At 70.2% G+C, this 55,349-nt stretch carries 55 protein-coding genes and 1 tRNA gene; 28 read left to right on the top strand and 28 right to left on the bottom strand.

Going from position 1 to position 55,349, the window contains the following annotated elements; all coding sequences use genetic code 11:
• Nucleotides 1-104: 104 nt before the first annotated feature.
• The 5 genes from fabF to AB0C82_RS16095 all read right to left on the bottom strand — a co-directional run bounded on the left by fabF (nucleotide 105) and on the right by AB0C82_RS16095 (nucleotide 4,976).
• On the bottom strand, nucleotides 105-1,367 hold the full coding sequence (gene fabF / locus AB0C82_RS16115) for a beta-ketoacyl-ACP synthase II (protein ID WP_362841546.1): 1,263 nt from the start codon (nucleotides 1,365-1,367) through the stop codon (nucleotides 105-107).
• Between the two features lie 79 nt (nucleotides 1,368-1,446).
• Nucleotides 1,447-1,695 carry an acyl carrier protein gene (locus tag AB0C82_RS16110; RefSeq protein WP_307127216.1) on the bottom strand — a complete coding sequence of 83 codons (249 nt, stop codon included), beginning with the start codon at nucleotides 1,693-1,695 and terminating at the stop codon, nucleotides 1,447-1,449.
• Nucleotides 1,696-1,757: 62 nt separating this feature from the next.
• Nucleotides 1,758-2,759: a ketoacyl-ACP synthase III gene (locus AB0C82_RS16105; protein WP_362841543.1), complete on the bottom strand. Its 1,002-nt coding sequence runs from the start codon at nucleotides 2,757-2,759 to the stop codon at nucleotides 1,758-1,760.
• A 13-nt stretch (nucleotides 2,760-2,772) separates the two neighbouring features.
• The gene (locus tag AB0C82_RS16100) at nucleotides 2,773-3,687 is read right to left on the bottom strand and encodes an ACP S-malonyltransferase (RefSeq protein WP_362842084.1); all 915 of its coding nucleotides are present in this window, start codon (nucleotides 3,685-3,687) and stop codon (nucleotides 2,773-2,775) included.
• Between the two features lie 89 nt (nucleotides 3,688-3,776).
• Complete coding sequence (locus AB0C82_RS16095) at nucleotides 3,777-4,976, bottom strand: helix-turn-helix domain-containing protein (protein WP_362841540.1); 1,200 nt, start codon at nucleotides 4,974-4,976, stop codon at nucleotides 3,777-3,779.
• A 93-nt stretch (nucleotides 4,977-5,069) separates the two neighbouring features.
• On the opposite strand from AB0C82_RS16095, the gene AB0C82_RS16090 reads away from it, so the two are divergent.
• Nucleotides 5,070-5,738: a pirin family protein gene (locus AB0C82_RS16090; protein WP_362841537.1), complete on the top strand. Its 669-nt coding sequence runs from the start codon at nucleotides 5,070-5,072 to the stop codon at nucleotides 5,736-5,738.
• A 21-nt stretch (nucleotides 5,739-5,759) separates the two neighbouring features.
• On the opposite strand, the gene AB0C82_RS16085 is transcribed toward AB0C82_RS16090, so the two are convergent.
• Together AB0C82_RS16085 and AB0C82_RS16080 are read right to left on the bottom strand one after the other, a co-directional pair.
• Nucleotides 5,760-6,161, bottom strand: a complete 402-nt coding sequence (locus AB0C82_RS16085; protein WP_362841534.1) for a hypothetical protein — start codon at nucleotides 6,159-6,161, stop codon at nucleotides 5,760-5,762.
• A gap of 54 nt (nucleotides 6,162-6,215) precedes the next feature.
• Complete coding sequence (locus AB0C82_RS16080; RefSeq protein ID WP_362841531.1) at nucleotides 6,216-7,037, bottom strand: serine hydrolase domain-containing protein; 822 nt, start codon at nucleotides 7,035-7,037, stop codon at nucleotides 6,216-6,218.
• Nucleotides 7,038-7,113: 76 nt separating this feature from the next.
• Between AB0C82_RS16080 and AB0C82_RS16075 the strand changes: the two genes are divergently transcribed.
• Both AB0C82_RS16075 and AB0C82_RS16070 read left to right on the top strand, forming a co-directional pair.
• Nucleotides 7,114-7,575, top strand: a complete 462-nt coding sequence (locus tag AB0C82_RS16075; RefSeq protein WP_362841528.1) for a MerR family transcriptional regulator — start codon at nucleotides 7,114-7,116, stop codon at nucleotides 7,573-7,575.
• Nucleotides 7,575-8,588: an aldo/keto reductase gene (locus tag AB0C82_RS16070; RefSeq protein WP_362841525.1), complete on the top strand. Its 1,014-nt coding sequence runs from the start codon at nucleotides 7,575-7,577 to the stop codon at nucleotides 8,586-8,588. Before AB0C82_RS16075 ends, AB0C82_RS16070 begins: the two co-directional genes overlap by 1 nt.
• Nucleotides 8,589-8,631: 43 nt before the next feature.
• Here the strand turns inward: AB0C82_RS16070 and AB0C82_RS16065 are convergent, their stop codons facing one another.
• The 7 genes from AB0C82_RS16065 to AB0C82_RS16035 form a co-directional block, all read right to left on the bottom strand.
• Complete coding sequence (locus AB0C82_RS16065; protein ID WP_362841522.1) at nucleotides 8,632-9,831, bottom strand: acyltransferase; 1,200 nt, start codon at nucleotides 9,829-9,831, stop codon at nucleotides 8,632-8,634.
• Nucleotides 9,828-10,880, bottom strand: coding sequence for an alpha/beta hydrolase (locus AB0C82_RS16060; RefSeq protein WP_362841520.1), 1,053 nt, complete (start codon nucleotides 10,878-10,880; stop codon nucleotides 9,828-9,830). The genes AB0C82_RS16065 and AB0C82_RS16060 overlap by 4 nt, the downstream gene beginning before the upstream one ends.
• Before the next feature lie 141 nt (nucleotides 10,881-11,021).
• Entirely contained in the window at nucleotides 11,022-11,702 is a 681-nt protein-coding gene (locus tag AB0C82_RS16055; RefSeq protein WP_362841517.1) for a response regulator transcription factor, read from the bottom strand.
• Entirely contained in the window at nucleotides 11,699-13,030 is a 1,332-nt protein-coding gene (locus tag AB0C82_RS16050) for a sensor histidine kinase (protein ID WP_362841514.1), read from the bottom strand. Before AB0C82_RS16050 ends, AB0C82_RS16055 begins: the two co-directional genes overlap by 4 nt.
• Nucleotides 13,031-13,181: 151 nt before the next feature.
• Nucleotides 13,182-14,129, bottom strand: coding sequence for a DUF4429 domain-containing protein (locus AB0C82_RS16045; protein WP_362841511.1), 948 nt, complete (start codon nucleotides 14,127-14,129; stop codon nucleotides 13,182-13,184).
• Nucleotides 14,130-14,213: 84 nt separating this feature from the next.
• Nucleotides 14,214-15,422 carry an alpha/beta hydrolase gene (locus AB0C82_RS16040; RefSeq protein WP_362841509.1) on the bottom strand — a complete coding sequence of 403 codons (1,209 nt, stop codon included), beginning with the start codon at nucleotides 15,420-15,422 and terminating at the stop codon, nucleotides 14,214-14,216.
• Nucleotides 15,423-15,747: 325 nt separating this feature from the next.
• Entirely contained in the window at nucleotides 15,748-16,422 is a 675-nt protein-coding gene (locus tag AB0C82_RS16035) for a TetR family transcriptional regulator (protein ID WP_362841506.1), read from the bottom strand.
• Nucleotides 16,423-16,538: 116 nt separating this feature from the next.
• On the opposite strand from AB0C82_RS16035, the gene AB0C82_RS16030 reads away from it, so the two are divergent.
• Both AB0C82_RS16030 and AB0C82_RS16025 read left to right on the top strand, forming a co-directional pair.
• On the top strand, nucleotides 16,539-18,158 hold the full coding sequence (locus tag AB0C82_RS16030) for an MFS transporter (protein WP_362841503.1): 1,620 nt from the start codon (nucleotides 16,539-16,541) through the stop codon (nucleotides 18,156-18,158).
• A 186-nt stretch (nucleotides 18,159-18,344) separates the two neighbouring features.
• Complete coding sequence (locus tag AB0C82_RS16025; RefSeq protein WP_362841501.1) at nucleotides 18,345-18,707, top strand: peptidase inhibitor family I36 protein; 363 nt, start codon at nucleotides 18,345-18,347, stop codon at nucleotides 18,705-18,707.
• Nucleotides 18,708-18,768: 61 nt separating this feature from the next.
• On the opposite strand, the gene aceE is transcribed toward AB0C82_RS16025, so the two are convergent.
• A complete protein-coding gene (aceE, locus tag AB0C82_RS16020) occupies nucleotides 18,769-21,510 on the bottom strand; it encodes a pyruvate dehydrogenase (acetyl-transferring), homodimeric type (RefSeq protein ID WP_362841498.1) in 2,742 nt (913 codons plus the stop codon).
• A 482-nt stretch (nucleotides 21,511-21,992) separates the two neighbouring features.
• Here aceE and AB0C82_RS16015 point away from each other — a divergent pair, with 482 nt between their 5' ends.
• The 6 genes from AB0C82_RS16015 to AB0C82_RS15990 all read left to right on the top strand — a co-directional run bounded on the left by AB0C82_RS16015 (nucleotide 21,993) and on the right by AB0C82_RS15990 (nucleotide 26,544).
• On the top strand, nucleotides 21,993-22,430 hold the full coding sequence (locus tag AB0C82_RS16015; protein ID WP_030564649.1) for a DUF3052 domain-containing protein: 438 nt from the start codon (nucleotides 21,993-21,995) through the stop codon (nucleotides 22,428-22,430).
• Nucleotides 22,431-22,570: 140 nt separating this feature from the next.
• Complete coding sequence (locus tag AB0C82_RS16010) at nucleotides 22,571-23,029, top strand: peroxiredoxin (RefSeq protein ID WP_362841495.1); 459 nt, start codon at nucleotides 22,571-22,573, stop codon at nucleotides 23,027-23,029.
• 167 nt (nucleotides 23,030-23,196) lie between these two features.
• Nucleotides 23,197-23,772: a TerD family protein gene (locus tag AB0C82_RS16005; protein ID WP_185302899.1), complete on the top strand. Its 576-nt coding sequence runs from the start codon at nucleotides 23,197-23,199 to the stop codon at nucleotides 23,770-23,772.
• Between the two features lie 80 nt (nucleotides 23,773-23,852).
• Nucleotides 23,853-24,428, top strand: coding sequence for a TerD family protein (locus AB0C82_RS16000; RefSeq protein WP_362841493.1), 576 nt, complete (start codon nucleotides 23,853-23,855; stop codon nucleotides 24,426-24,428).
• 67 nt (nucleotides 24,429-24,495) lie between these two features.
• Entirely contained in the window at nucleotides 24,496-25,641 is a 1,146-nt protein-coding gene (locus tag AB0C82_RS15995) for a DUF475 domain-containing protein (RefSeq protein WP_362841490.1), read from the top strand.
• Nucleotides 25,642-25,809: 168 nt separating this feature from the next.
• A complete protein-coding gene (locus AB0C82_RS15990; RefSeq protein ID WP_362841487.1) occupies nucleotides 25,810-26,544 on the top strand; it encodes a Tellurium resistance in 735 nt (244 codons plus the stop codon).
• A 53-nt stretch (nucleotides 26,545-26,597) separates the two neighbouring features.
• On the opposite strand, the gene AB0C82_RS15985 is transcribed toward AB0C82_RS15990, so the two are convergent.
• Nucleotides 26,598-27,452 (bottom strand): TerD family protein, encoded by an 855-nt coding sequence (locus tag AB0C82_RS15985; protein ID WP_362841484.1) that lies wholly within the window; start codon nucleotides 27,450-27,452, stop codon nucleotides 26,598-26,600.
• 209 nt (nucleotides 27,453-27,661) lie between these two features.
• Between AB0C82_RS15985 and AB0C82_RS15980 the strand changes: the two genes are divergently transcribed.
• The 4 genes from AB0C82_RS15980 to AB0C82_RS15965 are packed head-to-tail and all read left to right on the top strand — an operon-like array spanning nucleotide 27,662 to nucleotide 32,914.
• Complete coding sequence (locus tag AB0C82_RS15980; protein WP_362841482.1) at nucleotides 27,662-28,822, top strand: HpcH/HpaI aldolase/citrate lyase family protein; 1,161 nt, start codon at nucleotides 27,662-27,664, stop codon at nucleotides 28,820-28,822.
• Nucleotides 28,823-28,861: 39 nt separating this feature from the next.
• The gene (locus tag AB0C82_RS15975) at nucleotides 28,862-31,375 is read left to right on the top strand and encodes a phosphoribosyltransferase (protein ID WP_362842081.1); all 2,514 of its coding nucleotides are present in this window, start codon (nucleotides 28,862-28,864) and stop codon (nucleotides 31,373-31,375) included.
• A 14-nt stretch (nucleotides 31,376-31,389) separates the two neighbouring features.
• Nucleotides 31,390-32,199, top strand: coding sequence for an HAD family hydrolase (locus AB0C82_RS15970; protein ID WP_362842078.1), 810 nt, complete (start codon nucleotides 31,390-31,392; stop codon nucleotides 32,197-32,199).
• A gap of 55 nt (nucleotides 32,200-32,254) precedes the next feature.
• Nucleotides 32,255-32,914 (top strand): class I SAM-dependent methyltransferase, encoded by a 660-nt coding sequence (locus AB0C82_RS15965; protein WP_362841479.1) that lies wholly within the window; start codon nucleotides 32,255-32,257, stop codon nucleotides 32,912-32,914.
• A 190-nt stretch (nucleotides 32,915-33,104) separates the two neighbouring features.
• Here the strand turns inward: AB0C82_RS15965 and AB0C82_RS15960 are convergent, their stop codons facing one another.
• The 4 genes from AB0C82_RS15960 to AB0C82_RS15945 all read right to left on the bottom strand — a co-directional run bounded on the left by AB0C82_RS15960 (nucleotide 33,105) and on the right by AB0C82_RS15945 (nucleotide 36,541).
• Nucleotides 33,105-33,326 carry a zinc ribbon domain-containing protein gene (locus AB0C82_RS15960; protein ID WP_362841476.1) on the bottom strand — a complete coding sequence of 74 codons (222 nt, stop codon included), beginning with the start codon at nucleotides 33,324-33,326 and terminating at the stop codon, nucleotides 33,105-33,107.
• 63 nt (nucleotides 33,327-33,389) lie between these two features.
• A complete protein-coding gene (locus tag AB0C82_RS15955) occupies nucleotides 33,390-33,995 on the bottom strand; it encodes a DUF4383 domain-containing protein (RefSeq protein WP_362842076.1) in 606 nt (201 codons plus the stop codon).
• A gap of 324 nt (nucleotides 33,996-34,319) precedes the next feature.
• A complete protein-coding gene (locus AB0C82_RS15950; protein WP_362841473.1) occupies nucleotides 34,320-35,693 on the bottom strand; it encodes a hypothetical protein in 1,374 nt (457 codons plus the stop codon).
• 71 nt (nucleotides 35,694-35,764) lie between these two features.
• Nucleotides 35,765-36,541 carry a DUF4097 family beta strand repeat-containing protein gene (locus AB0C82_RS15945; protein WP_362841470.1) on the bottom strand — a complete coding sequence of 259 codons (777 nt, stop codon included), beginning with the start codon at nucleotides 36,539-36,541 and terminating at the stop codon, nucleotides 35,765-35,767.
• Between the two features lie 260 nt (nucleotides 36,542-36,801).
• Between AB0C82_RS15945 and AB0C82_RS15940 the strand changes: the two genes are divergently transcribed.
• Nucleotides 36,802-36,876: transfer RNA gene (locus AB0C82_RS15940), tRNA-Val, on the top strand.
• A 761-nt stretch (nucleotides 36,877-37,637) separates the two neighbouring features.
• Here AB0C82_RS15940 and AB0C82_RS15935 read toward each other — a convergent pair.
• Nucleotides 37,638-38,726: a hypothetical protein gene (locus tag AB0C82_RS15935; RefSeq protein ID WP_362841467.1), complete on the bottom strand. Its 1,089-nt coding sequence runs from the start codon at nucleotides 38,724-38,726 to the stop codon at nucleotides 37,638-37,640.
• Between the two features lie 926 nt (nucleotides 38,727-39,652).
• Between AB0C82_RS15935 and AB0C82_RS15930 the strand changes: the two genes are divergently transcribed.
• On the top strand, nucleotides 39,653-40,060 hold the full coding sequence (locus AB0C82_RS15930; RefSeq protein ID WP_362841464.1) for a hypothetical protein: 408 nt from the start codon (nucleotides 39,653-39,655) through the stop codon (nucleotides 40,058-40,060).
• Between the two features lie 258 nt (nucleotides 40,061-40,318).
• Complete coding sequence (locus AB0C82_RS15925) at nucleotides 40,319-41,302, top strand: BtrH N-terminal domain-containing protein (protein WP_362842073.1); 984 nt, start codon at nucleotides 40,319-40,321, stop codon at nucleotides 41,300-41,302.
• 89 nt (nucleotides 41,303-41,391) lie between these two features.
• Here AB0C82_RS15925 and AB0C82_RS15920 read toward each other — a convergent pair whose 3' ends face one another.
• Nucleotides 41,392-42,174, bottom strand: coding sequence for an MBL fold metallo-hydrolase (locus tag AB0C82_RS15920; protein WP_362841462.1), 783 nt, complete (start codon nucleotides 42,172-42,174; stop codon nucleotides 41,392-41,394).
• Between the two features lie 90 nt (nucleotides 42,175-42,264).
• Between AB0C82_RS15920 and AB0C82_RS15915 the strand changes: the two genes are divergently transcribed.
• A complete protein-coding gene (locus AB0C82_RS15915) occupies nucleotides 42,265-42,918 on the top strand; it encodes a CGNR zinc finger domain-containing protein (RefSeq protein ID WP_362841459.1) in 654 nt (217 codons plus the stop codon).
• 363 nt (nucleotides 42,919-43,281) lie between these two features.
• Entirely contained in the window at nucleotides 43,282-43,470 is a 189-nt protein-coding gene (locus AB0C82_RS15910; protein WP_362841456.1) for a hypothetical protein, read from the top strand.
• Between the two features lie 113 nt (nucleotides 43,471-43,583).
• Here the strand turns inward: AB0C82_RS15910 and AB0C82_RS15905 are convergent, their stop codons facing one another.
• Nucleotides 43,584-45,005, bottom strand: a complete 1,422-nt coding sequence (locus AB0C82_RS15905) for an MFS transporter (protein ID WP_362841453.1) — start codon at nucleotides 45,003-45,005, stop codon at nucleotides 43,584-43,586.
• An 89-nt stretch (nucleotides 45,006-45,094) separates the two neighbouring features.
• Between AB0C82_RS15905 and AB0C82_RS15900 the strand changes: the two genes are divergently transcribed.
• Entirely contained in the window at nucleotides 45,095-45,691 is a 597-nt protein-coding gene (locus AB0C82_RS15900) for an XRE family transcriptional regulator (protein ID WP_362841450.1), read from the top strand.
• A 260-nt stretch (nucleotides 45,692-45,951) separates the two neighbouring features.
• Complete coding sequence (locus AB0C82_RS15895) at nucleotides 45,952-46,098, top strand: hypothetical protein (protein ID WP_362841447.1); 147 nt, start codon at nucleotides 45,952-45,954, stop codon at nucleotides 46,096-46,098.
• On the opposite strand, the gene AB0C82_RS15890 is transcribed toward AB0C82_RS15895, so the two are convergent.
• Nucleotides 46,099-46,239: a hypothetical protein gene (locus AB0C82_RS15890; protein ID WP_362841445.1), complete on the bottom strand. Its 141-nt coding sequence runs from the start codon at nucleotides 46,237-46,239 to the stop codon at nucleotides 46,099-46,101. It lies immediately after the preceding gene.
• A 247-nt stretch (nucleotides 46,240-46,486) separates the two neighbouring features.
• Here AB0C82_RS15890 and AB0C82_RS15885 point away from each other — a divergent pair, with 247 nt between their 5' ends.
• The 5 genes from AB0C82_RS15885 (at nucleotide 46,487) to AB0C82_RS15865 (ending at nucleotide 50,579) form a co-directional block, all read left to right on the top strand.
• Entirely contained in the window at nucleotides 46,487-46,708 is a 222-nt protein-coding gene (locus AB0C82_RS15885; RefSeq protein ID WP_362841442.1) for a hypothetical protein, read from the top strand.
• 162 nt (nucleotides 46,709-46,870) lie between these two features.
• Nucleotides 46,871-47,308 (top strand): hypothetical protein, encoded by a 438-nt coding sequence (locus tag AB0C82_RS15880; RefSeq protein WP_362841439.1) that lies wholly within the window; start codon nucleotides 46,871-46,873, stop codon nucleotides 47,306-47,308.
• Nucleotide 47,309: 1 nt separating this feature from the next.
• Nucleotides 47,310-48,653 carry a DUF1254 domain-containing protein gene (locus tag AB0C82_RS15875; RefSeq protein ID WP_362841437.1) on the top strand — a complete coding sequence of 448 codons (1,344 nt, stop codon included), beginning with the start codon at nucleotides 47,310-47,312 and terminating at the stop codon, nucleotides 48,651-48,653.
• A 207-nt stretch (nucleotides 48,654-48,860) separates the two neighbouring features.
• A complete protein-coding gene (locus tag AB0C82_RS15870) occupies nucleotides 48,861-50,228 on the top strand; it encodes a DUF1254 domain-containing protein (RefSeq protein ID WP_362841434.1) in 1,368 nt (455 codons plus the stop codon).
• Between the two features lie 126 nt (nucleotides 50,229-50,354).
• Nucleotides 50,355-50,579, top strand: coding sequence for a DUF2277 domain-containing protein (locus AB0C82_RS15865; RefSeq protein ID WP_362841431.1), 225 nt, complete (start codon nucleotides 50,355-50,357; stop codon nucleotides 50,577-50,579).
• A 64-nt stretch (nucleotides 50,580-50,643) separates the two neighbouring features.
• Here AB0C82_RS15865 and AB0C82_RS15860 read toward each other — a convergent pair whose 3' ends face one another.
• Entirely contained in the window at nucleotides 50,644-51,297 is a 654-nt protein-coding gene (locus AB0C82_RS15860) for a VTT domain-containing protein (protein ID WP_362841429.1), read from the bottom strand.
• A 191-nt stretch (nucleotides 51,298-51,488) separates the two neighbouring features.
• Here AB0C82_RS15860 and AB0C82_RS15855 point away from each other — a divergent pair, with 191 nt between their 5' ends.
• Nucleotides 51,489-52,073, top strand: coding sequence for a superoxide dismutase family protein (locus AB0C82_RS15855; RefSeq protein WP_362841425.1), 585 nt, complete (start codon nucleotides 51,489-51,491; stop codon nucleotides 52,071-52,073).
• 176 nt (nucleotides 52,074-52,249) lie between these two features.
• Here AB0C82_RS15855 and AB0C82_RS15850 read toward each other — a convergent pair whose 3' ends face one another.
• The 3 genes from AB0C82_RS15850 to AB0C82_RS15840 all read right to left on the bottom strand — a co-directional run bounded on the left by AB0C82_RS15850 (nucleotide 52,250) and on the right by AB0C82_RS15840 (nucleotide 55,268).
• The gene (locus AB0C82_RS15850; RefSeq protein WP_362841422.1) at nucleotides 52,250-52,696 is read right to left on the bottom strand and encodes a DoxX family protein; all 447 of its coding nucleotides are present in this window, start codon (nucleotides 52,694-52,696) and stop codon (nucleotides 52,250-52,252) included.
• A gap of 120 nt (nucleotides 52,697-52,816) precedes the next feature.
• The gene (locus tag AB0C82_RS15845) at nucleotides 52,817-54,502 is read right to left on the bottom strand and encodes an alkaline phosphatase D family protein (protein ID WP_362841419.1); all 1,686 of its coding nucleotides are present in this window, start codon (nucleotides 54,500-54,502) and stop codon (nucleotides 52,817-52,819) included.
• A 121-nt stretch (nucleotides 54,503-54,623) separates the two neighbouring features.
• Complete coding sequence (locus AB0C82_RS15840) at nucleotides 54,624-55,268, bottom strand: HNH endonuclease family protein (RefSeq protein WP_362842070.1); 645 nt, start codon at nucleotides 55,266-55,268, stop codon at nucleotides 54,624-54,626.
• Between the last annotated feature and the right edge of the window lie 81 nt (nucleotides 55,269-55,349).

Genomic DNA, 55,349 nt, shown 5'->3' with positions numbered 1-55,349 from the left:
TCTCGGAGGGCGGACCGGTGGAGCGCGAGTCCCGGAGTAACGGCCCGCGCAACGCGGGAGGCCCGCCTCCCGGAACGGGAAGCGGGCCTCGCGGCGGCGACAGGTCAGACCGAACGGAACGCCAGGACCACGTTGTGGCCACCGAATCCGAACGAGTTGTTGATCGCGGCGATCGGCTCCTCGGGCAGAGCGCGCGGCTTGTCGCGGACGACGTCCGCCTCCACCGCCTCGTCGAGGTTCTCGACGTTGATGGTCGGCGGGGCCAGGCGGTTGTGCAGCGCCAGCACCGTGGCGACGGTCTCGATACCGCCCGCGCCACCCAGCAGGTGACCCGTCATCGACTTGGTCGCGGAGATCGCGACATGGTCGAGGTCGTCGCCCAGGACCTTGCGCAGGGCCTTGATCTCGGCGACGTCGCCGAGCGGGGTCGAGGTGGCGTGCGCGTTGAGGTGCACGATCTCGGCCGGCCGGAGGTCCGTCGCGTCGAGCAGGTTCTGCATCGCGGTGGCGATCCCGCGGCCCGTGGGCTCGGGCTGCGCGATGTGGTGCGAGTCGGCCGACAGGCCCTGGCCCACGACCTCGCAGTAGACGCGTACGCCACGTGCGGCGGCGTGCTCCGCGGACTCCAGGACGACGACGCCCGCGCCCTCGCCGAGGACGAAGCCGTCACGGCCCGTGTCGTACGGGCGCGAGGCCTTCTCGGGCTCGTCGTTGCTCTTCGACATGGCCATCATGTTGGCGAACGCCGCGATGGGCAGCGGGTGGATCGCCGCTTCGGTGCCACCGGCGATGACCACGTCGGCACGGCCGGTGCGGATCATCTCGACGGCGTACCCGATGGCCTCGGCACCCGAGGCACAGGCGGACACCGGGGTGTGGACACCGGCCTGGGCGTTGACCTCCAGGCCGACGTTGGCCGCCGGGCCGTTGGGCATGAGCATGGGAACGGTGTGCGGGGAGACGCGGCGTACGCCCTTCTCCTTCAGCACGTCGTACTGGTCGAGCAGGGTGGTCACGCCGCCGATGCCGGAGGCGATGACCGAACCGAGCCGCTCGGGGCGGACCTTCTCGTCGTCACCGGCCTTGCCGGTGAAACCCGCGTCGGCCCACGCCTCACGGGCGGCGATCAGCGCGAACTGCGCCGAGCGGTCCAGTTTGCGGGCGAGCGGGCGGGGCAGGACATCGCCCGGGTCGACGGCCGCGAGGGCGGCGATCCGGACGGGCAGTTCCGCGTACTGCTCGCCCACGAGGGGCTTGACGCCGGAACGGCCGGCCATCAGGCCCTCCCAGGTCGATGCGGTGTCGCCACCCAGCGGAGTGGTTGCGCCGATACCGGTGACGACCACGGTGCGATTGGTCGGGCTCACTGGAAAATCTTCTCCACGTGTAGAGGGTCGTGAATCAGCGGCGCCACCGCCGGGTGGCGACACACGAGCCTGGGCTGGATCAGCCCTGGTTCTTCAGGATGTAGTCAGCGGCGTCGCCGACGGTCTTGAGGTTCTTGACGTCCTCGTCCGGGATCTTGACGTCGAAGCGCTCTTCGGCGGCGACGACGACCTCGACCATGGACAGCGAGTCGACGTCCAGGTCGTCGGTGAAGGACTTGTCCAGCTGGACGTCCTCGACCGGGATACCGGCGATCTCGTTGACGATCTCGGCGAGACCGGTGACGATCTCTTCCTGAGTGGCGGCCATGTGGCACTCCTTCGGTGGGTTTGTTCAGGGTTCGGGCGTACGGACCAGAAGGTCCGGTGTGACTAGGGGAGGGTAACGACCGTTGCGGCGTAGACGAGACCCGCCCCGAAGCCGATGACGAGCGCGGTGTCGCCGCTCTTCGCCTGACCGGTCGCCAGGAGCCGCTCCATTGCGAGCGGGATCGAGGCGGCGGAGGTGTTGCCGGTGGTCTCCACGTCACGGGCGACCGTGACGTGCTCGGGCAGCTTCAGGGTCTTCACCATCGAGTCGATGATCCGCATGTTGGCCTGGTGCGGAATGAAGACGTCCAGGTCGTCCGCAGTGATTCCGGCCGCCTCCAGCGCCTGCTGGGCGATCTTCGCCATCTCGAAGACGGCCCAGCGGAAGACCGCCTGGCCCTCCTGCGTGATGGCGGGGAACTTCTCCGGACGCTCGGTGTGGAATTCGTCCCACGGCACGGTCTGCTTGATCGTGTCGGACTTGTCGCCCTCGGAGCCCCAGACGGTGGGGCCCATGGCCGGCTCCTTGGAGGGGCCGACGACGACCGCGCCCGCGCCGTCGCCGAACAGGAAGGCCGTCGCGCGGTCCTCCAGGTCGGTGAGGTCGCTCAGCCGCTCGACGCCGATGACGAGGACGTACTCCGCCGAGCCCTCGACGATCATGCCCTTGGCGAGCGTCAGGCCGTAGCCGAAGCCCGCGCAGCCGGCGGAGATGTCGAAGGCGGCGGGCTTGCCCGCGCCGATCCTGTGGGCGATCTCGGTCGCGACGGCGGGCGTCTGCTTGAAGTGCGAGACGGTGGAGACGATCACTCCGCCGATCTGCTCGGGCGTGATCCCCGCGTCGGCGATCGCCTTGCCCGAGGCCTCGATGGACATCGCCGCCACGGTCTCCTCGTCGGAGGCCCAGTGACGCGTGGCGATGCCGGAGCGCGAACGGATCCACTCGTCGGACGAGTCGATCGTCTCGAGGATCACCTCGTTGGGCACGACACGGGTCGGGCGGTAACCGCCGACACCCATGATGCGTGCGTACGGGGCGCCCTTGCTGGGCTTGATCTTCGACATGCTCTCGGGCTCCTTAGGCGCCTGCGTGCTCAAGCATGAGCGCGCGGGCCGCTTCGAGGTCGTCGGGGGACTTGAGCGCGAGGGTCTTCACACCGGGCAGCGCACGCTTGGCGAGGCCGGTGAGGGTACCGCCGGGGCAGACCTCGATCATTGCCGTGGCGCCGAGCTGCTGGAACGTTTCCATGCACAGGTCCCAGCGGACCGGGTTGGCGACCTGTCCGACCAGCCGCGTGATGACCTCGGTGCCCGTGGCGACGGTCTTGCCGTCGGCGTTCGACACGTACGTCACGGCAGGGTCGGCGACGGTCAGCCCGGCGGCGGCCACGCGCAGCTTCTCGACGGCCGGAGCCATGTGGTGCGTGTGGAACGCGCCGGCCACCTGGAGCGGCACGACACGGCGTACGCCCTCGGGCGGATCCGCGACCAGCGCGGCGATCTGCGCGGCGGTGCCGGCGGCGACGATCTGGCCGCCACCGTTGACGTTGGCCGGGGTGAGACCCAGCTTGTCCAGGTGCGCGACCGATACCTCGGGGTCGCCGCCGAGGAGCGCGGCCATGCCCGTCTCGGTGACCGCGGCGGCCTCGGCCATGCCGAGTCCACGGGTGCGAACGAGCCGGAGCGCCGCCTCGTCGCCGATGACACCGGCGAGGGCGGCGGCGGTGATCTCACCGACGCTGTGACCGGCGACGACACCGGGCGAGGCGCCGAGCGCGGCGGCGGACAGGAGACCCGCGGCGACGAGCAGCGGCTGAGCCACCGCCGTGTCACGGATCTCGTCGGCGTCGGCCTTCGTGCCGTAGTGGGCAAGGTCGAGCTCGATGGCGTCGGACCAGGCCGCGATGCGGTCGGTGGCACCGGGGAGTTCGAGCCAGGGAGTCAGGAAGCCGGGCGTCTGAGCGCCTTGGCCGGGAGCGACGAGTACGAGCACACTCACACTCTCTCTTGTGGACGGTCCCTGACGCCCGTGGGGACAGGGACGAAGAACCGTCGGGGGAATTGTTGAAGTCCGACAAAAGTCTAGGACTGAGGATCGCCGGCGGCCAAGCGCCCCAGGATCAGGGCGATCCGGAGCGTGAACGCCGACCGCACATCAGAGGGTGACCATCCGGTGACGTCGGTCACACGTCGCAGCCGGTAGCGCACGGTGTTGGGGTGCACGAACAGCATCCGGGCGGCGCCTTCGAGGCTGCTCGCCTGTTCCAGATACACACTCAGCGTCTCCAGGAGGGCCGATCCCGCTTCTTCCAGCGGTCTGTAGATCTCCTCCACCAACTGGTCCCGCGCGGCAGGGTCCCCGGCCATGGCGCGTTCCGGAAGAAGATCGTCCGAGAGTACGGGACGCGGTGCGTCCTGCCAGGCGGAACACGCCTTGAGTCCCGCTGCGGCCGCCTGTGCGGACCGGGTGGCCGCGAGCAGGTCGGGTACGACGGGCCCGGCGACGACGGGACCGGCCGCGTACGGGCCGATCAGCGCCTTGGCGACGTGCAGGGGGTTGTCGCTGCCGCCCGCGATGACGACCAGACGGTTGCCGAGGACTCCGGTGAGGACCTGGAGCTTCGCGTGCCGGGCGGCCCGGCGGATCGCCTCGACCGTCAGTTCGCTGTCGCCGTCGGGCGCGGTGCCGAGCACCACGCAGACGTGCTCGGGGGAGCTCCAGCCCAGGGCCGCGGCCCTGGACACGGCGCCCTCGTCGGCCTCGCCCGACAGGACGGCGTTGACCACGAGCGATTCGAGCCGGGCGTCCCACGCGCCACGGGCCTCGGCGGCCTGTGCGTACACCTGGGCGGTCGCGAAGGCGATCTCCCGGGCGTAGACGAGCAGTGCCTCACGCAGTACCGATTCGTCGCCGGGCGCCGCGACCTCCTCGATCGCGGTCTCCATGACCTCGATCGTCGTCCGCACCATCTCGACGGTCTGGCGCAGGGTGATGGCCCTGGTCAGCTCGCGGGGGGCCGTGCCGAACACGTCGGTGGAGATGGCCTGCGGGGTCTCCGGGTGCCGGAACCACTCGGTGAAGGCCGCGATACCCGCCTGGGCGACCAGGCCGATCCAGGACCGGTTCTCCGGTGGCATCGCCCGGTACCACGGCAGCGTGTCGTCCATGCGGGCGATCGCGTTCGCGGCCAGCCGGCCGGACGCCTGCTCCAGCCGCTTCAGCGTCGCGGCGTGCAGATGGGCTTTGTTCGCAGCGTGCTGCTCAGGATCGGGTCGGGGCACGGACACAAGACTGCCTTATCGGAGCACCGGGGCGGAGGGGCGGGGCGTCCGGGAGCGGTGCGGCCCCCGGCCGGGCGGGGCTACCGTGGGCGGGTGATCGACGTACGCCGCTCCGGCGACCGCTTCCGCGGAGGGGACCCGGCCCCGGGAGTATCCGCGGGCATCGAGACGCTGCACGCCTTCTCCTTCGGGCGTTTCTACGACCCGGACAATCTGCGCTTCGGGCCCGTCCTCGCCTGCAACGAGGAGCGTCTCGTCCCCGGTGCGGGCTTCGACGAGCATCCGCACAGCCACACCGAGATCGTCACCTGGGTGATCGAGGGCGAGCTCACCCACCGCGACTCGGCGGGCCACGCCACCGTCGTCAGGGCCGGCGACCTCCAGCACCTGAGCGCGGCGGCCGGCGTCCGCCACGTGGAACGCAACGACGGCGAACGCCCGCTGACGTTCCTTCAGATGTGGCTCGCGCCCCTGGTCCCCGGCGGTGAGCCCTCGTACACGGTCGTCCCCGGTATCGCCGACTCCACCCCGTACGCCCTGCCCGCGGCCGGTGCGATGCTGCACGTCCGCAGGCTGGCCGAGGGGGAGCGCACGGCGGTCCCCCTCGCGGTGGCCGTCTACGTCCATGCCGTACGGGGCGGGGTGCGGCTGGGCGGCGAGCAGCTGGCGCCGGGGGACTCCGCACGCATCACGGAGGCGGCCGGGCTGGAGCTGGAGGCCGCGGAACCCGCCGAGGTGCTGATGTGGGAGCTCAGCGGCTGAGAGGAGACCCGGGCCGCCGGGTCAGGCCCTGGGCGCGTCCGTGTACTTGTCCAGCTCGCGCATGGCCTCGGAGTGGGCGCTCATCCGGCGGCTCAGACTGCCGGTGGTGAAGAGCGCCACTCCCACGAGGGAGACCGGCACCGACAGCCCGAGCACGGCCAGGGCCTCCGGCCAGTCGCGTTCGTCGCCGCACACGTCGCCGCTGTGCAGACCCTCGTTGGCCGTGCCCCGGTCGGTGAACAACCGTGACGCGCACTCCCGCGGGTAGTCGTCGTCGGGCTTCTCGTCCACCGAGTACGGCGTGACCAGCAGCACGGCGCACCAGCCCCACAGGAGGGCCCCCAGGGCCAGCAGGCCGACGCCCCAGGCCCGTACGCGTGTGGCCCGGTCGCGGAAGTCGAGGTCGTACTCACGTGATCGCACAGCGGACGAACCTAGCAGCGCCCGCACCCGCCGTGCTCCGGCAGGCGCCCCGGCTCAGCGCCCGGAGCGGAGCTCCGCCAGCACCGCGTCCGTGAACGGCGGCCAGACCTCGGCGGCCCAGGGTCCGAAGGCGCGGTCGGTGAGCGCGACGCAGGCCGCTCCCGCCACCGGGTCGATCCACAGGAACGTGCCGGACTGCCCGAAGTGACCGAAGGTCGCGGGGGATGACGAAGCGCCCGTCCAGTGGGGCGACTTCGAGTCGCGGATCTCGAAGCCGAGGCCCCAGTCGTTGGGGTTCTGGTGGCCGTAGCCCGGCAGGACGCCCTTCAGGCCGGGGTGGACGACGGTCTGCGCCTCCAGCACCGTGCGCGGGTCCAGCAGCCGGGGGGCCTGGACCTCCGCGGCGAACCGGATCAGGTCCTCCACGGTCGAGACGCCGTCCCGGGCAGGGGAGCCCTCCAGGGTCGTCGACGTCATGCCCAGCGGTTCCAGGACGGCCTGGTGCGCGTACTCGGGGAACGGGATGTCGGTCGCCTTCGCGATGTGGTCCCCGAGCACCTCGAAGCCCGCGTTGGAATACAGCCGGCGGGTGCCGGGCGGGGCTGTCACGCGGTGCTCGTCGAAGGCGAGGCCGCTGGTGTGCGCGAGCAGATGCCGCACGGTGGAGCCCTCCGGCCCCGCCGGTTCGTCCAGCTCCACGGCCCCTTCCTCGTACGCCACCAGCGCCGCGTAGGCCGCGACGGGCTTGGTGACGGAGGCGAGCGGGAAGCGGTGTGCGACCGGACCGCGCGTACCGAGTACGGTGCCGTCCGCCCGCACGACGGCTGCCGCGACGGTGGGGACGGGCCAGTTGTCGATCATCTCCAGGCTCTGCATGACTGTGAGCCTAATCCGAAACACATCACCGATTGTGCTTGCTTCGAGTGCACTCCAAGGTTCTAGCGTGGAGGGCATGACGGTGATGGAGAGCACTTCCGAACGGGCGGCTGTCTGCGCCGCGCCTCCACGGGCGCACCCGCGGCCCGAGGGTCAGGACCGCTACACCATCAGCGAGGTCGCCGCCTTCACCGGCCTCACGGCCCACACCCTGCGGTGGTACGAGCGGATCGGGCTGATGCCGCACGTCGACCGGTCGCACACCGGTCAGCGCCGGTTCACCAACCGGGATCTGGACTGGCTCGGCTTCGTCGGCAAGCTCAGGCTGACCGGGATGCCGGTCGCCGACATGGTCCGCTACGCGGAACTGCTGCGTGAGGGCGAGCACACGTTCGAGGCCCGGCAGGAGCTGCTGGAGGCGACCCGCCGCGACGTCCGGACGCGGATCGCGGAACTCCAGGACACGCTCGCCGTCCTCGACCTCAAGATCGACTTCTATGCGGGCGCCCGACGGGTGCCGGAAGGGCCGAGTGCCTGATGACTGACGACAAGATAGCCACCGTCCGGCTCGGCGGCGACGGTCCCCAGGTCGGTGTGCAGGGTCTCGGCTGCATGGGTATGAGCGAGTTCTACGGCGACACGGACCAGGCCGCCGCCCGCGACACCCTGGAAGCGGCGCTGGAAGCGGGGGTGACCCTCTTCGACACGGCCGACGTCTACGGGCGCGGCGCCAACGAGGAGTTCCTCGCACCCTTCGTCGGGGCGCACCGCGACGAGATCACGCTCGCCACGAAGTACGCAATCGAGCGCACCGACGACCCGCTCCACCGGGGCGTCCGCAACGACCCGGCCTACATCCGGCAGTCCGTGGAGGCCAGCCTGCGCAGGCTGAACACCGAGGTCATCGACCTGTACTACATGCACAGGCGTGACCCCGTCGTGCCGCTCGCCGAGTCGGTGGGCGCCATGGCCGAACTGGTCCGGCAGGGCAAGGTCAAGCAGCTCGGGCTGAGCGAGGTGACCGGCGCCGAACTCCGCGAGGCCCACGCGGTGCACCCGATCGCGGCGCTCCAGTCGGAATGGTCGCTGTTCAGCCGGGACGTGGAGCTCAGCGCGGTGGGAGCGGCCGTCGAGCTCGGGGTGACGCTCGTGCCGTACTCGCCGCTCGGCCGGGGCTTTTTGACCGGGGCGTTCGCGGACGCCGCCAAGGACCTGACGGAGGGCGACTTCCGCAAGTTCCAGCCGCGCTTCACGGGCGAGAACGCGAAGACGAACGCGGCTCTTCTGGAGCCCGTGCACAAGATCGCGGCGGCTCACGGGGCGACGGCCGCGCAGGTGGCCCTCGCATGGGTGCAGCAGCGGGCGGAGGTGCACGACCTGACGGTCGTACCGATCCCGGGAACGCGGAAGCGCAGCCGCCTGCTGGAGAACGTGGCGGCCACCCGGCTGACGCTGACCGCGCAGGAGCTGGCCCTGCTGGAGCCGATCGCGGGGCAGGTGGCGGGGGACCGCTACCCGGACATGAGCAGCACGTCCGCCGCGCGCGAGTAGGGGCCCTCGGGGCGCCGAGCCCGTGCGGCGCCCCGGCCTCCGCTCACGCCAGCCGGAGCGCGAACACCGCGAACCCCGCGGCCAGCGCACCCGCCGCCACCCGAAGGGCGCCCGCGCCCGACTGCCACGGCGCCTCGAACCTCCGCGCGTACCGGGCGATCAGCACCAGCAGCGCGGCGAACACCGGCATCCAGGCCAGCCGGGCGAGGATCCAGCCCAGCGAGTCCGGGCCGGTCGTCAGGCCCGGCACCGCGCCGGTGAACGAGGCCGGTACGGCCGCCGCCAGCATGGCCGTCTGGTGCCAGCACAGGATCGTCATCGCCGAGAGGTTGATGACGACCACCGGCGCCCACACCACCGGTCTGCGCAGGAACCGCGCGATCCGGTCCCGCAGCAGGATCGCCGCCCCGCTCTGCGCCGCGGCCAGCGCGAGGACCAGCAGGGACGGCGGGTGCGAGTTCGTGCGCGCCTCGCCCGGCACGCCGACCATCGAGGCCGGGTAGTGGAAGGCGATCAGCAGCACGGCGAACAGGACGCTCCCGCCGGCCAGCAGCAGCCGGCCGCCCCGCTTCCCGATCCGCCCCTCGCCCCAGGAGACCCCGAGCTGGTACGCGAAGAGCCAGCCCGGCAGGATGTTCAGCAGGCTCAGCCAGGACGGCACGGCGTCCGCGTACGGCCCGTAGCGCAGGAAGTCCACCACGGCGACGGAGACGAGCAGCGGCGCCGCGGCCCAGCCGCCGAGCCGCTTCGCCAGGCGGACGCAGTACGGCGTGAGGGCCGTGACCACCGCGTACACACCGACGAACCACAGCGGCTGGATCACCAGCGTCGACGCCGTGTGCAGCGTGTCGCCCGGCACCCCGAGCGCGTACAGCACGGGAATCATCGCCGCCCAGACGGCGGTCACCCCGAGCACGGGCCGGCCGAGCCTGACCATCCTGCCGCGCAGCCAGGCCCCGGTCGTGGACGTACGGCGGCGGTAGGAGAGCACGGAGGCGTACCCGCCCACCAGGAAGAAGACGCCGAGCATCTGGAGCACCCAGCTGACCGGGGCGAAGAAACCGAACGTGGCGAGCGGACTCGCGTTGTGCAGGGCGCCCCCGCTGTCGAGGGTGAAGCCGCCGAGCAGCCAGTGCCCCGCCGGGACGGCGAGCAGGGCCAGCGCGCGCAGGCCGTCGATCGCGCGGTCGCGGTGGGTGGGGGTCCGGGCGTCGATCCGTGCAGCGAGCCGCGTGACGCTCATCGGGCCACCCCGTCCGCGAGGGCGGCGATCGCGGCGAACGAGCGGAGCGAGTCCGTCCCCGGCGCGAAGTAACCCGTGTGTCCCCGGGCGTCCCGCGTCGGTACGGGACGGGCGCCGAACTCCGGATCGGTGGGGTCGGTGCCGTGCCCCAGGCCGGCCACCTCGACGTTCGGCACGTCGTCGATCCAGTCGGTGGCGTCCTTGGCCGCCCATACCCGCGCACCGGTGCGCAGATCGCCGACGGTGTCGGCGCGCATACCGGGAGAGCCGACGACGACCAGGTCCGTGGCCCGGAGCCGGGGCGCGGCCAGGCCGCACACCACGGACCCGTAGCTGTGGCAGAACACGGCGGGTTCGGGCAGGGAGTCGGCGACGAGCCCGTCGGCGAACCGGGTCAGCCGGTCGGCGCCGGCCTCGGCGAGCCTGCCGCTCGCGGCGTCGACGCCCACCCCGACGGGTGTCGTGTATCCGGCCCAGGCGATCACCGCACTGCCAGGCCCGGTCTCGGCGTACAGCGACCTCGCCATGCCCGACGGGGTGCCGTACACATCCTTCGTACGGCCGAAGGTCCCCGCGTCGATGTCCGAACCCGGCACCACCACGGACACCTGCCGCGCCGCCCTCACGTCACCGAACACCTCGACGACCTGGCCCCGGCCCCGGGGGTCGAAGGCGAGGATCTGCCGGTCCTCGCCCTGGAGGTGCGCGTACCTGGGATCGTGATCGGCTCTCAGCGCGCGGGCGTTGGCCCGGTAGCGGAGCTCCACGGGAGCGCCGTCGAGGTTGCCGACGACCGACGGATGCCGCTTCACCAGCCTCTGCTGCTGCGCACCGGTCAACTCCGCGAAGAACCGGGCGACTTCGGCGGGCGACGCCTCGGCCGGATCGGGCAGCTCCCGCCCCAGCACGCCGTCCGCACTCCAGGCGGCGCTTCCCGGCGGCGGCCCCGTCAGGGTGCGCTGCGCGTCCCCCGACACCCAGCCCGCGCTCCCGGCCACCACGGTGGTGGCCAGCGCGACCGCGACCAGCGTCCTCGCGTAACGGCGCATCTCGCCCTCCCTCTCCGGCTGTCGCACACCGTCCGGTGTGACGGAGAGGAAGGTAGGAAGAGGATGGGTGCGAGGGCGTCACACCACGGGGCCAACTGCGAGGTGATACCGGGGTAGGGGGTGTACCGGTACCGCCGCGCCCTAAGCTCCCGGCGCCACCAGCCCCGACTCGTACGCGAAGATCACGGCCTGGGCCCGGTCCCGCAGGTCCAGCTTGGCCAGCACCCGCCCGATGTGCGTCTTGACCGTCTGCTCGGCCAGCACCAGCCGTTCCGCGATCTCCTGGTTGGACAGCCCGCGGGCGATCAGCTCCAGCACCTCAGTCTCCCGCGGGGTGAGCCCGTTCAGCCGGAGCGCGGGACCGCTCCGGGCGATGCCGGAAGGGCGCTGGAGGGCGAAGTCGGCGATCAGCCGCCGGGTCACCGACGGGGCCAGCAGCGCGTCCCCCGCCGCCACCACCCGTACCGCCGCGATGAGATCGGCGGGCGGCGCGTCCTTCAGCAGGAATCCGGACGCGCCGGCGCGCAGCGCCTCGTACACGTAGTCGTCGACGTCGAAGGTGGTGAGCATCAGCACCTTGGGCCGGTGGATCACACCCACGGGCGGGTCCAGCAGCTCACGGGCCGCCGCCAGCCCGTCCATCTCGGGCATCCGGACGTCCATCAGCACCACGTCGGGATGCTGACGGCGGCTGACCTCGATCGCCTGCCGTCCGTCCGGCGCCTCGCCCACCACGTCGATGTCGCTCTGCGCCGCCAGCAGCGCGGCGAACCCCGCGCGCACCATGGCCTGGTCGTCGACGATGATCACGCGGATGGTCACGAGTCCTCCGGGGTCGGGGGCGCGTCCAGGGGGAGCCGTGCGGCCACCCGGAACCCGCCGTCCGGCAGCGGACCGGTGTCCAGCGTGCCGCCGGTCAACCGTACGCGCTCGCGCATACCGACCAGCCCGTGTCCCGTCCCGCTCGCCTCCAGCGGCGAACCGGGCCGTTCGGCCCGGTCGTTGACGACCACCACCGTCAGATGACCCTCGCCCGCCGCGACCGACACCCGGGTCCGGGCCCCCGGCGCGTGCCGGACCACGTTCGCCAGCGCCTCCTGCACGATGCGGTACACGGAGAGTTCCACCGCCTGCGGTACGTCACCGCGCCCGGCGGCCTCCGCCACCCCGGTGGCCAGCGAGAGCTCGACGGGCAGCCCCGTCCGGACCGTCGCCTCCACCAGCGCCTGCACCCGGCCGATCCCGGGCTGCGGCGCCCGCTCGCCCTCCGTACCGTCGCTGCGCAGCACCGACAGCAGCCGCCGCATCTCGGTCAGCGACTCCCGGGCACTCGCCGCGATGGTCCCGAACTCCTCACGCGCCTCGTCGGAGAGCCCGCTGATCCGGTACGGGGCGGAGTCCGCCTGGACCGTGATCACCGACATGTGGTGCGCGACCACGTCGTGCAGTTCGCGGGCGATCCGGGTCCGCTCCTCCAGGAGCGTGCGCCGCGCCCGCTCCGCGTCGCTGATGCTCTCCTGCTCGACGAGCCGGCGCTGCGCCTCGCCCCGTTCCCGTACGGCTGTCCCGATCACCAGCACCACCGCGCCGAGAACGAACAGGAGCAGAGCGCTGCCGTTGCTGCGCCCGGGATCGACCAGGTGCAGCGCCAGCCCGGCGGCGCCGGTCATCAGCCACACGGCGATCACGGTCCGGCGGGTCTCGCGCAGGCCCAGCGCGAGCAGGACGAAGAGGTAGCCGACGATGACCGGTGGCGTCCACGGCCAGACGTCGTACCCGTGGACGGGGTGGGCGAGCAGGACGCAGGCCCCCACGATGTCGGCCGGGAAGATGATCCACCAGGCCTGCAGCGGCCTGTGCGCCAGCATCAGCAGCGGCGCGGCCTGCGCGACGCCGAGCGCCCCCGCCACACCGCCGCCCACCCCGTACTGCGTGGTCAGTACGTTGATCGTGACGGGGATGAGAGAGGCCGCCAGGGCGATGACGGCACCGTACGGAAGCAGCCGCTGCCACGCTCTGGGGGCGCCGGCGAGCAGCGGCGTGGGCGGGTGGGAGGCGTGGGACAGCCCGTGGGCGAGCTCGCGCAGATTGCGGCGGGCGGCGCTCACGAGGCCGTCGGCGGGCGGCGGCCCGGCGGGTGAGGAGGACATGGCCCGCCCACCCTAAGTGCTGTCCCGTGCCCCCTGGCGGGCGCACGACGACAGCTACGGCACCTCAGGCAGCGAACCCCCAGGACGACGTCATACCGGAGTGCCGATCCGCGCCGTCCTCTCATACCGGGGTACGGGGTGCCCCGTCCCGCTACAGCTCGGCGAGCAGCTGCGCCTTCTTCGCGCCGTACTCGTCGTCGGTGACCAGCCCCGCCCGGTGCAGCTCCCCCAGGTGCCTGATCCGCTCGGCGATGTCCGCCGGGTCGCGTCGCACCGCGCCGACCAGGGCTGCGGGCGGTGCGGGATTCGGCTGCCGGCGGCGTACGGATTCCAGCACGGCCGCGGCGAAGGGCAGCGACTCGTGCACCGGGCCGTAACCGAGCCCGAAGACGACCGCCGCCGGATCCTGGTCCGCCTGCGCCGGCCTGACGTCTGCACGCAGGCCCTGCGCCCCGCCCACCCCGCCGTACGCCGCGCCGGGCACGTCCATCGGGCCCGCCGGCGCGGCGTCCGCCGCCCCGGTGCGCGGCACGAGCCGCAGGTAGCCGTCGAACGCCTCGGGCGAACGCCACTCGACGCCGCTCAGCTCCCGCACCGAGAACGTCTGGTCGCCTGCCTTCCACTTGGCACTGGACGCACCGGTCCAGGACCACCGGAAGGAGATGCGGTCACCGTCGAAACCGGCGCGGCCGTCGTACGCCTTGAAGCTCAGCGGGGCCTCGGGCGCCGCGACCATGAACCGGTCGGCGGGGAGGGCCGCTTCCTTCCCGAGCAGCGCGCGCAGCTCGTCCGCGTAGTACTCGGCGAGCGTCTCGCGTTCGACCGGAAGCACCAGCCGGTACGGATCGCAGCCGTCCTTCAGCTGTCCGGCCGCAGCCTCCAGCAGCGGATCGGCACCGGGTCTCGGCACCGCGTGCAGAACCACCGTGCCCCGCTTGCCGGGGGTCAGCGTCACCGAAGACAACGCCGCGTGCGGGACGCGACGTTCACGCAGGCTCTGGAAGAGCTTCGGCGTGCGGATACCCCGTTCGAAGCGGATGAGCAGGGAGTCGGTGTCGAACTCCCAGGTGGCATGAATTCCGGCCAGCACATCACCCATGCGCATCATCGTATGCGGCACCGGCTCCTACGTCCCCCCTCGAAGCGGGCCGCAATTCGGCCCACCTCCCGTGCTCTACGCGCGTCAGGTGTTCCGCTCGCCGGAAATCCCGCTGTGGCAGGCGCCGTCACCGCTCGCGCAGCTGACCGAGTCGTACGCGCCCACGCCGATCGCCGCGAAGTTGCTGAGGCTCTCCGTACCCGGCTCGAAGTAGCCGCTGTGCCCGATCGCTCCCCGCGCCGACATGATCCGCGCGCCGAAGTCCGGATCGACCGGATCGGCACCGTGACCGATCCCGCCGACCGCCAGGTACGGCACGTCCTGGATCCAGTCGTCGCGGTCCCGCGTCGCCCACACCCTGGCCCCGGTGTCCAGCTGCTCCGCACGCTGCACCCGCATCCCCGGGCTCCCCGCGACGGCGATGTCCGTGACCCGCGACGGCAGGTCGTGCGCGGCGACCCCGCACAGCACGGAGCCGTAGCTGTGGCAGAACAGCGAGACGCGCGAGGTGCCCGGCAACACGTCGACCAGGTGGTTCAGCCGCACCGCACCGGCCCTGGCCAGCCTGCCCAGCGCCGCGTCCACGCCGATCCCGGCGGGCGAGGTGTAGTCGGCCCAGGCGATGACCGCGGTACGGGTACCGGGGTCGGCGGCCTGTTCGGCCGCGTACAGCGACTGCGCCATGCCGACGGGCGCCGAGTACTTCCGGCCGGAGCGCTCCAGCGTCAGCAGGTTCGTGTCGACGCCGGGAACCACGACCGAGACACGGCTCGCCCGGTCCAGATCGCCGAAGACCTCCGCCGCGTGTCCCTTGCCCGCCGGATCGAAGGCCAGGATCTGACGGTCCTGCGCGAGCATCGAACGGAAGCGTTCCATCCTGCGCAGCGCCTCGTTCCGGCCGCCGGGCGAGAGCCTGGTGTCGTACATCCGCTGCTGCTCGACGGCTCTCGCCTGCTTAAGTGCCTGCCGGTTGGCGTGGTAGCGCAGAGTGAGCGGGGCGCCGTTCAGGTTCCCCACCACGAGCGGGTAGGTGTCGGCGAGCGTGGTCTGCTGCCGGGCGGTCAGCGTGGCGAAGAAGTGGGCCAGCCGGTAAGGCGGAGATCCGACGTCCGGCAGCGCGTGACCGGCTATCCGTCCCTGCGCCCAGGAGGCCAGCGCGATCTCGCGTGGCTCGTCGGAGCGTTGCTGACGCACGGCGGTCCACCCGGTGGTCGCCAGCATCACGAACACGACCGCCACGGCGAGCAGAGCGCGCCATGCGGTGAGCGTGGGGGAGGAGTCGAAGGAAGTCACTGCGCCTCACCCTAGGAGACGCGCGCCGGAGCCCGTGACAGGGGTGACGTACATCACCTGTTGGCGCGGAATTCGTCCGCCGTCTCTCACGCTGCGTGTGCGCCGCGCGTACGCTCCGGTGCGCCTGACGGCCCGTCGGAACGCCATCGGGGCCGTTCGGGCCGAGTGCGTGTGAGGTCCGCCATGCGCGGGTGCTGAGAGGTGCGGCACACCTGTGCCGGCCCCAAGGGCTGTCCCGTAACCCCTGGCGGGCGCACGACGACAACGCGGCGAGGTGCCGTAGCTGACGCCGCGCGCTGATCCACCAGGGATTACGGGACAGCCCTTACCGGGACGGGTCCCCGGCCGGTGGTGTCCGCCAGTTCTCGGCCAGTGCGGGGCCGAGGTGGTCCAGGTACTCCTCGGTCAGGATCCGCAGCGATTCGATGCTGGTGTCCTGCCCGAGGCCCCACTGCTGTCCGGCCACCCGCATCGCTCCCGAGAACGCGGCGACGGCGATGCGCGGACGCGCGTCGGTCTCCGGGTCGAGCCCCTCGCGACGGGCGATCAGCCGGGCGATCTCGTCCTCCAGGGCGACTCCGCGGCGCATGTGGGCGGCGATCAGCGACGGGGTCGACTCGATCATCCGGTACGTCCGCATGTGGAGGTCGATCGGGACGAGCGCCTCGATGGCCTCGCCGATGCTGCTCCAGGCGCACAGGACGGCCCGGCGCATCGCCTCGAAAGGGGCTTCCGCGGCGGGGCGTTGACGCAGCTCCGTGAGGAACCGGGACTCGACCGTCGTCTGCACGGCGAAGGCGGTCTCCTCCTTGTTCGCGAAGTAGCGGAAGAAGGTGCGCTGGGAGACCTGTACGGCCTCCGCGATCTCGTCGACGGTCGTCCGGTCGTACCCCTGTGTGGTGAAGAGCTCCAGGGCGGCGTTCAGCAGAGCCTCACGGGTGCGCTGTTTCCTGCGTTCGCGCAGCCCGGCCGGCGGTTCCGCTTCCTGCCCTGATGACACGTATCGGCTCTCTTTCGCTACTTCGTTCCGACTCGGGTGTCGTGTGAGCTACGTGACAGTTACCGAGTTGTGAATCAGTTTGTCAACTGTCAGCGGCTGACACTAATCTCCAGCGCATGACTAGTCAGACCACCGTTGAGAAGGCGTCGCGGGAACCGGATAAGACCGTCTCCCCAGCCCCGGCCAAGGGGCTTCGCGGCCACCCCTGGCTGACGCTGTTCGCCGTCGCCATCGGCGTGATGATGGTCGCGCTCGACGGCACGATCGTCGCGATCGCCAACCCCGCCATCCAGAAGGACCTCGGTGCCTCGCTGGCCCAGGTCCAGTGGATCACCAATGGCTACCTGCTCGCGCTCGCCGTCGCGCTGATCACCGCGGGCAAGCTCGGTGACCGCTTCGGCCACCGCCAGACGTTCTTGATAGGCATCGCCGGCTTCGCCCTGGCGTCCGGTGCGATCGGTCTCTCCAGCGAGATCGGCCTGGTCATCGGCTTCAGGGTCCTTCAGGGCCTGTTCGGCGCGCTGCTCATGCCGGCGGCCCTGGGCCTCCTGCGGGCCACGTTCCCCGCCGAGAAGCTGAACATGGCCATCGGTATCTGGGGCATGGTCATCGGCGCGTCCACCGCCGGCGGCCCCATCGTCGGCGGCCTGCTCGTCGAGCACGTCAGCTGGCAGTCCGTCTTCTTCATCAACGTGCCGGTCGGCGTCCTGGCGCTCGTCTTCGGTCTGGTGATCCTCAAGGATCACCGTGCGGCCAACGCGCCGCGCTCCTTCGACATCCTGGGAATCCTGCTGCTCTCGGGCGCGATGTTCTCCCTCATCTGGGGAATCATCAAGGCCGGTGAGTCCTGGGGCTGGACCGATGGCAGGACCCTCGGATTCCTCGGACTCGCGCTCCTCCTCTTCGGCGCCTTCGGTTTCTGGGAGACCAAGGTCAAGGAGCCGCTCGTCCCGCTGGGGATGTTCCGTTCCGTCCCGCTGACCGCGGGCGCCGTCCTGATGGTGCTGATGGCCTTCGCCTTCATGGGCGGCCTGTTCTTCGTGACGTTCTTCCTCCAGGGCGTCCACGGCATGAGCCCGGTCGACAGCGGTCTGCACCTGCTGCCGCTCACCGCCATGATGATCGTCTCCTCGCCCGTCGCGGGCATACTGATCACCAAGTTCGGCCCGCGTGTGCCGCTGGTCGGCGGCATGGTGTGCACGGCCGTGGCCATGTTCGGCATGACGACCCTCAGCGAGAGCACCGGAACCTTCGGCATGTCGCTCTGGTTCGCGCTGCTCGGCTGCGGACTTGCCCCGGTCATGGTGGGTGCCACCGAGGTCATCGTCGGCAACGCGCCGATGGAGCTCTCGGGTGTGGCCGGAGGCCTCCAGCAGGCCGCCATGCAGGTCGGCGGAGCCCTGGGCACCGCCGTCCTCGGTGCGGTCATGTCGGCCAAGGTCAGCGCGGACTTCGCGGGCAACTGGAAGGACGCGGGTCTGCCGGGCCCGGCGGACCCCAAGCTGGAGGAGGCCGCGGAGTTCGGCATCGTTCCGGTCGAGGCGCTGGGCAAGGCTCCCGGCATGACCCCGGACATTATCGACAGCATCAGTGGGGTCATCCACGACACGTTCATGTCGGGGATGGGCCTGGCCTTCACCGTCGCGGGTGTCGTGGCAGTGGTCGCGGCCCTGGTCGCCACCCTCACCAAGCGCGGCGACAACGCCGAAGCGGGCGCCGGAGTCGGCCACATCTAGAACGGCCGCACTCTTCCCCACGATCGCCGGACGGGCACTTCCCGTCCGGCGATCGTCGTGTGCCGGTACGGCGCCCGCGCCAGAAACCCCTATCAGGGTGGCGCCGCCCGGCACCCCTTCCCCCGGTGCCGCTCCGCAGGTCAGGGTGCGGACAACTGATCCGCACCACACGGGGGACGAACCACCATGCGCACCACTCTGCTCGCGGCCGCTCTGGCCGCCACCGCACTCATCCCGCCGACCGCGGTGCATGCCGCACCGGTCCGGCTCGGCACCTGCGACGCCGGGCAGCTCTGTCTCTGGAAGAAACCGGACTTCACCGGCGCCCGCCAGGTCCACGAGCTGTCCACCGTCGACGTCGACAGCTGCGTCCCGCTGCCCGCGGGCACCAAGGCCCAGGCGCTCGCCAACCGCACCGGGCGGCCCGTCACCACCTACCAGTCGGCGGAGTGCGCCGAGACCGGCGAGTTCGAGACCTACCCGGGCGGCGGCACGTGGGTTCCCAGGTCCTCCTACCAGGTCAGGGCCTTCAAGATCTGGGAGAGCTGACCTGAGGACACGCCGAAGGGGCGGCGGGACCATCCGGTCCCGCCGCCCCTTCGGCGTGTCCTTACGCGTCGCCGCCGGCCGGGCCGGGATCGGCCGCGGCCACATCCAGGAGGTCGTAACGGTCGACCGCGGTCTTCAGGGCCGACCGGTCGATCTTGCCCTCCTTCGCGAGCTCGGTGAGCACCGCGAGGACGATCGACTGCGCGTCGATGTGGAAGAAGCGGCGGGCCGCGCCACGGGTGTCGGCGAAGCCGAAACCGTCGGCGCCCAGCGACTGGTACGCGCCGGGAACCCAGCGGGAGATCTGGTCCGGAACGGAACGCATCCAGTCGGAGACCGCGACGAACGGGCCCTCGGAACCGGAGAGCTTCGACGTCACGTACGGGACGCGCTGCTCCTCCTCGGGGTGGAGCAGGTTGTAGCGCTCCACGTCCACGGCCTCGCGGCGCAGCTCGTTCCAGGAGGTCGCCGACCAGACGTCCGCCTTGACGTTCCACTCGTCGGCGAGGATCTGCTGCGCCTCGACCGCCCACGGGACCGCCACACCGGAGGCCATGATCTGGGCCGGGATCTGGCCCTTCTCGCCGCTCCGGTAGCGGTACACGCCCTTGAGGATGCCCTCGACGTCCACGTCGGCCGGCTCGGCCGGGTGCTGGATCGGCTCGTTGTAGACGGTGAGGTAGTAGAAGACGTCCTCGTTCTCCTCGGGCGTCCCTCCGTACATCCGGCGCAGACCGTCCTTGACGATGTGCGCGATCTCGTACCCGAACGCCGGGTCGTAGGCGACACAGCCAGGGTTGGTCGAGGCGAGGAGCTGCGAGTGGCCGTCCGCGTGCTGGAGACCCTCACCGGTCAGCGTCGTACGTCCGGCGGTCGCACCCAGCACGAAGCCGCGCGCGAGCTGGTCGGCCATCTGCCAGAACTGGTCACCGGTGCGCTGGAAACCGAACATCGAGTAGAAGACGTAGACAGGGATCAGCGGCTCGCCGTGCGTGGCGTACGCCGATCCGGCGGCGATCAGCGAGGCGGTGCAGCCGGCCTCTGAGATGCCGTCGTGCAGCATCTGCCCGGTCGGCGACTCCTTGTACGCGAGGAGCAGCTCGCGGTCCACGGCCTCGTACTGCTGACCGAGCGGGTTGTAGATCTTCGCACTCGGGAAGAACGCGTCCATGCCGAAGGTGCGGTATTCGTCGGGCGCGATCAGCACGAAACGCTTGCCGATCTCCTTGTCCCGCATGAGGTCCTTCAGGATGCGGACGAACGCCATGGTCGTGGCGATCGACTGCGTACCTGATCCCTTCTTCGCGGCCGCGTACGTCTTCTCGTCCGGCAGGGCCAGCGGCTTCGCGCGCACCACACGCGTCGGGACGTAACCGCCCAGACTCTGGCGGCGGTCGTGCATGTACTGGATCTCTTCCGAGTCGCGGCCCGGGTGGTAGTACGGCGGGTAGCCCTCGTCCAGCTGCTTGTCCGTGATCGGGATGTGCAGCCGGTCGCGGAAGCGCTTGAGGTCCTCGACCGTCAGCTTCTTCATCTGGTGGGTCGCGTTGCGGCCCTCGAAGTTCGGCCCCAGGGTCCAGCCCTTGACCGTCTGCGCCAGGATGACCGTCGGCTGGCCCTTGTGGGCCTTGGCCGCCGCGTACGCCGCGTAGACCTTCCTGTGGTCGTGGCCGCCGCGCCCCAGGTGCAGGATCTGGTGGTCGGACATGTCCTTGACCATGTCCCGCAGCCGCGGGTCGTCGCCGAAGAAGTGATCACGGATGTACGCGCCGGTCTCGGTGGCGTACGTCTGGAACTGTCCGTCCGGCGTGGTGTTCAGCTTGTTGACCAGGATGCCGGTGCGGTCCTGCGCGAGCAGCGGGTCCCAGGTGCGGTCCCAGACCAGTTTGATGACGTTCCAGCCGGCGCCCCGGAACTGCGACTCCAGCTCCTGGATGATCTTGCCGTTGCCGCGGACCGGGCCGTCCAGGCGCTGGAGGTTGCAGTTCACCACGAAGGTGAGGTTGTCCAGGCCCTCACGCGCGGCGATGGAGAGCTGGCCGAGCGACTCGGGCTCGTCCATCTCGCCGTCGCCCAGATAGGCCCACACGTGCGACTTGGAGGTGTCGGCGATGCCGCGCGCCTCCATGTAGCGGTTCATCCGCGCCTGGTAGATCGCACCGAGGGGGCCGAGGCCCATCGAGACGGTCGGGAACTCCCAGAAGTCCGGCATCAGCCGGGGGTGCGGGTAGCTGGACAGGCCGTTCGGAGCCTTCGACTTCTCCTGGCGGAACGCGTCGAGCTGCGCCTCGTTCAGCCGGTCGAGCAGGAAGGCACGGGCGTAGATCCCGGGGGACGCGTGGCCCTGGAAGAAGATCTGGTCGCCGCCGTCACCCTCGTCCTTGCCCCGGAAGAAGTGGTTGAAGCCGACGTCGTAGAGCGACGCGGAGGAGGCGAACGTGGCGATGTGGCCGCCGACCCCGATCCCGGGACGCTGGGCGCGCGACACCATCACGGCCGCGTTCCAGCGGGTCGCGTTGAGGACCTTGCGCTCGATCTCCTCGTCGCCGGGGAAGAACGGCTCGTCCTTCGTGGCGATCGTGTTGACGTAGTCCGTGCTGCGCATCTCCGGCACGGCGACGCGCTTCTCGCGCGCGCGCTCGATGAGCCGGAGCATCAGATAGCGGGCACGCTCACGGCCCCGCTCGTCGACGGCGGCGTCGAGGGAGTCGAGCCATTCCTGGGTCTCCTCGGGATCGAAATCCGGGACCTGGCTCGGAAGGCCGCCAATGATGATCGGGTTGCGATCGGATCCGGAAGCCACGCTGTTCCTTCGCTGTTCGGTGCTGCTCTACGGGGCCTGGTTACGGGGAACGGACCCCCGGGACATCTGTTGTGCGCCGCCTCCATCGTGTACCGCGAGGGCGCAAACGTCATCTCTACCGTGGGGTAACCGCGAGGTTCTGAATGCCTCGCGCCCGGGCACGAGTATGGGCGACGGAGGATGGGTCGGGCCAAACCGCAACCATACGCCCAACCCGTCCAAGCGTTCCCAAAGGCTGTTCGACTCCGATTGGCGGATCGAAACGGCATAAGCTGAGGAAGGACGTAAACGGATTGGGCGGCATCGGGCGCCCCGCAGGAGACCGGCCGGAGGTTGCGGCGACGTGGCAGGGAACGTCACCGTTTAGGCGGTCTCGGACGCTGGGTACTTGCGCGATTCGCCGAGCCCGTGTGGACTACGGCCAACGCCCCGCGCACGCGCGTGGGTGAAGCATTTTCCGAAACATGATCAGGAGGCAACCCGTGAGCGCGACCGCGGACCACGCGGAGGAGCGGACCAACCCGGCAGCACGCCTGGGGTTCGAGCCCGGACAAGTGGTCCAGGAGATCGGCTACGACGACGACGTCGAGCTGGAGCTCCGTGAGGGCATTGAGGCCACTACCGGCCAGGAACTCGTCGATGAGGAGTACGACGACGTCGCTGACGTCGTTCTGCTCTGGTTCCGCGACGAGGACGGCGACCTTACGGACGCGCTGGTGGATGCCATTGGTCTGCTCGAGGACGGCGGTACGGTCTGGCTGATGACGCCTAAGACCGGCCGTGACGGATACGTCGAGCCGAGCGACATCAACGAGGCTGCCCAGACAGCCGGTCTCGCCCAGACCAAGAGCATCAGTGCGGGCAAGGACTGGACGGGCAGCCGTCTGGTCACCCCCAAGGGGGCCAAGGCCAAGCGCTGAACCCCTCTTCCACCACCCGGGGCCCCCGACGGCAGACGCCGTCGGGGGCCTTCGTACGTGCGCGCGGGCTCCTGCATAGGGTGGGGACGACCCGGACGGACCGGTCCGGGCGTGCGGTGGAGTACGAAGGGACGCGTTTCATGGCGATCGAGGTCGGCACCCAGGCCCCGGAATTCGAGCTGAAGGACAACCACGGGCGGACCGTGAAGCTCTCCGACTACCGCGGCGAGAAGAACGTCGTCCTGCTCTTCTACCCGTTCGCCTTCACCGGTGTGTGCACCGGTGAGCTCTGCGCGCTGCGCGACGAACTGCCCCGGTTCGAGAACGACGACACCCAGCTGCTCGCCGTCTCCAACGACTCGATCCACACGCTGCGCGTCTTCGCCGAGCAGGAGGGCCTCGAGTACCCGCTGCTCTCGGACTTCTGGCCGCACGGCGAGACCTCGCGGGCGTACGGCGTCTTCGACGAGGAGAAGGGCTGCGCCGTGCGCGGCACCTTCGTCATCGACAAGGACGGCACGGTCCGCTGGAGCGTCGTCAACGGCCTCCCGGACGCGCGGGACCTCAAGGACTACGTCAAGGCGCTCGACTCGATCTGATCGCCGCCCGCCTCCCGGTCGGTCCCCGATCCGGGAGATCTCCTGGTGCCGCCCCGCCAAAAGCCTGTTTTGGCAGGGAACCGGTCACTAGGATCCAATCGTTGATCCGATGCCAACGCACGATGGGGACACTGGTTCTGCCGGCCCCTCAATCCATGGGAGGACTCGTGGGAGTCAGCCTCAGCAAGGGCGGCAACGTCTCGCTGACCAAGGCCGCGCCCAACCTGACGGCGGTCATCGTCGGTCTGGGCTGGGATGCCCGTACGACCACCGGCGGTGACTTCGACCTCGACGCCAGCGCGCTGTTGACGGGTGTCGACGGCAAGGTGGGCAACGACGGCAATTTCGTCTTCTTCAACAACCTCAAGTCCCCCGACGGCTCCGTCGAGCACACCGGTGACAACCTCACCGGTGAGGGCGAGGGCGACGACGAGGTCGTCAAGGTGAACCTCGCCGGAGTCCCGGCCGACGTCGACAAGATCGTCTTCCCGGTCTCGATCTACGAGGCCGAGAGCCGTCAGCAGAGCTTCGGGCAGGTCCGCAACGCGTACATCCGCGTGGTGAACCAGGCCGACAACACCGAGCTCGCGCGCTACGACCTGAGCGAGGACGCCTCGACGGAGACCGCGATGGTCTTCGGCGAGCTCTACCGCAACGGCGCGGAGTGGAAGTTCCGTGCCATCGGCCAGGGCTACGCCTCGGGGCTGCGCGGTATCGCGCAGGACTTCGGCGTGAACGTCTGAGCCACGTCAGTTTTTCCCGTCCGGCGCCGCACCATGTGCGGCGCCGGACGTTCTCATCCATCGACACGGGGAGGACACACATGGGCGTCACGCTCGCCAAGGGAGGCAATGTCTCCCTCTCCAAGGCCGCACCCAACCTCACCCAGGTGCTGGTCGGGCTCGGCTGGGACGCACGGTCCACCACCGGAGCGGATTTCGACCTCGACGCCAGCGCGCTGCTGTGCCAGTCGGGCCGGGTGCTCGGTGACGAGTGGTTCGTGTTCTACAACAACCTCACCAGCCCCGACGGCTCCGTGGAGCACACGGGCGACAACCTCACGGGGGAGGGCGACGGTGACGACGAGTCGGTCATCGTCCACCTCGACCAGGTTCCCGCGCACTGCGACAAGATCCTCTTCCCGGTGTCGATCCATGAGGCGGACAACCGGGGGCAGACGTTCGGCCAGGTCAGCAACGCCTTCATCCGCGTCGTGAATCAGGCGGACGGCCAGGAGCTGGCACGGTACGACCTGAGTGAGGACGCCTCGACGGAGACCGCGATGATCTTCGGTGAGCTGTACCGGTACGGAGGGGAGTGGAAATTCCGTGCAGTCGGGCAGGGGTACGCGTCAGGGCTGCGGGGCATCGCTCTAGACTTCGGGGTCAACGTTTCGTAAAGCCGCATACACGCGGGGGAGCCCCTCACACACCGGGGGAGGTCCGTACACACACGATGGGGTGCCAGTGATTCTGAAAACCTTCGGCTGGTCGTTCGCGGTTACCGCGGCCGGTCTGGTCGCAGCGGTGTTCTACGGGGGGTGGCAGGCCTTCGGTATCGTCGCGATCCTGTCGGTCCTGGAGATCTCGCTGTCCTTCGACAACGCGGTGATCAACGCCGGAATCCTCAAGAAGATGAGTGAGTTCTGGCAGAAGATCTTCCTCACCATCGGTGTGATCATCGCGGTCTTCGGTATGCGACTGGTCTTCCCCGTCGTGATCGTGGCCATCAGTGCCCAGCTCGGTCCCATCGAGGCCATCGACCTGTCGTTCAACGACCCCGACAAGTACAAGGAGCTGGTGACGGACGCCCATCCGTCCATCGCCTCCTTCGGTGGCATGTTCCTGTTGATGATCTTCCTCGACTTCATCTTCGAGGACCGTGACATCAAGTGGCTCGGCTGGATCGAGCGCCCGCTCGCCAAGCTCGGCAAGGTCGACATGCTGTCGGTCTGCATCGCGCTGATCGTGCTGCTCATCTCGGCCATGTGGTTCGCGCCCCAGGCGCACCAGCACGGTGGTCACGCGGACAAGGCGGAGACCGTCCTGCTCGCCGGTATCGCGGGTCTGATCACGTACCTCGTCGTCGGTGGCCTCTCCGGATACTTCGAGAACAAGCTCGAAGAGGAGGAGGAGCGCGAACACGAGGCCGAGGAAGCCGCCAAGAAGGCCGGCAAGCCGGTCTCCGCGGTCGTGGTCGTGGGCAAGGCCGCGTTCTTCATGTTCCTCTACCTCGAGGTGCTCGACGCGTCCTTCTCGTTCGACGGTGTGATCGGCGCCTTCGCCATCACGAACGAGATCGTGCTGATGGCCCTCGGCCTCGGTATCGGTGCCATGTACGTCCGTTCGCTCACGGTCTACCTGGTCCGCCAGGGCACGCTGGACGACTACGTCTACCTGGAGCACGGCGCGCACTACGCGATCGGCGCGCTCGCCGGGATCCTGCTCGTCACCATCCGGTTCGAGATCAACGAGATCATCACCGGTCTCGTCGGTGTCGTGCTGATCGCCTGGTCCTTCTGGTCCTCGGTGCGCCGCAACAAGGCGATCGCCGCGGCCGAGGGCGACGGCGGCGACAGCTCTTCCAAGGCGGAAGTCTCCTCCGGGGTGTGACCCGGCAGGGAATGAGGAACGCTCTCTGCGGGGCGGCCCACACGGCGACGGTTCTCCGGAACCGCCCGGGGCCGCCCCGCAGTGACGTACGGGGGCTGCGTGACGCCCGGGACGCCTGGAGCCCAGCCGGCGGCTCCACCCGTGCACAACCGGAATGGGGGGGTTGGGATGGCCTTCTGGAACAGCCTGTGGCCGGGGCGGGACGCGGTGTTCGAAGCGGGTAATTCCGCGACGAACTCGATCGTGCTCTCCAAGCGACATGCCACGGTCTCACTGAACAAGCAGGGCGCCCTGTCCGGAAATCTCCGTGTCAACCTCTCCTGGAGGATGCGCAGCTCGGACATCGAGGGCAGGTCACGGCAGAGCGGGCGGCTGCTGCGTCCGCTGAAACTCTTCCAGCCGGACGTCGTCCAGGCGCACACCCAGGGCGTGGTCAACGTCGACCTGGACCTGGGCTGCATGTACGAGCTGACGGACGGGACCAGGGGCGTGGTGCAGCCGCTGGGCAATCTGATCGGCGACCTGAACGGGCCGCCGTACATCCGCCTGAGCGGCGACGACCGCTTCGGGGCGCCGTCCGGGGAGACCGTCTACGTCAACCTCGACCAGCGCGACCAGATCAAGAGGCTGCTGTTCTTCGTCTACATCTACGACCAGACGCCTGCCTTCGACCGTACGCACGCCAAGGTCACGCTCTACCCGGGCAACGGCCCCCGCATCGAGATCGAGCTCGACGAGAGGGCCCCGCAGGCCCGCTCATGCGCCGTGTTCACCGTCGACAACATCAAGGACGAGCTGATCGTGCGCCGCGAGGTGAAGTTCGTATACGGCTTCCAGTCGGAACTGGACCGGCTGTACGGCTTCGGTATGCAGTGGGGGCGCGGCTACAAGACCCGGGCGTGAGGGCGCCCGGACCCGGGCGCGTGTGCGCCGCGGCCCGGGACACGCCGCACGGCTCAGTTCCTGACGAACTGCGGTCCCTGCGGGGGCAGCGTGAAATTCGGGTCCGGCGCGTGCGCGGCAGCGGCGGCGGGCTGCGGATAGCCGTACGCGGGCGGGGCGGCGGCCGGCTGCGGGTAACCGTAGGCGGGCTGCGGCGGGGCGGAGTGCTGTCCTGCCGGCTGCGGATAGCCGTAGGCGGGCTGCTGGTGCTGCACCGTGGCCTGGGAGTCCGGGGCGAGCCCCGGCGCGGGCGGGAACGGCGGTGCGGGTACGGCGGGCGCGGACGCCTGGTCCGGCCCGGGGGCCGGCTCCGTGGCCGTCTCGTCGACGGAGATGCCGAAGGCCGTGGCGAGTCCCACCAGGCCCGTCGGGTAGCCCTGTCCGACCGCCCGGAACTTCCAGCCCTCACCGCGGCGGTAGAGCTCGCCGCAGATGATGGCGGTCTCCTCGCCGGTCTCCGCCCTGACGTCGAAGACGGCCAGCGGGTCGCCGTCGGCCGAAGCGGCGTCGTACAGCAGGATGCGCAGATCAGTGACCCGTTCGAACGCTGCCCCGTCGGAGGACGCGGAGATCACCACCTGGTCCACCGAGGCGTCGAGCGCGGCGAGATCCGCCTCGATCGTGTCGGTGAGCCCCTCGGAGACGCTGCGCTTGGGCAGCCGTCGTACCAGGCCGGAGGGGTGGCGGGGCTGGTTGTAGAAGACGAAGTCCTCGTCGGAACGCACCCGCCCGGAGGCGCCGAGCAGCAGGGCGGAGGCGTCCACATCGGGGACACCGGCGCCCGGGGTCCAGCGCAGTACGGCCCGTACGGCCGTGGCATCGAGGGGGACGTTCGAGCCCTTCAGCATCGCGTGCGTCATGCCCGTCATCCTGCCTGCAACGGGGCCGGACGGACAACGCGGGGGCCCGACGGGTTTCGCGCGGCGGCGTTACGGGCGGAGTGGCGGTCCTCGCGACGAGTGCCTGTAATGGACGGGTTACCCGAAATTCATGCCTCTGGGGAACTGGCGACACCCGTCCGTACGTACTATTACCGGCCATACGTTGTCCGGCCGGTCAGGCAGTAACGGGGGATCACATGCGTCATTTCGGGCATATCTCGCCCGCTGCCCGAGAGGGACTGTTCTTCCAGGAGCCGTGCGAGTTCGACGCCGGCTCTCCCGCCCCTGTGCTCTCGGCGGCCCTCGGAGCCACGCTCTACAGCCCGGCGACCCGCCCGTGCCTGGCCGACGACGTCGTCAAGCTGGCCGCTCGTGGGGTCGTCTCGATGGTGCTGTGCCTGGAGGATTCGATCAGCGACGCCGACGTGGCGGACGGCGAGGCGAACCTGGTCAGGCACTTCGCCGACCTGGAGACGAGGGGCGGCGAGACGCCGCTGCTCTTCATCCGGGTCAGGGCCCCCGAACAGATCACCGACCTGGTGAGCCGGCTCGGCAGCTCGGTCCGGCTGCTGTCCGGATTCGTTCTGCCGAAATTCACCGAGGAGCGCGGCGCCCTCTTCCTCGAAGCCCTCGCGAGCGCCGAGGCGGCGGCCGGGCAGCGGCTCTTCGCGATGCCGGTCCTGGAGTCGCCCGAGCTGCTGCACCTGGAGACCCGGGCGGAGGTCCTCCAGGGGATCTCCCGCACCGTGAACAAGTACCGCGACCGGGTGCTCGCGCTGCGGCTCGGCGTCACGGACTTCTGCTCGGCGTACGGTCTGCGCCGCGCCCCCGACATGACGGCGTACGACGTCCAGATCGTCGGCGCCGTCATCGGTGACGTCGTCAACGTGCTGGGCCGGGCCGACGGCACGGGCTTCACGATCACCGGCCCGGTGTGGGAGTACTTCCGGCTCCAGGAGCGCATGTTCAAGCCACAGCTGCGCCGCAGCCCCTTCGCGGGGCCGGCCGAGGAACTGCGTACCGCCCTGATCGAACACGACCTGGACGGGCTGCTGCGGGAGATCGAGCTGGACCGGGCCAACGGGCTGCTCGGCAAGACCTGCATCCACCCATCCCACGTCGTGCCCGTGCATGCGCTGTCCGTGGTCAGCCACGAGGAGTTCAGCGACGCGCAGGACATCCTGCGGCCCGAACAGGGCGGCGGCGGGGTGCTCAGATCGGCGTATACGAACAAGATGAACGAAGTGAAGCCGCACCGGGCCTGGGCCGAGCGGACCCTGCAGCGGGCCGAGGTCTTCGGTGTGGCCAGGGAAGACGTCGGCTTCGTGGAGCTGCTGGCCGCGGGCCTGACGGACTGAGCGCGTATCGATGAGCGAGCGCGCAACGAGGGAAGAGACATAGACGTGGTGTGGACGGGCAGCTGGGTCGCCGAGCGGCTGGGAGTCGAGCTCGTCGGCGACGGGGAGCTCCGGGACCTGCTGGGTCTGGCCCTGCGCCGCAACCCCAAGCGGGCGCACCTGCTCGTGTCCAACGTGCTGGGCAAGCACGTGCCGCAGAAGCCTTCCGTGGTCTACGGCGCGGGCTTCGAGCTGGGGGAGCGGGTACGCGACCTCCTCGGTGAGGCGGACGCCCGTACGGCCGTCGTCGTGGGGTACGCGGAAACCGCGACCGGTCTCGGCCACGCGGTCGCGGACGGGCTCGGTGTGGCGCCGTACCTCCACTCCACGCGCAGGCCCGTCGAGGGCGTTGCCCGGGCGGGCGGCTTCGAGGAGTCGCACTCGCACGCCACCTCGCACCTGCTGCTGCCCGAGGATCCGGCCCTGCTGTCGCCCGTCCCCTCCGGTGCGCCGCTGGTGCTGGTCGACGACGAGTTCTCCACGGGCAACACCGTGCTCAACACGATCCGCGCCCTGCACGAGCTGTACCCCCGTGAGCGGTACGTCATCGTGGCGCTCGCGGACATGCGCGCGGCCACGGACCGCGAGCGGCTGGCCGGCTTCGCCGACGAGATCGGCGCCCGCGTCGACCTGGTGGCCAGGAGCGCCGGGACGGTACTCCTGCCGGAGGGCGTGCTGGAACGGGGACAGAGCCTGGTGGCGGCCCAGGAGGCGGCGGCGTCCGGGGCGGAGGCGTCGGAGGCCGAGGCGCCTGGCGCATCCGGGACCAGGGGCGGCGGGTCCACGACTTCCGCCCCAGCCGCCACCCGGGTCGAGCTGGCATGGCCGGCCGGCGTTCCCGACGGCGGACGGCACGGCTTCACCCCGGCCCACCGCGCGGCCCTGGAAGCGGCTCTGCCGGGCATGGCGGCCCGTATTGACGACGCGCTGGGCGACGCCCGGCGCGTACTCGTCCTCGGCTTCGAGGAGCTGATGTACGCCCCGCTCCGCCTCGGCACGGCCCTGGAACAGGTCTCCACCGCCGAGGTGCGGTACTCCACGACCACCCGCTCCCCGGTCCTCGCCCTGGACGACCCGGGGTACGCGATACGCAGCCGACTCGTCTTCCCGGCCCACGACGAGCCTGCGGACGGCCCAGGTGACCGGTACGCGTACAACGTCGCGGGCGCCGGATTCGACGCCGTGCTCGCCGTCGTGGACTCCGCGGCGGACACACCCGCCCTGCACGCCCCCGACGGCCTGCTGGCCCGGCTCGCGGCCCACACCGGCCACGTCCTGCTGGCCGTCGTCCCCTCGTACGTCCCTTCCGGCACCCTCGCCACCCCGTCCCGTGCCGTCCCTTCCCCCGTCGCCGAACGGCTGGAGCCCTCCGTGCTGCCCGAGCCCCTCCGAGGCCCCGCCTTCTCCTCCTACGCCGCCGACGACGTCGGCTGGCTGCTCCAGGACCTCTCGGACACCGCACTGGAAGCGCCCATCGAGGAGCGCGAGGAAGCGATACAGAGCGGTGGCGCGCACTACGCCGAGTCGCTCCCCGTCGAGTACCAGCCGTCGCCGCAGTACCAGGACCTCTTCAAGGCCGCGCTCGACACCTCGGCCGCCCGCGTGGCCCGGGCCGTCGGTACCGTCACCGAGACCGTCCTCGCCGAACGGTCCCCCCGCCCCGTCCTGGTCTCCCTGGCCCGGGCCGGCACTCCAGTAGGCGTACTGATGCGCCGCTGGGCCCGGTTCCGCTACGGACTCGACCTGCCGCACTACGCCGTGTCCATCGTGCGCGGCCGGGGCATCGACGCCAACGCCCTGCGCTGGCTGGCGGCCCACCACGACCCGGCCGACGTCGTCTTCGTCGACGGCTGGACGGGCAAGGGCGCCATCACCAGGGAACTCGCCGCCGCCCTCGCGGACTTCGACGGCTTCGACCCGGAGATCGCGGTGCTCGCCGACCCGGGCGGCTGCGTCCGGACCTACGGCACCCGCGAGGACTTCCTCGTCCCCTCCGCCTGCCTCAACTCCACGGTCTCCGGCCTCATCTCGCGGACGGTCCTGCGCGCCGACCTGGTCGGCCCGGACGACTACCACGGGGCGAAGTTCTACCGGGAGCTCGCCGGCACCGATGTGTCCGGCCACTTCGTCGACACGGTCGCCGGCCGCTTCGCCGAGGTCGTGGACACGGTGGACGCCGACGTCAAGGAACTCCTCGCAGCCGACCGCGCCCCGACCTGGGAGGGCTGGGCCGCCGTCGAGAGGATCAGCGAGGAGTACGGCATCCATGACGTGAACCTCGTCAAGCCGGGGGTCGGGGAGACGACACGCGTGCTGCTGCGCCGCGTTCCGTGGAAGATCCTCGCCCACCGCGGAGCGGGCGCCGACCTCGACCACGTACGACTTCTCGCCGAACAGCGAGGCGTACCGGTCGAGGAGGTCGACGACCTCCCCTACAGCTGCGTGGGCCTGATCCATCCACGGTTCACCCGAGGCGCCACCGGCGCGGACGGCAAGGCGGTGACGGGCAAGTGAGCGCACAGGTGACCATGGTCGCGAGCGACCTCGACCGCACGCTCATCTACTCGGCCGCGGCCCTCGGCCTGCCCATGCCCGACGCGGAAGCCCCCCGGCTGCTCTGCGTCGAGATCTACGGGCACAAGCCCCTCTCGTACGTCACCGAGACGGCGGGGGCGCTGCTCGAAGCGCTGGGCGGCAGCACGGTCTTCGTCCCCACCACCACCCGCACCCGCGAGCAGTACCACCGCATCCATCTCCCCGGCCCCGCCGCGCGGTACGCCATCTGCGCCAACGGCGGACACATCCTCGTCGACGGGGTCTCCGACCGCGACTGGCAGCGGCAGGTCGCGGCCCGGCTCGCCGACGAGTGCGCCTCCCTCGCCGAGGTCAGGGCCCACCTCGTCGCCGCGGCCGACCCCGCCTGGCTCCTCAAGGAACGGATCGCCGAGGACCTCTTCGCGTATCTCGTCGTCGAACGTTCGCTGCTGCCCGAGGGCTGGGTGAAGGAACTGGCGGACTGGGCGGACGGCCGCGGCTGGACGGTCTCGCTCCAGGGCCGCAAGATCTACGCCGTTCCGAAGCCGCTCACCAAGAGCGCCGCGATGTACGAGGTCGCCCGCCGCTGCGGCGCCTCGCTGACCCTCGCCGCCGGTGACTCGCTCCTCGACGCCGACCTCCTGGTCGCGGCGGACCGCTCCTGGCGCCCCGGCCACGGCGAACTGGCCGACAGCGGCTGGACCGCTCCGAACGTCGAGGTGCTGGGCGAGACGGGCGTCGCGGCGGGCGAGGAGATCCTGCGCCGGTTCATCGGGGCGGCGGGCGAGGAGCGGCGTCGATGACTGGGACGGTGGATCCCCAGCAGTCCGGAGTTCCCGCCAGGAGGAAGCACGCGCCATGAGCAAGGGCAACGAAACCAGGATCACGGACGACCTGTACGCGTACATGCTGGCGCACAACCCACCGCTGGACGCGGTGCAGCGTGAGCTCGTGGAGACGACGTACGCCCGGTTCCCCGACCACGCGGGTATGCAGTCCTCACAGGAGCAGGGCCCGCTCCTCGCCTTCCTCGTACGGCTGACGGGGGCCCGGCACATCGTGGAGGTCGGCACCTTCACCGGGTTCTCCGCGCTGTCCATGGCCCAGGCGCTGGGGCCGGACGGGGTGCTGATCGCCTGCGACATCTCCGAGGAGTGGACGGCCATGGGCCGGGAGGCCTGGGAGAAGGCCGGCGTCGCGGACCGCATCGACCTGCGGATCGCGCCCGCACTCGACACCCTGCGCGCGATGCCGTCCGAACCGCACGTCGATCTGGCCTACCTGGACGCGGACAAGGGCAACTACATCCCGTACTGGGAGGAACTGGTGCCCCGGATGCGGCCGGGCGGGCTCGTCGTGACGGACAACGTGCTCTTCCACGGCGCGGTGGTCGATCCGGGCGCGACCGGGGCGGCGGCAGCGATCAAGGAGTTCAACGACCACGTGGCCGCCGACACCCGTATGGACAGCGTCCTGCTCACGGTCGCGGACGGACTGACGCTCTCGCGCAGGAGGTAAGCGGACCGCTCAGCCGGGATCGTGGGCGGGGGCGGAGATGGGCCGCAGGGTGCTCGCGGGGTGCTTATGTGGGTTGACCGCGTGCGTCGCTCACGTGGGTTGACCGCGTGGGTCGCTCACGTGGGTTGACCGCGTGCGTCGCCCACGTCGGTTGACCGTGTGGGCCGGCGCCACGTCCCCGGCCGCGATGTCAGCCGCAGCATCCGCCCCCGCAGCAGCCACCTCCACCCCCGCCGCCGGCGGCCGGTGCGGGCGCGGACCCGGCCGCGCCGCCGACGGCGACGGCGGAGAGCAGCTTCACGGTGTCGTCGTGCCCGGCGGGGCAGGTGGCGGGAGCGGAGGACTCCGCCATCGGACGGCTGACTTCGAACGTGTCGCCGCAGGGGCGGCAGCGGTACTCATAGCGAGGCATGGCCCCAGGGTAGAGCCCCGGCCCGGCGCCCGTACCCCGGCGTACATGCCCGGCGCCCGGCCGTCACCCCGGGCCGCTGCCGCCCTGCCTCCGTACCTCGGGCATCTGGAGAGCCCGCCGACGACGTTCCAGGCGGGCGGCGTGCTCGGGATGACGGGCCTGCCAGTACGGGTTGTCGTACGGAAGACGGCCACTGACCCTTCCGTACATGCCGAAGAACATCAGCATCACGCCGACGACGAAGCTGAACAGCACGTTCTGGATCTCGAAGGCGAGGAAGTTGTAGTCGGAGTCCAGCAGGGCGAGATTGACGAACCCGCTCAGGATGAACGCGATTCCCAGGACCATGTTGATCGTCGAGGCGACATTGCCGCCGATCACCATGCCGCCGAAGAGCACCAGCCCGACGCAGATGGACAGGACACTGAGCGCGCCGTTGGTGCTGAGGCCCGCCACGGTGTCGCCGCCGGTGTCGAAGAAACCGATCTTGTCGATGAGGCCGAGGATGCCGAACGCGAGCAGGAGGAGCCCGGTGAGCCCGGCCCCGATCCGGTAGACCTGGCTGAGCCGGTGATCCACCGGCAGGTGCTCGTCGAGCCGCACGGTCCGCCCGTGCCGGCCGGCGGACGGCGGTGGCTCATGACGTAGTCGAGGAGCGTGAAGGGCCATACGAGCCATACGAGCCTCCCTCGGCCGCGGACGTACACGCGTGGCGTACGTGTACGTCGCGTACGTGGCGTACGGGCGAGGCGCGGCGGCCCCTGCCCGCCTGCTTCCAGGATCGGCCCAGGAGGGGCCGGAGACAAACGTGCGGCACGGAAGCCCCCGGACCCGTGCACCCGGAACCGTGCACCCGGAACCGCCGTTCCTTCGACATCAGGCCGCGACTTCACGGCCCGGGCCCGGCCTCAGGCCGCGATCGTGCCCCGCGCCCAGACCTCAGCCCGCGATCGTGCCCCGCGCCCCGGCCCTGCTCCCAGCCCAGCCCCGGTCTCAGGCCCCGGCCCCGCGCTCCTCGCGGATGTCCGAGACCACGCGGGCGACCGACCGGCGTACGGCCTCCGTCTCGGTCAGGAAGTGCCAGTAGTCCGGGTGGCGCCCCTCCAGCCCCGCGACGGCCCGGTCCAGCCGGGACACGGCGTCGTCCAGGGGACGGGCGTGACGGGGATCAGGCGTGTTGCGCCCGGCCATCGCCAGCCTCTGGGCGTCCCGGATCGCGAAGCGGGTCCGCTGGATCTCCTGCTGCGGGTCCTTCGCCACGGCGTCGAGCCGCTGCAGCCGGTCGCCGGCGGCGGACACCGCCTCGTCCGTCGCGTTCAGCAGGGCGCGGACCGTACTCAGCTGGGCCGTCGCATCGGCCCAGCGCTGCTCGTCGCGGGCCTTCGTGGCTTCCGCGATCTTCTCCTCGGCCTGCCGGATGTTCACAGCGGCCTGGTCGGGAACGGGCTGGAGGTCCTGCCAGCAGGCGGCCGAGAACCGGCGCCGCAGCTCGCTCAGCACCGGCTCGACCGACCCGGCACGCGTCGTCAGCGCCTGGGCGCGGGTACGGAGCGACACCAGACGGCGGTCGATCTCCGCTGCCCGCTCCGGAAGCCGGTCCGCCTCGATCCGTACAGCCTCGGCGTCACGCAGCACTTGGTCGGCCCGCTGCAGGGTTTCCGCCACGCCGTGCCGGCCGGCGCCCTGGTTCAGCCTCGTCAGCTCGGGCGCGAGAGCCGCCAGCCGCGCCGCGAGGTCGTCGGCGCGCAGTCCGGAGGCACGCACGGCATCGAGGGCGTTGCTCGCCGCGAGCAGTGCCTGCCGTGCGCGCTCCACGGCGGGCGCGAGCCGCGCGAGCTGTGTCTCGGCGCTGCCGAGCAGCGGGCCGAGACCTTGCGTGAACCGGTCGAGCTCGCCCTTGACCCGTACGAGCTCGTCCTTCGCCTTCGTCAGTTCGGTCAGTGCGTGGGCGGCGACCGCGGGCTCCAGATCGTGCCGGTCGAGGTCGTGCGCGTCGACTGCGGTGATGTACCCGTGGCTCACCTCGTCGATCCGCCGCCCCAGCGCGGCGAAGTCCTCGACGGCCTGCCGGGCACGGGGTGAACTGTCCACTGCGGTGATCGTCTCGATGGAGATCAGCAGATCGCGCTGAGCGGTGTCGAGCTCGTAGAAGGCGGCTGCGGCGGCGTCCTTCGCCGCCTGAGCGTCGGCCCGCTGACTCTCACCACCACGCCCGCCGAACCAACGCCGCGTACCACCGCCACCCGCGAAGGCCGCCGGCAGCGCGGCGGCGAGCAGGGGGACCGGCAACAGCATCAGTGTCAGGACATCCCGGACGACGGAACCCCCACCCGCTTTCGCCTGCGGCCGCGCGTGTGTCGCCGTCACATCCCTCTCCCGTGCCGTTTCGCCCTGCCCGGTTCATTCTCCCACCAGGTAAGGACGAACACACGGGCCGGTTAGTTCGCGCTTCGGACGGTGACTTCGCCGTTGTCGCTGCGCGCCCGCACCACATGCGCACTGTCGTCGCTGCGCGGCACCTTCACGGAGACCTCCCCGTTGTCGGCCTCCGCGCTCACGGCGTACCTGTCGTCGCCCCCGGGCAGTTCGATGGTGATCCCACCGTTGTCGCTCACGGTCTCCACCAGCGTCGGCACCCTGGTGAACATCAGCCGGACGGAACCGTTGTCCGCGCGGGCGTTCACGGAAGAGGCGGAGACCCGCTCCGCCGTGACCGCACCGTTGTCGCTGTTCAGCGTCAGCGGCCCGCTGGAGTCCCGGACGACGACCTCGCCGTTGTCGGACGTGAGATCGAGCCGCGTATCGAACCCGGAAGCGGTGACGCTCCCGTTGTCCCCCTGCACGGTCACGGCCACCCCGCGCGGCACCTTCACCTGGTGGCGCGCTTCGCAGTTGCTGATCATCGCCTCGCACTTCACCTGGAGCCGCAGAACTCCGCCGCTCATCTCCCAGACGGCGTCGGGCCCGTTCCCCAGCACGACCCACCCGTCGAACCTCCGCGTCACCTCGACCCGCCGCACATCGGCAGGCACGAGCTCGACACTGGAGTTCTCGGAGTCGATGGTCAGAGCCTTCCCGTCGAGCGCGAACGACTTCCGCTCGACGGGAGCGTCGTCGACATCGGTGCTCCCGCACCCACTGAGCGCGGCAACAAGGACGAGAACCCCGCCGGTCGCGCCGAGGGCGCTGGTGAGTGTGCGCGTACGCAAGGTCATGGTCGTAGGTCCCCCTGTAGTGCCGCCGGTGTGCCTTCACCGTATGTACTGCGGCCCTGCGGGAGGCATCCGGACGGCTACCGTCTTGGGGTGGGGATATCCCCCGTACGACATCGCGGCGCACGCTCCGTCCGCTCCGCGTGATCGCGGTGCACGCTGGGGCGCTCCCTGAGACTCCGCAGTCCGGGGACGAGCCCGCCCGAACGGGAACCGGTTTGCGAGGAGGGCCCGTGAGCCATGTAATCTGTTCCTTCATCCACGGGTGCGTAGCTCAGGGGTAGAGCGCTGCTCTTACAAAGCAGATGTCGGCGGTTCGAAACCGTCCGCGCCCACCAGCAGGAAGCACGGAAAAGGCCCAGGTCACCGGTACAGAACCGGGAGCCTGGGCCTTGTTCGTTCCTCAGCCGCGGGGGCGGGGAGAGGCGGCGTGCCACGTGCCAGATGCGGCTGGGGTCAGTGTTCGGCTGAGGGGGAAGCTGGCGGAACCAGTCAAGGTAAAGCGAGCCCTTACCGCGCACGACTGTGCTAGATGCTTGAGCATGGACCAAGGAACCGCAGCTGGCCAACAGGCATGTTGGGGGCCCTTGGCGGGACACTGACCGGCGGAATCGCGGCCGTGCGAGGGGCGAGGATTGGGTGCCGAATCAGCGGCCACGGCTGCCCGGCAACAGGTCCAAGATCAAGCGGCTACCGAGCACGCTCATTGGTTGAGGGAACGACGTCAAGACACTTACAACACGTTCCTCACTGCCACTCAAGAAGTGCAACGAATGGTGCAGCCTCTGATCGTAGCTCTATATATCGAGCAACGCCGAGATTCTCAACTCAGTGATGCCCAGCAGGCCAAGAGCGCATTTGCGTTGCGGTGGCCTCACTCATGGGGGAGCGTCGGAGCAGCGCCTCGGATGCGGAGGCCGAATGAGCAGGCCCAGCCAGAAGGGTTGGCGTGGCCAGAGACACCCGGGGCCGAGGGCAGATGCCCCGCCCGGAGGCGTTGTTGAGCCGTCCCTGAACGACCGCGCTCCTGCCGCTGAGGTCCACGACCAGATCAGACCACCAGGTGGAATGCCGTATTGGTTGAATGAACCCCATGCATTCAGGCCCGGATCCACGTATGGGAGTAGATGTGGTACGTCACTGGCTTCGTGTCGCGATCACGTCCGATCACCATGTAGCCCACGTTTCCCTGAGCGGTCTTAAAGCAGGCGATGATTGTGTCCGCCTTCAGATCGGCGTCGGTGAATTTCGTTCTCCCAGTGGCGGTCTTCGCAGGCGGTGGTTCGAAGGACTTGAAGCACTCGTCTTCTCCCGGAACCTTGTCGCCCAGGGAGATTCCTCCCTCTCCGAATATGGGCTTCTTCTTCTCGGCGTACTTCTTGATGTTCGAAATCTGCGCCGGACTGACAGGCTGAAGGTTGCCGCTACGGTGGTCATACGCAAGGTCTGGTGCGCCGCCCCGCTCCGACTCGAAGCTGACCTGGGTATCGGTTGACTGGGCGCTGAAGTGGAATTCTTCCACGTCCACACGGGCCGGCCCCAGGGGCCCTTTCTCCGGCTCAATGTCGATATCCTCCACTTTGACCTTGGCTCCAGGGCTGGCTTCGACAGTGATCCTGTTGCGTTCGACGATGCCGACGACCTTCCCCTCCATGGCGACACGCAATTTCCGGCCGGTGTCGATTCGGTAGAGCGTGCACGGTGTCGGCCCAGCATCCTTGATACAAATCGCCAACTGAGTGCTGTCGCCTGGCGCGGGTGGGGCCTTTTCGCCGTCACTCGCGGTCAACCCGAGCCCGAACGTGCCGATTGGGGTAACCAGCTTCCCGGTCGCGCTGACGCTGATCTTCAGGTGGTTGTCCACCCGGAAGGCGAGTGGCAGGATCGGTAGCTGGTATGAGCCGAAACCCTTGACCTTGCCATCATTGTTGCTCGGAGGTGACTGGCCAGGCTTTGTCGGCAGACCGCGCTTCCCCGGAGCGGGAGGCTGGTACTCCCCGGTGTCGACAGGCGGATCAGTCGCGCAGCCAGAAGCTGCGAACGTTGTCAGCAGCAAGGCGGAGATCGCTGCCACCAAGCGGGACTTGAGACTCATGGCCAGGTAGACGTCAGCATCCTGGCGCTGGTTCCAGCCTCCATGCTGGCCGCTTATGTATTCACCGCCCGCAGTCGCTCGGAAGCGATTCATGACCGAAGCTGGTTCGTCGAACGGGTCTGATGCACGATCGGGTGACATCTGAACTGGCTTGGCATGGGGCGTGTTGAGCTCCGAGCATGCGTGCCAGATACATGCCAGATCGAGTGGTCAGCAACGGTCAATTTGGAGAACGCCACGGTGTCCGCAGCTCGTGACAACCGTCGCAGAGCACAGACAGGCTGAGCTGTGGTGATGACTCAGATGCCGCTGCCAGGCTTAAAAGGCAGATGTCGGGAGTTCGAAACCGTCCGCGCCCACCAGCACAAAGGCCCCAACCGATCATGGTTGGGGGCCTTTGACATCCACTTCTGACATCAATGGGCGCGCTTCATTCTGCCCACAGTGATCCTGCGGTGTGCGAGTCGCGGCGTCTGGTCGCCTCGTCCCGAGCTGTGCGACTGGGAGCCGGACGCCGGGGCGTGGCCGCGAGCGTTCCTGGCGGCACGCCCGCCGGAGACCGGCCTGCGGCAGCGCTCCTCCAGGGGCCGCGGAGACCGGAATGACGTCGTTGACCGGTCCGGCCTGAAGGTGCACGGTCGGCTCTGGCAGGTCGTCTGTTGGTCATCGACGAAGCCCGACCGTCGGTTAGGTCCCGGACGATTCTCCGGGCCGCCCCCAGACAGGCCGGGGATGCAACCATTCTTTTCAGAGCTGGAACCCCCGGAAGCCGACCGTGCGCTTGAGACCCTAAGGGCTGGCACTGACAACGGCATTGTGGGTGGTTGGTCGTCTTGGGCGGTGAGTCCGTACGCGGCAGGCGATTCGGTCAACCTGCTGGTATCGAGGGTGCGGAACAGTCGGATCGGGGTGCTGCGTTGGCGGTACGGTCGCTCTATGACGTCACATCAAGCGGATGCCGCGTAAGTCCCCACGGGAGCTGCGGGCAGCCGGGGGGCGAGGGGCCGAGTGGAGGACTGGTGAGCACGTTGCTCATCAGTGCGTGTCCTGGGCGCTCTGCCTGTACTGCCGTGCACACGTACCTGTTTGTCGATGGCCTCGACATGGTCTCGCGCACTGATAGCCGCATGGCAGGTCTGGATCCGAACTGGCTGCTCCGCCCCGGCGGTCCGCTCTATCCGACGGATATGTTGTGCGCGGTTGATGTGGCGGCGCAGGAGCAGCCCGAGCCGGGGCCGGACAGGCTGGGCATCCAGGTCCGGCTGCGGGGTGCGACGGTGATCTGGTCCGGCCTGGCTTACCCGGGCCTCGATGGCGGGGTCATCGAGGAGGCTCGTTTCCATCTGACGCAGTATCTGGGCGAGATCGAGCGAGCTTACGTGGCGCTGGCTGACCGGGTCCGACCTGACCGGTTCCATCGGAACTGATCTGACCTGACCTGTCGAAGAGCCGCTGTCGGAACGGGAGTTCGGCAGGGCGGCGTGTGACCTCGAGCGAGCGACGTCGGTCGAGCCTCTGGCAGGAATGGTGGCGTTGCCCGTCGTGGTGCTCTGCGGCGTACTGAGCTTGGTGCCGGTCCTTGCCCTCTGTGGAGCAGGGCTTGTCTGGCGGATCAGGTCTGCGAAGCAGTGATGTGGCACGCCGTCTGCGTTGTTGTCGCTGGGTGAAGGAGCAGAATGAGTCGCATGACCCTGGCCAAGGACATCGACGCCCGCGGTATGCAGCACTGCGAGACGACAGCCCTGGGTGTGCTGCTGCGGCATGAAGGGCTCGACTTGTCCGAGCCCATGCTGTTCGGGCTCGGCTCCGGGCTTTCCTTCATCTACTGGGACAGTAAAGGGATGGGATTTCCCTTCCTCGGAGGCCGGGTCAAGCCCTTCGAGCTCACCAGGAATCTGGCTGCCGCACTCGGGCTCGGGCTGGTGATCGAGGAGACCACCTCCCCGCGCAAGGCATGGCAGAACGTGGCGGCACCCATCGACGCCGGTCGGCCGGTCGGTCTTCAGCTCGACAGCTACCACCTGGACTACTTCAGTACCAAGGTGCACTTCGGCGGTCATGTCGTCGCCATGTACGGCTACGACGAACGCGACGCCTACCTGGTGGACACCGACCCGCAGGGCGGAGCCGTAACCACCAGCCTGGCCGCCCTGGCCAGGGCCAGGGCCGAGCGCGGACCCATGACCGCCAGACACCGTTCCTTCACCCTCACCGTGCCTGGCGGCCTGACGTCACCACAGGACCGGATCATCCCCGCGATCAAGACCTGCGCCGACGCCTTCCTGAACCCGCCCATCGCGAACCTGGGCCACCGGGGCATCGAGAAGACCGCCAAGCTGGTCCCGAAGTGGCAGCAGCGCAGTGACAATCCGCGGGAGGACCTGCCACAGGCCGCCCTTCTCATGGAGAGAGCCGGCACCGGTGGTGCCCTGTTCCGCAATCTCTACCGGGACTTTCTCGCCGAGTGCGCCCAGCTGATCGACAGCAGCCACCTGCGCACAGGCCACCGTCTGTACGCCGAGGCCGCCACCCTCTGGACGCAGGTGGCCGCACTCCTGGCGGCAGCGGGCGAATCCGGCGACGCGGAGAACCTCGCGCGGGCCGGCTCCGTCCTCCACGAGCTCGCGCGCATCGAGCGCGATGCGATGCAGTCACTCAGCGAGCTCTAGGGAACTGGTCCTGCTGGTCATGACGGAGCGGAATCGGCGCCGGAATCGGATCGGGGTAACGGTGTGAGTGCTGGGGTCGGGTCGTTCGTTCAGGCGCGGTGGCCCCAGTCCAGGCGGTCGGCCAGGCCGGCGGAGGTGAAGGCGGTCGCCAGCTCGTCGTGGCCTTCGGTGAAGTGGGCCCAGCTGTCGTAGTGGACCGGTACCACGCGGCGGGCGTCGAGGAGTTGGGCCGCCTCGGCGGCCTGCGTGCTGTCCAGGACGAGGAGGCCGCCGTCGTACAGCACGGGGAAGCGAGGGGCTCCGGCGAAGAGGAGGGCGGTGTCGATCGCGGGGAAGCGCTCGGCGATCTCCTTGACCGCGTCGAGTGAGGCGTTGTCGCCGCTGACGTAGACGGTGGGGAGGCCCTCGCCGGTGAGTACGAAGCCGACGACCGGGCCGGAGAGCGGTTCGATCTCCTCGCGGGCGCCGGGGCCGTGGATCGCCGGTACTCCGGTGACGGTGACCGTGCCGCCGTCGGGGCGGTTCAGCTCGACGGACTCCCAGTCGGCCAGGCCCGTGGCCCCCAGGCGCAGGGCTGCGGAGGGGGTCGTGAGTGTGAGCGGTATGTCGGCGAGCAGCTCGCGTCCGGAGCGGTCGAGGTTGTCTGCGTGCTCGTCGTGCGAGAGCAGGACGACGTCGACGGGGCCGAGATCGGCGGGGCCGGCGACGGACGGTTCGGTCTTGGTCAGGGTAGGCCCGGCCGAGGGGTAGTCGCCGGGGCCGTCGAAGGTCGGGTCGGTCAGGAAGCGCAGGCCGCCGTACTCGAAGAGGGCGGTCGGGCCGCCGAGAACGCGGACCGGGAACTGGTTGGACGCTGCGGGAAGAGAAGACACGACGAAGACACCTCACGGATAGATGGCGAACGAACCGTGAGATGACTGTAGTCATTTCTCACGGATACGCGCAAGCCGTACCATGAGGACATGAAGGAGTCGGTGAGGGAGTCGGTGAGTGGGTCAGTGAAGGAGTCGGTGCCGGAGTCGGTGCGGGAAGGGGCGGCCGTACCCCCCGCGCCGGGCGAGGAGGAGCACCCGTCCCTGGCGTTCGCCAACAGCGCGGTCTCGCTGCCCGGCGGGCATGTGCTGGACCTCCTGGGTAGCCCCGCGCAGGCGAACCAGTGGTTGACGGAACGCGGCCTCGCTCCCGTCGACGCCGGTATGCGGGACATGTGCGCGTCGCAGCTGCGCTCGATGCGCGAACAGATCAGGTCGCTGCTCGCCTCCCGCGTCGCGGAGCTCCCCGCCCTTCCCGCCGCCGTCGCCGCCGTCAACGACGCGATGGCCCGTACCTCCACGGCCCCGCTCCTGCAGTGGGACGAGAAGAGCGGCCCGCGCCGCGTGACCCCGCACCCCACCACCGCGATCCTCGATCACGCCCTGGCGGCCCTTGCCTCCGACGCGGCCGACCTCCTCACCGGCCCCGACGCGGAACGCCTCACCGCCTGCGGCTCGCCGCCGTGCAATCGCTACCTGGTGCGCCACGGCCGGCGCCACTGGTGTTCCACCCGCTGCGGAGACCGCGCCCGCGCCGCCCGCGCCTACGCCCGGCGCAGCGGGACCGGGACCGGGGCGGAATGACCGGGCGGCCTGGGGTAGTTCCTTCTCGGCTCCCCGGGATCGCTGATCCCGAATCCCGGTCGCCTCGTCGCCGCGATCGGATGTCAGACCTCCAGGTCATCATCTGCCCATGGCTACAGCGCGAACTGACCGAGGCCGTTCCCTGCGGCGGGCAGGCCGTGATGACGTGAGTGCCCTGGTGGCAAACCTCGGGCGGGGTGCCTTCGTGATCGTCGAGCGTGATGAGGGCGAGGCCGAGGGCGATGGGTATGTCAGGTGCGCCTGCGCGATGACAGCGTCACGAGCTCGCTCGTTCGAGAACATGCATGGAAGGACGCCTTCATGTGGACGAGCTTTTCCGAGACGTGAGCAAACGGGGAACTGATGGGCAGGCGACGGTACGTGGCCGGAGGGGTGCCGGGCGGCTATCGCATCTGGGACAACACGGGGCGGCGGTGGTGGGGTGATCACTACGAGCTCTGCCCCGACGATCTCCTCGCCGAACTGAACGGTGCCGCGGACGGGGCGAGGATCACCGCCCTTCTCAAGCGGTACCGGGCCCTGAAGCGATGAACTCCGGTGCCGGTGCTGGTGCCGTGTCGGCGCCGCACATGTGGCGTCGAACTCCCGGTGCCGGTCTCGCGCGCCCGTGTACCGACGCCGACTTCACCGTACCGGCACCGAATTCAGCGCGCCGGTGCCGAGCGCGTGGTGGGCTTCGTTCGGCGTGAGACGTGGGAGAAGAGGAAGAGCAGTACTCCGCAGGCTGCTACCAGGGCCCAGCCCGGGCGGGAGGCGTGGGCGAGTTCTGTGGGGGCGGTTGCCGTGACCAGGGCGCCGGCGATGGCAATGCCCAGCGCGGCGCCGAACTGCCGGGCGGTGGAGGTGATTCCGCCGGCCACACCCGCTCGGGCGGCAGGCAGCGAGTTCACCGCCGTGGTGGTGATCGGGGCGTTCGCGAAGCCGAAGCCGATGCCGATGAGCAGGTAGGCCAGCAGGAGCAGGGGCGCGCTCGTGCGCTGGGTGAGTCCGGTCAGGCAGAGTCCGCCGGCCGTGATGAAACCGCCTGCCAGGGCGAGTGGCAGCCGTGGCCCGACGCGGCCGACCAGGCGACCGGACAGCGGTGCGCAGACGGTTGCTCCGAGGGCCATGGGCAGGGTCGCCAGTCCGGCGGACAACGGAGTCCAGCCGCGGGCGAGTTGCAGGTAGAGGGTGTTCAGCAGCAGAGCCGCGTTCAGTGCCACGAAGACCGCCACCGCGGCCAGGACCGCGCCGGTGAAGGCCGGGTTCCGGAAGAGGCGCGGGTCGATCAGTGGTTCGGGTCGCCGGGACTCGAACCGTACGAACGTGAGAGTCGCCGCCACGGCGAACCCGTACATGGTCAGTGCCGCAGGTGATGTCCAGCCCACGCGCGGGCCTTCGATGAGGACGCCGACCGAGAGACCGATGATCAGAGTGAGCAGGGCCTGACCCGGGAGGTCCAGCCGCTGTGCGCGGGGGGCGCGGGACTCCGGTACGAAGACGGCGGTGAGCACGAGGGCGGCCGCGACGACCGGCACGTTGATCCAGAACATGGAGCGCCAGCCGAGCGCCTCGATCAGGAATCCGCCGGTGACGGGGCCGACGGCCATGCTCAGGCCGAACACCGATGCCCAGATGCCGATCGCCTGGGCCCGCTCCTTGGGGTTCGGCATCGCGTTCACCACGATCGCCAGCGCCACGGGGCTGAGCATCGAGGCGCCGATTCCCTGGACGGCACGGGCCGCGACGAGGGTGCCCACCGAAGGCGCGACCGCGCAGACCAGTGACGCCGCTCCGAAGACGACCAGCCCGAGCCGGAACACCCGTCGTCGGCCGAACCGGTCCGCCAGCGCGCCGGAGGAGATCAGGAGACTCGCCAGGACGAGGGTGTACGCGTCGACCGTCCACGCCAGGCCGTGTGTCCCGACATCCAGGCCGCGCCCGATCGCGGGCAGCCCCACGTTGACGATCGTGGTGTCCATGCCCACCAGGAACATGCTGAGACAGCAGACGGCCAGTACCGTCCAGCGTCCGCGCGCGCTGAGCGGCGGTGGAACAGGGGGAGTCGTCGTGGTCGTAGTCGTCACGGTCTGCCTCTCACGTCCGGGTGTCACCTGCCCGCCAAGACTCCGGCCGCACCGTGGCAGCGGCCCAGCAATTTTGCGAAGACTGCAAAATGGACTCCGTGGACGTTGAACTGGAACAGATCCTGGGCGGCATCGGACCCCGGCTGCGCGCCCTGCGCCTCGACCGCGGACTCACACTGGAGGCCCTCGCGGTTACCTGCGGGATCTCGGTCAGCACCCTGTCGCGGCTGGAGTCGGGCAAGCGCCGCCCGACCCTGGATCTGCTCATCCCCCTCGCGCGCGAGCACCACGTCGCACTCGACCAGCTGGTGGCCGCCCCGGCGAGCGGTGACCCCCGGGTGCACCTCAAGCCCCTGCGCAGGGCGCACGGCAGCACCCTCGTACCCCTCACGCAGTACCCGGGACGGGTGCAGGTGTTCAAGCAGGTGCTGGCTCCACGCGAGCCGAAACTGGTGACCCACGACGGCTACGAGTGGCTCTACGTACTCGCGGGCGAGCTGCGCCTCATGCTCGGAGCGGACGAATTCGTCCTACGCCCCGGTGAGCTGGCCGAGTTCGACACCGGAGAGCCTCACTGGTTCGGACCGGCCGGCGCGGGCACGGTGGAGATCCTGCACCTCTTCGGACCGCGGGGCGACCAGGCCGTCGTGCGCGCACGACCCGCGGGCGCGCCGCCTACGCGGTGAACGACCCGTGCCGGAGGCTGCCCGCAGAAGTCGGAGGAGTGACCGGCGTGGTCGGCGCGCTCCGCGCGGACAGGGTCTCCGAGCGGTCCGAGCCGCCCCGCACCGCGTGCCTGGCCGGCTCGGTGGCTCCCGGGCCGCCGGGACAGGAGCACACTGGCCGTATGGCCCTACCCAGAACGCATCATTGCGCCGTATGTTCAGACGGCGCCGCATCCGATCCGGTCCTCCACGAGGACCTCGTCATCGGGGCGCCGCTCTCCATGGAGGAGCTCACCGACGCGCAGCGTCTCGACCGGTTCGCGCTCAAGTACGCCCACGACGGATGCCAGGTCAGAGAGGTCCGGCGGGTCCCGCACGACAGCCTCAGCGGGTACGCCTGGTCGGTGACCTTCACCGAGAACTCCTGATCAATCGATGATCCGGTCGCCCCGGTCCCGGTCCGCCCGGCAGACACCGGGGCGGTCCGGCGGCCGGTGGGCCCGCAGGCACGCGGGCTGGCTGTTGCCACAGCCCCAGCACGTCCACCATCCGCCGGCGTTCTCGCTCATCCGGCCTCCGCACTTGCCGCACCGCATGGTGGCTTCCTCCTTCATGGGCGGGGACTCGCGCCGACTGCTGCTCCTGCGCACTGTTCGTAGGGGGTCTCTCGTGGGAGCCTGCCTTCGCATACGTCATCCATGGGCGGAAGTGTGCGCATGTCTACCCCTACGAGGGGTATGACTGTTTGCGCTCTTGACGGTGATCCCCCGCGCACCCCGGGATGCGTCCCGCGCCGGCCGGGCGCACCGTGGATACATGCCAGGCCATCCGCCCGTCATCGTGTATCCGCCCTCGGCCACCGGAGGGCGGCGGGTGACCGTGCACGGTCAGATTGTGGGGCTGGCGCACGGCCGCGGCGACGTGGCGTCGTTCCTGCGGCGGGCCGGGTTCGCGGCCGGAGCCGAGGAGATCGACCTCGACCAGCCCGAGCTGATCGAGTGGCGTGGTGGAGACCTCGACACCTGGGGTGGCCCCTGAGGCGTCGCGGGGCGTGAGCGCGTTCACCCGTGCGGGTGCCGCTGAGTGGCTGGGCACGTGGGGTGGGGGCAGCGTCGGTCCTGAATCTGCGGGACGTCCGCACAGGACGTCGATGCGGGCCAGAACCGCAGGTCAGTGAGCCTGCGCGGCGAAGGAGTCCCCATGGCACAGTCAGCACCCACTCCCGGCACCTCCCGGCGGACGGGCGCGGGAAGCGGCGGCAGCGGATGGGCTGCCGGAGGAACCATGTTCGCCGGGGTCCTGCTCCTCGTGGACGGCATCCTCTCCGTCCTCAAGGGAATCTCGGGCATCGCAACCGATGACGTGTACGCCCGTGTCAACAACTACGTCTTCGAGTTCGACGTCACCGCCTGGGGCTGGATCCACCTCATTCTCGGCGTGATCCTGCTGGTCGTCGGCTGGGGCATCCTGAAGGGTTTCGACTGGGCCCGCGGTGCGGGCGTCGGACTCGCCTCGCTCAGCGTCATCGCCAACTTCATCTGGCTGCCGTACCAGCCTGTCTGGGCCATCGTCTCGATCGCCATCGACGTCTTCGTGATCTGGGCCCTGTGCACCGACCGCTCGAAGCCGGCCGCCTGACGTGGCCGCCGACCATGCGGCGGGCCGCCCTGCGGCTCCTCTCACGCCCGAGGCGGCGCGTGACACCGCCGCCTCGGCCTGGGTCTGGGGATACCCGCTCCTGGAGAACTACCGCACGATGTACCCGCAGGCCATCGACCCGGATGATCCTCGCTCCCTCGGTGGTTTCGGCCGTTTCCGGCACTACTCGCGGCCGTCCACCCCGGCTGACACGGATGTGGTGACGCCGAACAACGACACCCCGTACTCCTGGGCCTGGCTCGACCTGCGGTCCGAACCGTGGGTGGTGTCCGTGCCCGCGGTCGACCGTTACTACGTCCTGCCGTTCCATGACCTGGACACCTCGTACGTCGGGTACGTCGGTGCCCGTACGACCGGCCAGGGGGCGGGTGACTACCTGGTGGCCGGGCCGGGCTGGCGCGGTGACGTGCCGGACAAGATCGCGGGGGTGCTGCGCGCGGACACGTTCCTCGTGGGCGTACTCGGACGTACGTATCTGGCGGGGCCCGGCGACGTGACCGCGCTGAGGGCCGTCCAGGAGCAGTACCGGCTGCGGCCGTTGTCGGAGTTCCTCGACACGGCCGCACCCCACCCCGTCGAGGAACCGGTGTGGCCGGTCTGGCGCGAAGCGGACCTGGGCACCGCGGAGTTCTTCACGCTCCTCGACTTCCTGCTGCGGTTCTTCCCGGTCCTGGAGAGCGAGCGCGAGCTGCGTCAGCGGCTTGCCGCGCTGGGTGTCGACGGCGGCGGAGAGTTCGAGCCCTCCGCGCTGAAGCCGGAGATCCGGGCGGCGGTGGAACGGGGGATCGTCGACGCACGGGCCACGCTGGAGGCGGCGAAGAGGGACGCCGCCGACTCCACCGGCTGGTTCGGTACGCGCGCCGAGCACGGCCACGACTATCTGACCCGTGCGGTCGCCGCCGACAAGGGGCTGTACGGGCTGCCGTCCGACGAAGCCTGGTACGCGGGATGGCTGAGCGACGACCGGGGCAACCGTCCGCCGGACGCGTCCGCCCGCGACTACACCGTCCGGTTCCCGCCGGGGCAACTGCCGCCGGCCCGTTTCTTCTGGTCGGCCACCATGTACCGGCTGCCCGAACGGCTCCTCGTCGACAATCCCGCCGACCGCTACTCGATCGGGGACCGCACCCCCGGACTCGTCTACGACCCGGACGGCGGACTGACGCTCCATGTACGGAAGGACAGGCCGCAGGACCCGGAGCAGGCGGCGAACTGGCTGCCCGCGCCCGACGGCCCCTTCACGGTCGCCGTGCGCGTCTACGGACCGCAGGCCGCGGTCCTGGACGGCAGCTGGTCCATGCCGGCGCTCGCCGTACGGGACTGAGACGCCGCGGCCGTGACGACGAAACGGCCCGGGCGACGCGGACGCGACGACGGAACGGCCGGACGGCGCGGCTGCGACGACGCGGCCATGACGACGTGACGGCGGAGAATTGACTACGACGCGATCGCGGCGACGTGAGCACGGCGAGTGATCGCGAAGCGACGACGAAGCGACGACGACGAAGCGACCGAGACGAGAGGTACACCCGTGGTGGAGACTCCCGAAGAACTCGTCGAGCTGGCCGCGGAGGCCTATGTCTACGGCTATCCGCTGGTCTTCGATCTGTCGATGGTCGATGCCTTCCTGCACAAGGGCTTCGGCGCGCTGCCCGCCGCCCCCTTCAACACGTTCGCCCACTCCGGCGAACTGGCGGCTCCCGACGCACACTTCGTGTCCGTCAACAACGACACCGTCTACTCCGTCGCCCAGCTCGACCTGTCCGGCGGCCCGATCACACTGCACGTGCCGGACACCGGGGGCGCCTACTACGTGCTCCAGTTCGTGGACGTGTGGAGCAACAACTTCGCGTACGTCGGCCGCCGGGCGACCGGTACGGGCAAGGGTGACTGGCTGATCGCGCCGCCCGGGTGGGCGGGCACCGTGCCCGACGGCGTCAGCGGGGTGGTCGACGCACCGACCTCCCTGGTGACGGTGGTGGGCCGCAACGCCTGCGAGGGCCCCGAGGACCTGCCCCGCGTCCGGGCGCTCCAGCAGCAGTTCACGCTCAGCCACCTCGATTCCGCTCCCCACCGCACCGGGCTGCCCACGCCCGACGCCGGCGTTCCGGAGGACCTGTGGTTCTTCGAACAGCTCCGGGTCTGGATGGCCGACTTCCCGCCGTCCGCCGAGGACCAGGCGTACCAGGACCGGTTCCAGCCGCTCGGGCTTCTGGAGGAGGGGCCGTCGCCGTACGTTCCCGCAGGTCCCACGCTCGTCCAGGCGCTGAAGGAGGGGCTCGCGCGCGGCAAGGCGCGGGTGGAGGCGGCCACCCGGCCCGCACCCGAAGGGGACGGGGTGGTGCGGGGAGCCTGGGAGGCCGATCCGCACCTCTTCGACTACAACCTCGACCACACGGGCGTCGGAACGATCGACGCGCCGGAGTGGAAGATCGCAGACCGTGAGGCGTCGTACCTGGTCAGGGCGGTGGCCGCGCGGACCGGCCTGTGGGGGAACCACGGCTACGAGGCGGTGTACGCGCACACCTTCCAGGACTCCGAGGGCAGACCGCTCAACGGGGCCCACTCCTACGTCCTGCGCTTCGCGGAGCGGCCGCCGGTCAAGGGGTTCTGGTCGGTGACCATGTACGACGTCCCCGACCACTACCTCGTCGAGAATCCGGCGGGCCGTTACTCGGTCGGCGACCGCACGCCCGGACTCGTGTACGCCGCCGACGGCTCCCTCACCCTGTACCTGTCCAGGGCCCGCCCCGAGGATCCTGAGCAGGCGGCGAACTGGCTGCCCGCGCCGGAGGGCGACTTCCGGCCCATGCTCCGGCTCTACACCCCTGAGCAGGCCGTACTCGACGGAAGCTACGTCATTCCTCCCATCGAGCGGGTGGAGGCCGACCGGCGGTGATACGGCGGCCGGGCGCTGCGCGTCGGCGGTGGTACAGGCGGGCAGGCGGCGCCGGGACCGGCGACGTAACCGGTGGGCGGACGGTGCGGCCCTGCCGTTGTCAGTGGTCCGGTGGACACTGGATTCATGTGCCGCAGCATCAAGACCCTTCGCCCACCCGCCCTCCCGGAAGAGGCCACCGAGGAGGACATGCGGGCCGCCGCCCTCCAGTACGTGCGCAAGGTGTCCGGCTTCCGCGCGCCCGCCGCGCACAACCGTGAGGCCTTCGACCGGGCCGTCGACGAGATCACGCAGGCCACTCACCGGCTGCTCGACAGCCTTGAGGTAAGGGGTGCCGCCAAGGTGGGCTAGCCAGGTCCGCGAAACGCCCGCGGACCGGGGCTACGGGCGCGCCGTCAGGGAGACAGGCGCACCGTCAGGCGCCGGTGGCAGCCGCGGGCGCCGGGGCCTTCGCCCCCGCCGAGGGGCGGCGTACGACCAGTGCCGCGAGCGCGCCCACGAGGAACAGGCTGAGGACCGAGACCGCGGTGCCCAGCCAGGTGGCGCCCATCCACTGGCCGCCGAAGTAGCCGAGGCTCACGCTGTAGCCGGCCCAGGCGACACCGGCCAGCGCCGACCAGGGCAGGAACTCCTTCACCTTGCGGTGTGCGGCGCCCGCGCCGAGGGACACGACGGAGCGTCCCGCCGGGGCGAACCGGGCGATGACCACCAGCGCGCCCCCGCCACGGCTTAGGGCCGCGCCGAGACGTTCCTGCGCCGTGGTGAGGCGGCGCGAGCGGGCGATCGCCCGGTCCAGCCGGTCACCGCCGCGCCAGGCGAGGCGGTACGCGACGAGGTCACCGAGCACCGATGCGGTGGCCGCGCACAGGATCAGCGCGAGGAGCGACGGCACCTGCCGGGTCGCCTCCCCGGCCGCGACCGTCGTCGTCCCCGCGGCGGCGGCCGCGGCCGCCATGATCACGAGGACCCCGCTGGGGAGGACGGGCAGGAAGACGTCCAGAAGTACCGAGAGGGCGACCACTGCGTAGATCCATGGGCTGCCTGTCAGCGCGCCCACACTCTCCAGCACTTCTACTCCCCGATTCGCGTCAACGCCGCGACGTCGCAGGGAGCGGCAGGGGCGGCAGGGCCAGCTGTACAGCGTACGCCCGCGGTTCACCTGGACATCACCTCGGGTGGGTGATGTCGTGCAGCTCACGTGCACCTCGGGGAGGGGGTGTGACGACAGCAGGAGGGGGCCGACGGAGCAGGGAGCAGGACATGGTGGCAGCGGGAAGGGCCGCGCGGGCGGCGGGAGCGGTGGCGGTCGCCGCCGCCCTGGTGGTGCTCGCCGGTGGGGCGAGCGGGGCGAGCGGTGCCGGCGGTGTGGGCGGCGGCCATGGCGGTGACGGGTTCCGGTCGCGGTCGCACGCGTCCTTCGCGCCGCCGAACGCTTTCGTGGCCCCCAGCGCGGTCACGTACGACATGGAGCGCGTTCCGGCCGGGGCGCGGATCGAGATCACCCAGCACTCGGACAGGTCCGGAACGGTCGTCGAGGCACGGCTGCGGGGGCTGCTCCCGGACCACGCGTACGGGATGCACGTGCACACCTCGCCCTGCGGCGCCGATCCGAAGTCGGCGGGACCGCACTACCGGCACAGGGCCGAGGGCCCTGCCGGCCCGGCCGGGGAGGTGTGGCTCGACTTCGCCACGGACGCCGAGGGTGACGGTTCCTCGCGGGCCCGGCACGACTGGGGCTTCCGGGAAGGCGGCGCGCGGTCGGTCGTGATCCATGACCGGCAGGGCGGCGCGGGTGACCGGCTGGCGTGCTACACCGTGCCGTTCGGGTCGTACGGGACGGTGTGAGGCGGCCTTCCGCCTGGCTTCCGACGGGCTTCCGCCCGTACGCGCGGGCGCCCGGATCCCCGGAGCGGCGGGGATCCGGACGCGCGCGGAACGGCGGACCGTTCGACCTATGGTCAGACGGTGACGGCTGACGGTGAGACCGTGACGGCCGACGGCCGGACGGTGGGCCGACGCGGTCAGACGGTGACGGCCGACGCCTTCTCGCGCGGGCGCCCGGCGTCGTGCGCGGAGCCGCCGCGTGAGGAGAACAGTCCGTCGGCGGCCAGGGCGCCGGGGCCGGTGAAGACGATCAGCAGGAAGGCCCAGCAGAACATCGCGGATGCCTCACCGCCGTTCTGCAGGGGGAACAGGGCCTCGCGCTGGTGGACTTCGAAGTACGCGTACGCCATGGAGCCCGAGGCGACGAAGGCCGCGACCCGGGTGCCGAGGCCGAGCGCGACCAGGGTGCCGCCGACGAGCTGAATCACCGCGGCGTACCAGCCGGGCCAGGTGGCGGAGGGAACGCTGTCGCCGCCGAGCACTCCGAAGAGCGACGCGGCGCCGTGGCAGGCGAAGAGGAAACCGACGACGACGCGGAACGCCGCGAGGGCGTAGGGCTGGGCCTTGTTCAGGCGTATGAACATGGGGGGAGGGCTCCTTCGGTCTGTGGGGGACGTGCACCGATTGCCGACTGAGCGCCTCAGGTTAGGCAAGCCTCACTGTTACTTGCAAGTTCAACATTCTGTGTCATGGCTGGGAATCGTTCATTCGTCGGGCGTCAGATTCCGGTCGAGAACGGTCTCCAGCTGCGCGTCACGCGAACCACCCTTGGCCTGAACCAATGTCAGCGCAGCTTTCCGGCCAGTCAGCGTCAGCGTCATCAGCTGATTGCCGAACCATGGCCCGCCGGTCTTCCGCCAACTCACCGGCGGAGTCCCCGTGCGCCCGTGGCGCGCCAGGAGTCCGCCGAGCCACCGCCCAGTCCGGCTCCAGCCGAAACGGAAGCCGGCGCGGATGGGGCGCGGGATCGAGTTGTGCAGAGGTGAGCAGGTCAGCTGGAGGATGTGCGCCCCGGGAGCGCCGCCGGGTGCGGACGCCGGCCACTCGGGCTCCGCGATGTACGCGTGGTGCACATCGCCCGACAGCACACAAATCGTCGCAGGTGCGTCCGGACCGCTGCCCGCCTCCCTCAGGAGCTCCGTCAGCCCGCGGAACGAACCGGGAAAAGCTGCCCAGTGCTCCAGGTCGCAGGCGCGGCGCAGCTTCTCGCCGAAGCGCGCCCAGCGCCCGTCGGGCCCGCCGCGCTCGCCCCTGCAGAGCGCGGCGTTCCAGGTCTCGGCCTCGTGGACGAGGGGCGGCAGGAGCCACGGCAGCGAGGTGCCGATCAGGAGGTGGTCGTACGATCCCGGCTCGGCGAGGGCCTCTTCCCGCATCCAGCGGGCCTCCTCCTCGCTCAGCATCGCGCGCTGGTCCTCGTCGAGGACACGGGCCGCCCGGGTGTCCATCATCAGCAGCCGGACTCGGCCGAAAACACGCCGGTAGCTCCATCGGGTGCGGGAGGGCTCGTCCGCCGTCCCGGCGGCGAACCGGCGCAGGAGTTCGGTGCCGTCCGGCACCTCGCGCACGGCCGCGTACAGGGGGTCGGCGGCGAGCGTGGCGGGGGAGAGGTTGCCGAGGTGCTGGTACACCCAGTACGACATCAGCCCGCTGACGATCCGCTCGTTCCACCAGGGGGTCGCGCGGATCTCCGCGAGCCAGGCGGCGCTGGTGTTCCAGTCGTCGATGACGTCGTGGTCGTCGAAGATCATGCAACTGGGGACGGTGGACAGCAGCCAGCGGACCTCCGGGTCCCGCCAGGACTCGTCGTAGAGGAACGTGTACTCCTCGTAGTCCGCGACCTCCGCCCCCGGCGGCTCACGCAGGTCGCGGCGCGCGGCGAGTCTGCGGCGGGTCGCCGGCGAGGTCTCGTCGGCGTACACCTGGTCGCCGAGCAGCAGCAGCGCGTCGGGCCTGGCGGCATCGGGGTCGGCGGCCAGGCGGGCCGAGAGGGTGTCCAGCGCGTCCGGTCCCGCCGGGTCGCGGTCGGCGGCCGGCGGAGCCGCCCAGCGGCAGGAACCGAAGGCGATCCGGACCGGCGCCGGGGTCTCTCCTGCCGTGAGCGTGGGCGTGGTGATCGTGCTCGCGGGGAAGGGCGAGTCGTCGAGCGGCCACACCCGGCGGCCCCCGAGCAGCACCTCGTACGCCGTCGTCGTGCCCGGCGTCAGGCCCGTCACGACCACCAGCGCGTAGTGATGCCCGACGACCGCGAAGGTGGGTGACGAGCCGGACGCCCCGTCCGCGCACCTGACCTCCACGGTGCAGGGCCGGTCCGCCTCGACCCAGACCGTCGCCGACGAGGCCGACTCCCAGTCGACGTACCGCAGTAGTGGTCCCAGTCGCAGCCTGGCCATGCCGCCCCCTCGCGTCGCCGTGACAGATGGCTTCGTACCGTACGGAACGACGGAGGGGAGCGGGTGGGTTCCGCGCCACGGGTTCCGGCGCCGGGGGAGCGGCGGCCGGGACCGGGCCGGGTCAGCAGCCGTTCAGGACCGACTGGAGCGCGCTCTTCTCCGTGGAGTCCACGCTCAGGCCGTAGTAGTGCTTCACGTGCACCCAGGCGCGTGCGTACGTGCAGCGGTAGGCGGTGCGCGACGGCAGCCACTCGCCGGGGTCCTGGTCGCTCTTGGACTGGTTCACGTTGTCCGTGACCGCGATCAGCTGGGGGCGTGTCAGGTCGTTCGCGAAGGACTGGCGCTGGGAGGTGGACCAGCTGCTCGCACCGGAGCGCCAGGCCTCGGCGAGCGGGATCATGTGGTCGATGTCCACGTCCGAGGCCGCGGTCCAGGTGGCGCCGTCGTACGGGGAGTACCAGCTGCCGCTGACCGCCGCGCAGGCGGAGTCCTGCTGGACGTTGGTGCCGTCCCGCTTGAGGACCACCTCACGCGTGTTGCAGGCGCCCGACTGGGTGATCCAGTGCGGGAACATCTCGCGGCTGTAGCCCGTCGACGATCCCTCGGTCCTGACGGCGAGCTGGCTGAGATACGTACGGGCGGTGGAGGCGGTGACCGGGGTGGGCATGGCGGCCTGGGCAGCCGGTGCGCCGAGCAGACCCGTGGTGGCGGCGAGGGCGGCGGCCGAGGCTATGACCGCGACGCGACGCGCGTAGACACCTGACATGCGAACTCCCTTGATGTGGCGGCTTCTGGGGGGGGGCAGCCCGCCCGCGATGATCAGGAGGATGACGGGGAACGAGATGCG

This window comes from Streptomyces sp. NPDC048560, from assembly GCF_040650955.1.
In the GTDB taxonomy this organism is placed as follows: domain Bacteria; phylum Actinomycetota; class Actinomycetes; order Streptomycetales; family Streptomycetaceae; genus Streptomyces.
The sequence above is the reverse complement of the archived record's forward strand: the minus strand, read 5'-3'. Positions and strand labels throughout refer to the sequence as shown.

What these genes read in the sequence shown, in the direction of transcription:
- AB0C82_RS15985 (WP_362841484.1), bottom strand. Translation starts at nt 27,452, where the DNA reads ATGACGGGCATGACGCACGCGATGCTGAAGGGCTCGAACGTCCCCCTC.
- AB0C82_RS15960 (WP_362841476.1), bottom strand. Translation starts at nt 33,326, where the DNA reads ATGCCTCGCTATGAGTACCGCTGCCGCCCCTGCGGCGACACGTTCGAA.
- AB0C82_RS15925 (WP_362842073.1), top strand. Translation starts at nt 40,319, where the DNA reads ATGACCCTGGCCAAGGACATCGACGCCCGCGGTATGCAGCACTGCGAG.
- AB0C82_RS16070 (WP_362841525.1), top strand. Translation starts at nt 7,575, where the DNA reads ATGACTGACGACAAGATAGCCACCGTCCGGCTCGGCGGCGACGGTCCC.
- AB0C82_RS15865 (WP_362841431.1), top strand. Translation starts at nt 50,355, where the DNA reads ATGTGCCGCAGCATCAAGACCCTTCGCCCACCCGCCCTCCCGGAAGAG.
- AB0C82_RS16060 (WP_362841520.1), bottom strand. Translation starts at nt 10,880, where the DNA reads ATGCGCCGTTACGCGAGGACGCTGGTCGCGGTCGCGCTGGCCACCACC.
- AB0C82_RS16025 (WP_362841501.1), top strand. Translation starts at nt 18,345, where the DNA reads ATGCGCACCACTCTGCTCGCGGCCGCTCTGGCCGCCACCGCACTCATC.
- AB0C82_RS16110 (WP_307127216.1), bottom strand. Translation starts at nt 1,695, where the DNA reads ATGGCCGCCACTCAGGAAGAGATCGTCACCGGTCTCGCCGAGATCGTC.
- AB0C82_RS15945 (WP_362841470.1), bottom strand. Translation starts at nt 36,541, where the DNA reads ATGACCTTGCGTACGCGCACACTCACCAGCGCCCTCGGCGCGACCGGC.
- AB0C82_RS15845 (WP_362841419.1), bottom strand. Translation starts at nt 54,502, where the DNA reads ATGGCCAGGCTGCGACTGGGACCACTACTGCGGTACGTCGACTGGGAG.
- AB0C82_RS15910 (WP_362841456.1), top strand. Translation starts at nt 43,282, where the DNA reads ATGGGCAGGCGACGGTACGTGGCCGGAGGGGTGCCGGGCGGCTATCGC.
- AB0C82_RS16065 (WP_362841522.1), bottom strand. Translation starts at nt 9,831, where the DNA reads ATGAGCGTCACGCGGCTCGCTGCACGGATCGACGCCCGGACCCCCACC.
- AB0C82_RS15890 (WP_362841445.1), bottom strand. Translation starts at nt 46,239, where the DNA reads ATGAGCGAGAACGCCGGCGGATGGTGGACGTGCTGGGGCTGTGGCAAC.
- AB0C82_RS16030 (WP_362841503.1), top strand. Translation starts at nt 16,539, where the DNA reads ATGACTAGTCAGACCACCGTTGAGAAGGCGTCGCGGGAACCGGATAAG.
- AB0C82_RS16045 (WP_362841511.1), bottom strand. Translation starts at nt 14,129, where the DNA reads ATGGGTGATGTGCTGGCCGGAATTCATGCCACCTGGGAGTTCGACACC.
- AB0C82_RS16000 (WP_362841493.1), top strand. Translation starts at nt 23,853, where the DNA reads ATGGGCGTCACGCTCGCCAAGGGAGGCAATGTCTCCCTCTCCAAGGCC.
- AB0C82_RS15855 (WP_362841425.1), top strand. Translation starts at nt 51,489, where the DNA reads ATGGTGGCAGCGGGAAGGGCCGCGCGGGCGGCGGGAGCGGTGGCGGTC.
- AB0C82_RS15880 (WP_362841439.1), top strand. Translation starts at nt 46,871, where the DNA reads ATGGCACAGTCAGCACCCACTCCCGGCACCTCCCGGCGGACGGGCGCG.
- AB0C82_RS15915 (WP_362841459.1), top strand. Translation starts at nt 42,265, where the DNA reads ATGAAGGAGTCGGTGAGGGAGTCGGTGAGTGGGTCAGTGAAGGAGTCG.
- AB0C82_RS15840 (WP_362842070.1), bottom strand. Translation starts at nt 55,268, where the DNA reads ATGTCAGGTGTCTACGCGCGTCGCGTCGCGGTCATAGCCTCGGCCGCC.
- AB0C82_RS15970 (WP_362842078.1), top strand. Translation starts at nt 31,390, where the DNA reads ATGGTCGCGAGCGACCTCGACCGCACGCTCATCTACTCGGCCGCGGCC.
- AB0C82_RS16050 (WP_362841514.1), bottom strand. Translation starts at nt 13,030, where the DNA reads ATGTCCTCCTCACCCGCCGGGCCGCCGCCCGCCGACGGCCTCGTGAGC.
- AB0C82_RS15980 (WP_362841482.1), top strand. Translation starts at nt 27,662, where the DNA reads ATGCGTCATTTCGGGCATATCTCGCCCGCTGCCCGAGAGGGACTGTTC.
- AB0C82_RS16080 (WP_362841531.1), bottom strand. Translation starts at nt 7,037, where the DNA reads ATGCAGAGCCTGGAGATGATCGACAACTGGCCCGTCCCCACCGTCGCG.
- AB0C82_RS16010 (WP_362841495.1), top strand. Translation starts at nt 22,571, where the DNA reads ATGGCGATCGAGGTCGGCACCCAGGCCCCGGAATTCGAGCTGAAGGAC.
- AB0C82_RS15885 (WP_362841442.1), top strand. Translation starts at nt 46,487, where the DNA reads ATGCCAGGCCATCCGCCCGTCATCGTGTATCCGCCCTCGGCCACCGGA.
- AB0C82_RS15850 (WP_362841422.1), bottom strand. Translation starts at nt 52,696, where the DNA reads ATGTTCATACGCCTGAACAAGGCCCAGCCCTACGCCCTCGCGGCGTTC.
- AB0C82_RS16105 (WP_362841543.1), bottom strand. Translation starts at nt 2,759, where the DNA reads ATGTCGAAGATCAAGCCCAGCAAGGGCGCCCCGTACGCACGCATCATG.
- AB0C82_RS15895 (WP_362841447.1), top strand. Translation starts at nt 45,952, where the DNA reads ATGGAGGAGCTCACCGACGCGCAGCGTCTCGACCGGTTCGCGCTCAAG.
- AB0C82_RS15965 (WP_362841479.1), top strand. Translation starts at nt 32,255, where the DNA reads ATGAGCAAGGGCAACGAAACCAGGATCACGGACGACCTGTACGCGTAC.
- AB0C82_RS15935 (WP_362841467.1), bottom strand. Translation starts at nt 38,726, where the DNA reads ATGAATCGCTTCCGAGCGACTGCGGGCGGTGAATACATAAGCGGCCAG.
- AB0C82_RS15990 (WP_362841487.1), top strand. Translation starts at nt 25,810, where the DNA reads ATGGCCTTCTGGAACAGCCTGTGGCCGGGGCGGGACGCGGTGTTCGAA.
- AB0C82_RS16075 (WP_362841528.1), top strand. Translation starts at nt 7,114, where the DNA reads ATGACGGTGATGGAGAGCACTTCCGAACGGGCGGCTGTCTGCGCCGCG.
- AB0C82_RS15900 (WP_362841450.1), top strand. Translation starts at nt 45,095, where the DNA reads ATGGACTCCGTGGACGTTGAACTGGAACAGATCCTGGGCGGCATCGGA.
- AB0C82_RS15955 (WP_362842076.1), bottom strand. Translation starts at nt 33,995, where the DNA reads ATGGCCCTTCACGCTCCTCGACTACGTCATGAGCCACCGCCGTCCGCC.